Origin of the sequence: Tropicimonas isoalkanivorans (assembly GCF_900112335.1) — a bacterium.
Taxonomy (GTDB): Bacteria; Pseudomonadota; Alphaproteobacteria; order Rhodobacterales; family Rhodobacteraceae; genus Tropicimonas; species Tropicimonas isoalkanivorans.
In genome coordinates this window covers 109,985-166,046 of sequence record NZ_FOLG01000004.1, presented here as the reverse complement: position 1 = coordinate 166,046, position 56,062 = coordinate 109,985, and the positions used below count along the sequence as shown (strand labels likewise).

The 56,062-nt window shown below is 65.6% G+C and carries 51 protein-coding genes (2 of these 51 cut by a window edge); 20 read left to right on the top strand and 31 right to left on the bottom strand.

The genetic code is table 11. From position 1 onward, the window contains the following. The 5 genes from BM075_RS09775 to BM075_RS09755 form a co-directional block, all read left to right on the top strand. Positions 1–794, top strand: partial view of a type II secretion system F family protein gene (locus BM075_RS09775; protein WP_093360492.1) — the 3' portion only. 175 nt of this gene lie to the left of the window's left edge; 794 of the gene's 969 nt are visible here — the last part of the coding sequence; its start codon lies off the left edge, out of view; the stop codon is at positions 792–794. Between the two features lie 9 nt (positions 795–803). Then, a complete protein-coding gene (locus tag BM075_RS09770) occupies positions 804–1,799 on the top strand; it encodes a type II secretion system F family protein (protein WP_093360491.1) in 996 nt (331 codons plus the stop codon). A 132-nt stretch (positions 1,800–1,931) separates the two neighbouring features. Beyond that, entirely contained in the window at positions 1,932–2,531 is a 600-nt protein-coding gene (locus tag BM075_RS09765) for a tetratricopeptide repeat protein (RefSeq protein WP_093360490.1), read from the top strand. 28 nt (positions 2,532–2,559) lie between these two features. After that, positions 2,560–3,411, top strand: coding sequence for a tetratricopeptide repeat protein (locus BM075_RS09760; protein WP_093360489.1), 852 nt, complete (start codon positions 2,560–2,562; stop codon positions 3,409–3,411). A gap of 7 nt (positions 3,412–3,418) precedes the next feature. Continuing rightward, the gene (locus tag BM075_RS09755; protein ID WP_093360488.1) at positions 3,419–3,922 is read left to right on the top strand and encodes an A24 family peptidase; all 504 of its coding nucleotides are present in this window, start codon (positions 3,419–3,421) and stop codon (positions 3,920–3,922) included. Here BM075_RS09755 and BM075_RS09750 read toward each other — a convergent pair. After that, a complete protein-coding gene (locus tag BM075_RS09750) occupies positions 3,889–5,514 on the bottom strand; it encodes a glycosyltransferase family protein (RefSeq protein WP_093360487.1) in 1,626 nt (541 codons plus the stop codon). The two genes, BM075_RS09755 and BM075_RS09750, sit on opposite strands and share 34 nt — an antisense overlap. A 131-nt stretch (positions 5,515–5,645) precedes the next feature. Here BM075_RS09750 and BM075_RS09745 point away from each other — a divergent pair, with 131 nt between their 5' ends. Together BM075_RS09745 and BM075_RS09740 are read left to right on the top strand one after the other, a co-directional pair. Continuing rightward, entirely contained in the window at positions 5,646–6,956 is a 1,311-nt protein-coding gene (locus BM075_RS09745) for an ATPase (RefSeq protein ID WP_093360486.1), read from the top strand. Between the two features lie 127 nt (positions 6,957–7,083). Continuing rightward, positions 7,084–8,046 carry an OmpA family protein gene (locus tag BM075_RS09740; RefSeq protein WP_093360485.1) on the top strand — a complete coding sequence of 321 codons (963 nt, stop codon included), beginning with the start codon at positions 7,084–7,086 and terminating at the stop codon, positions 8,044–8,046. A gap of 344 nt (positions 8,047–8,390) precedes the next feature. Here BM075_RS09740 and BM075_RS24140 read toward each other — a convergent pair whose 3' ends face one another. Next, positions 8,391–9,131, bottom strand: coding sequence for an RAD23 family protein (locus BM075_RS24140; protein WP_143089852.1), 741 nt, complete (start codon positions 9,129–9,131; stop codon positions 8,391–8,393). A 517-nt stretch (positions 9,132–9,648) separates the two neighbouring features. Between BM075_RS24140 and BM075_RS09730 the strand changes: the two genes are divergently transcribed. Then, complete coding sequence (locus BM075_RS09730) at positions 9,649–12,057, top strand: ligase-associated DNA damage response DEXH box helicase (protein WP_093360483.1); 2,409 nt, start codon at positions 9,649–9,651, stop codon at positions 12,055–12,057. 147 nt (positions 12,058–12,204) lie between these two features. Here the strand turns inward: BM075_RS09730 and BM075_RS09725 are convergent, their stop codons facing one another. Further along, positions 12,205–13,191, bottom strand: a complete 987-nt coding sequence (locus tag BM075_RS09725; RefSeq protein WP_093360482.1) for a 2-hydroxyacid dehydrogenase — start codon at positions 13,189–13,191, stop codon at positions 12,205–12,207. A gap of 103 nt (positions 13,192–13,294) precedes the next feature. Between BM075_RS09725 and BM075_RS09720 the strand changes: the two genes are divergently transcribed. Both BM075_RS09720 and BM075_RS09715 read left to right on the top strand, forming a co-directional pair. Further along, positions 13,295–13,837 carry an SH3 domain-containing protein gene (locus BM075_RS09720; RefSeq protein WP_093360481.1) on the top strand — a complete coding sequence of 181 codons (543 nt, stop codon included), beginning with the start codon at positions 13,295–13,297 and terminating at the stop codon, positions 13,835–13,837. Positions 13,838–13,928: 91 nt separating this feature from the next. Beyond that, positions 13,929–14,846: a cation diffusion facilitator family transporter gene (locus tag BM075_RS09715; RefSeq protein WP_093360480.1), complete on the top strand. Its 918-nt coding sequence runs from the start codon at positions 13,929–13,931 to the stop codon at positions 14,844–14,846. On the opposite strand, the gene BM075_RS09710 is transcribed toward BM075_RS09715, so the two are convergent. The 8 genes from BM075_RS09710 to iscR form a co-directional block, all read right to left on the bottom strand. Then, complete coding sequence (locus BM075_RS09710; RefSeq protein WP_093360479.1) at positions 14,815–16,842, bottom strand: M3 family metallopeptidase; 2,028 nt, start codon at positions 16,840–16,842, stop codon at positions 14,815–14,817. The two genes, BM075_RS09715 and BM075_RS09710, sit on opposite strands and share 32 nt — an antisense overlap. 455 nt (positions 16,843–17,297) lie before the next feature. After that, complete coding sequence (locus BM075_RS09705; protein WP_093360478.1) at positions 17,298–18,593, bottom strand: SLC13 family permease; 1,296 nt, start codon at positions 18,591–18,593, stop codon at positions 17,298–17,300. 28 nt (positions 18,594–18,621) lie between these two features. Further along, complete coding sequence (locus BM075_RS09700) at positions 18,622–19,443, bottom strand: amidohydrolase family protein (RefSeq protein WP_093360477.1); 822 nt, start codon at positions 19,441–19,443, stop codon at positions 18,622–18,624. A gap of 151 nt (positions 19,444–19,594) precedes the next feature. Further along, positions 19,595–20,326 (bottom strand): GntR family transcriptional regulator, encoded by a 732-nt coding sequence (locus tag BM075_RS09695; protein ID WP_093360476.1) that lies wholly within the window; start codon positions 20,324–20,326, stop codon positions 19,595–19,597. A 422-nt stretch (positions 20,327–20,748) separates the two neighbouring features. Next, positions 20,749–21,789, bottom strand: coding sequence for a HesA/MoeB/ThiF family protein (locus tag BM075_RS09690; protein WP_093360475.1), 1,041 nt, complete (start codon positions 21,787–21,789; stop codon positions 20,749–20,751). Beyond that, positions 21,789–22,256: a dUTP diphosphatase gene (gene dut, locus BM075_RS09685; RefSeq protein ID WP_177208307.1), complete on the bottom strand. Its 468-nt coding sequence runs from the start codon at positions 22,254–22,256 to the stop codon at positions 21,789–21,791. Before dut ends, BM075_RS09690 begins: the two co-directional genes overlap by 1 nt. Beyond that, on the bottom strand, positions 22,253–23,449 hold the full coding sequence (gene coaBC, locus BM075_RS09680; RefSeq protein WP_093360473.1) for a bifunctional phosphopantothenoylcysteine decarboxylase/phosphopantothenate--cysteine ligase CoaBC: 1,197 nt from the start codon (positions 23,447–23,449) through the stop codon (positions 22,253–22,255). The genes dut and coaBC overlap by 4 nt, the downstream gene beginning before the upstream one ends. Before the next feature lie 178 nt (positions 23,450–23,627). Then, positions 23,628–24,095: a Fe-S cluster assembly transcriptional regulator IscR gene (gene iscR / locus BM075_RS09675; RefSeq protein WP_093360472.1), complete on the bottom strand. Its 468-nt coding sequence runs from the start codon at positions 24,093–24,095 to the stop codon at positions 23,628–23,630. A 166-nt stretch (positions 24,096–24,261) separates the two neighbouring features. On the opposite strand from iscR, the gene BM075_RS09670 reads away from it, so the two are divergent. Genes BM075_RS09670 through BM075_RS09660 form a run of 3 tightly spaced genes read left to right on the top strand, consistent with a single transcriptional unit; the run spans position 24,262 to position 25,735 of the window. Continuing rightward, positions 24,262–24,915: an alpha/beta hydrolase gene (locus tag BM075_RS09670; protein WP_093360471.1), complete on the top strand. Its 654-nt coding sequence runs from the start codon at positions 24,262–24,264 to the stop codon at positions 24,913–24,915. Between the two features lie 9 nt (positions 24,916–24,924). Then, positions 24,925–25,155, top strand: coding sequence for a hypothetical protein (locus tag BM075_RS09665; RefSeq protein WP_093360470.1), 231 nt, complete (start codon positions 24,925–24,927; stop codon positions 25,153–25,155). Continuing rightward, positions 25,145–25,735 carry an HD domain-containing protein gene (locus BM075_RS09660; RefSeq protein ID WP_093360469.1) on the top strand — a complete coding sequence of 197 codons (591 nt, stop codon included), beginning with the start codon at positions 25,145–25,147 and terminating at the stop codon, positions 25,733–25,735. Before BM075_RS09665 ends, BM075_RS09660 begins: the two co-directional genes overlap by 11 nt. Here BM075_RS09660 and BM075_RS09655 read toward each other — a convergent pair. After that, the gene (locus tag BM075_RS09655; protein ID WP_177208306.1) at positions 25,668–26,723 is read right to left on the bottom strand and encodes a DUF2955 domain-containing protein; all 1,056 of its coding nucleotides are present in this window, start codon (positions 26,721–26,723) and stop codon (positions 25,668–25,670) included. The two genes, BM075_RS09660 and BM075_RS09655, sit on opposite strands and share 68 nt — an antisense overlap. A gap of 10 nt (positions 26,724–26,733) precedes the next feature. Continuing rightward, a complete protein-coding gene (locus BM075_RS09650; RefSeq protein ID WP_093360467.1) occupies positions 26,734–27,798 on the bottom strand; it encodes an HlyD family secretion protein in 1,065 nt (354 codons plus the stop codon). Positions 27,799–28,000: 202 nt separating this feature from the next. Between BM075_RS09650 and BM075_RS09645 the strand changes: the two genes are divergently transcribed. The 3 genes from BM075_RS09645 to BM075_RS09635 all read left to right on the top strand — a co-directional run bounded on the left by BM075_RS09645 (position 28,001) and on the right by BM075_RS09635 (position 30,485). After that, on the top strand, positions 28,001–29,215 hold the full coding sequence (locus tag BM075_RS09645) for an NADP-dependent isocitrate dehydrogenase (RefSeq protein WP_093360466.1): 1,215 nt from the start codon (positions 28,001–28,003) through the stop codon (positions 29,213–29,215). Between the two features lie 297 nt (positions 29,216–29,512). Beyond that, a complete protein-coding gene (locus BM075_RS09640; protein ID WP_093360465.1) occupies positions 29,513–30,142 on the top strand; it encodes a YitT family protein in 630 nt (209 codons plus the stop codon). Between the two features lie 7 nt (positions 30,143–30,149). Next, positions 30,150–30,485 (top strand): DMT family transporter, encoded by a 336-nt coding sequence (locus BM075_RS09635; protein WP_093360464.1) that lies wholly within the window; start codon positions 30,150–30,152, stop codon positions 30,483–30,485. A 10-nt stretch (positions 30,486–30,495) separates the two neighbouring features. On the opposite strand, the gene BM075_RS09630 is transcribed toward BM075_RS09635, so the two are convergent. From BM075_RS09630 to BM075_RS09620, 3 genes are all read right to left on the bottom strand, one after another. Beyond that, positions 30,496–31,080: an HNH endonuclease gene (locus tag BM075_RS09630; protein ID WP_093360463.1), complete on the bottom strand. Its 585-nt coding sequence runs from the start codon at positions 31,078–31,080 to the stop codon at positions 30,496–30,498. 265 nt (positions 31,081–31,345) lie between these two features. Further along, complete coding sequence (locus tag BM075_RS09625; protein ID WP_093360462.1) at positions 31,346–32,017, bottom strand: alpha/beta hydrolase; 672 nt, start codon at positions 32,015–32,017, stop codon at positions 31,346–31,348. Positions 32,018–32,093: 76 nt separating this feature from the next. After that, positions 32,094–32,729, bottom strand: a complete 636-nt coding sequence (locus tag BM075_RS09620) for a DNA-3-methyladenine glycosylase family protein (RefSeq protein WP_093360461.1) — start codon at positions 32,727–32,729, stop codon at positions 32,094–32,096. 154 nt (positions 32,730–32,883) lie between these two features. On the opposite strand from BM075_RS09620, the gene BM075_RS09615 reads away from it, so the two are divergent. Beyond that, positions 32,884–34,101: an MFS transporter gene (locus tag BM075_RS09615; RefSeq protein ID WP_093360573.1), complete on the top strand. Its 1,218-nt coding sequence runs from the start codon at positions 32,884–32,886 to the stop codon at positions 34,099–34,101. A 98-nt stretch (positions 34,102–34,199) separates the two neighbouring features. On the opposite strand, the gene BM075_RS09610 is transcribed toward BM075_RS09615, so the two are convergent. The 4 genes from BM075_RS09610 to cysS all read right to left on the bottom strand — a co-directional run bounded on the left by BM075_RS09610 (position 34,200) and on the right by cysS (position 38,973). Next, on the bottom strand, positions 34,200–34,970 hold the full coding sequence (locus BM075_RS09610) for a squalene/phytoene synthase family protein (RefSeq protein WP_093360460.1): 771 nt from the start codon (positions 34,968–34,970) through the stop codon (positions 34,200–34,202). Then, a complete protein-coding gene (locus BM075_RS09605; protein ID WP_093360459.1) occupies positions 34,967–35,686 on the bottom strand; it encodes a class I SAM-dependent methyltransferase in 720 nt (239 codons plus the stop codon). Before BM075_RS09605 ends, BM075_RS09610 begins: the two co-directional genes overlap by 4 nt. A 10-nt stretch (positions 35,687–35,696) precedes the next feature. Then, positions 35,697–37,322: a citramalate synthase gene (gene cimA / locus BM075_RS09600; protein WP_093360458.1), complete on the bottom strand. Its 1,626-nt coding sequence runs from the start codon at positions 37,320–37,322 to the stop codon at positions 35,697–35,699. A gap of 127 nt (positions 37,323–37,449) precedes the next feature. Continuing rightward, positions 37,450–38,973 (bottom strand): cysteine--tRNA ligase, encoded by a 1,524-nt coding sequence (gene cysS / locus BM075_RS09595; RefSeq protein ID WP_093360457.1) that lies wholly within the window; start codon positions 38,971–38,973, stop codon positions 37,450–37,452. A gap of 217 nt (positions 38,974–39,190) precedes the next feature. On the opposite strand from cysS, the gene BM075_RS09590 reads away from it, so the two are divergent. Beyond that, positions 39,191–39,535 carry an MmcQ/YjbR family DNA-binding protein gene (locus BM075_RS09590; RefSeq protein ID WP_093360456.1) on the top strand — a complete coding sequence of 115 codons (345 nt, stop codon included), beginning with the start codon at positions 39,191–39,193 and terminating at the stop codon, positions 39,533–39,535. A gap of 3 nt (positions 39,536–39,538) precedes the next feature. Here the strand turns inward: BM075_RS09590 and argF are convergent, their stop codons facing one another. The 3 genes from argF to BM075_RS09575 form a co-directional block, all read right to left on the bottom strand. Continuing rightward, the gene (gene argF, locus BM075_RS09585; RefSeq protein ID WP_093360455.1) at positions 39,539–40,465 is read right to left on the bottom strand and encodes an ornithine carbamoyltransferase; all 927 of its coding nucleotides are present in this window, start codon (positions 40,463–40,465) and stop codon (positions 39,539–39,541) included. Between the two features lie 112 nt (positions 40,466–40,577). Further along, entirely contained in the window at positions 40,578–41,762 is a 1,185-nt protein-coding gene (locus BM075_RS09580) for an aspartate aminotransferase family protein (protein WP_093360454.1), read from the bottom strand. 236 nt (positions 41,763–41,998) lie between these two features. Beyond that, the gene (locus BM075_RS09575) at positions 41,999–42,784 is read right to left on the bottom strand and encodes an ABC transporter permease (RefSeq protein ID WP_093360453.1); all 786 of its coding nucleotides are present in this window, start codon (positions 42,782–42,784) and stop codon (positions 41,999–42,001) included. A gap of 164 nt (positions 42,785–42,948) precedes the next feature. Between BM075_RS09575 and BM075_RS09570 the strand changes: the two genes are divergently transcribed. Then, positions 42,949–43,569 (top strand): GcrA family cell cycle regulator, encoded by a 621-nt coding sequence (locus BM075_RS09570; protein ID WP_093360452.1) that lies wholly within the window; start codon positions 42,949–42,951, stop codon positions 43,567–43,569. A 99-nt stretch (positions 43,570–43,668) separates the two neighbouring features. Here BM075_RS09570 and BM075_RS09565 read toward each other — a convergent pair whose 3' ends face one another. The 6 genes from BM075_RS09565 to BM075_RS09540 form a co-directional block, all read right to left on the bottom strand. Then, a complete protein-coding gene (locus tag BM075_RS09565; protein WP_093360451.1) occupies positions 43,669–44,430 on the bottom strand; it encodes an ABC transporter permease in 762 nt (253 codons plus the stop codon). Next, a complete protein-coding gene (locus BM075_RS09560) occupies positions 44,427–45,365 on the bottom strand; it encodes an ABC transporter ATP-binding protein (protein WP_093360572.1) in 939 nt (312 codons plus the stop codon). The genes BM075_RS09565 and BM075_RS09560 overlap by 4 nt, the downstream gene beginning before the upstream one ends. Positions 45,366–45,484: 119 nt before the next feature. Further along, positions 45,485–47,569, bottom strand: a complete 2,085-nt coding sequence (locus BM075_RS09555) for a hypothetical protein (RefSeq protein WP_093360450.1) — start codon at positions 47,567–47,569, stop codon at positions 45,485–45,487. Further along, entirely contained in the window at positions 47,566–50,352 is a 2,787-nt protein-coding gene (locus BM075_RS09550) for a DUF4159 domain-containing protein (protein ID WP_093360449.1), read from the bottom strand. Before BM075_RS09550 ends, BM075_RS09555 begins: the two co-directional genes overlap by 4 nt. Next, complete coding sequence (locus BM075_RS09545; RefSeq protein ID WP_093360448.1) at positions 50,352–51,245, bottom strand: DUF58 domain-containing protein; 894 nt, start codon at positions 51,243–51,245, stop codon at positions 50,352–50,354. The genes BM075_RS09550 and BM075_RS09545 overlap by 1 nt, the downstream gene beginning before the upstream one ends. Further along, entirely contained in the window at positions 51,242–52,249 is a 1,008-nt protein-coding gene (locus BM075_RS09540) for an AAA family ATPase (protein WP_093360447.1), read from the bottom strand. The genes BM075_RS09545 and BM075_RS09540 overlap by 4 nt, the downstream gene beginning before the upstream one ends. 60 nt (positions 52,250–52,309) lie before the next feature. Between BM075_RS09540 and BM075_RS09535 the strand changes: the two genes are divergently transcribed. Continuing rightward, the gene (locus BM075_RS09535; protein ID WP_093360446.1) at positions 52,310–52,915 is read left to right on the top strand and encodes a DUF1285 domain-containing protein; all 606 of its coding nucleotides are present in this window, start codon (positions 52,310–52,312) and stop codon (positions 52,913–52,915) included. A 52-nt stretch (positions 52,916–52,967) separates the two neighbouring features. Here BM075_RS09535 and BM075_RS09530 read toward each other — a convergent pair whose 3' ends face one another. Further along, on the bottom strand, positions 52,968–53,894 hold the full coding sequence (locus BM075_RS09530; protein WP_093360445.1) for a cation diffusion facilitator family transporter: 927 nt from the start codon (positions 53,892–53,894) through the stop codon (positions 52,968–52,970). A gap of 200 nt (positions 53,895–54,094) precedes the next feature. After that, a protein-coding gene (gene polA / locus BM075_RS09525; RefSeq protein ID WP_093360444.1) for a DNA polymerase I crosses the window boundary here: on the bottom strand, positions 54,095–56,062 show its 3' portion. The gene runs 828 nt beyond the window's last position; the window shows 1,968 of its 2,796 coding nt (coding positions 829–2,796); the start codon falls outside the window, past its right edge; it ends in the stop codon at positions 54,095–54,097.

Here is a 56,062-nt window from a genome sequence, read left to right as displayed (position 1 = left end):
TCCGCAAGGAGATGAGCCAGCACGTCAATTCCCGGGGCATTCCGCTCTACTCGATCCTGGCGGACAAGGCACAGAAGGCCAACATCGCCTTCTCACCCAACCAGCTCATGATGGTCATGGGCGTGCTGTCGGGCGTGGCCTTCGTCGGTCTGACCGTGGCGACGGAGGCGGGCCTCGCGGTGCGCGTCGTGGTGGCGCTGGCCATGGGTGTCGGCGGCGTCTACGTCTGGGTCAACAACAAGGCCAAGAAGCGCCTCGGCCTGATCGAGGAGCAGCTTCCGGATGCGGTGGAGCTGATGGTGCGCAGCCTGCGCGTCGGCCATCCCTTCTCCTCCGCCGTCAACATCGTGGCCCGCGAAGTACCGGACCCGCTGGGCAGCGAATTCGGCGTTATCGCCGACGAGAGCGCCTATGGACGGGACATATCCGAAAGCCTGAAGTCGCTTGCCGAGCGGATGGACATGCAGGACCTTCGCTTCCTCGCGGTGGCGGTGACGATCCAACAGCAGTCAGGCGGTAACCTGGCGGAAATCCTCGACGGGTTGGCCAAGGTGATCCGGGCCCGCTTCAAGCTGTTCCGCCGCGTCAAGGCGATCACGGCGGAGGCGAAGTGGTCTGGGATGTTCCTGTCGGTCTTCCCCATTCTCGCCCTCGTGGGCATCAACGTGATCCAGCCGGACTACTACGCGGACGTGAAGGACACCGCCGTGTTCATCCCGGCCTGCCTCGTCGTGGGGACGTTCCTCGTCATCAATGTGATCTTCATGAAGATCATGGTCAACATCAAGGTCTGAGAGGCATCCATGGAACTCCTCATCGCCGCCAACGACTGGCTGATCGATCGCTTCGGCGAACTCGGCCCACTCTACGCCGTCGGCGCGCTCGGCCTGCTGCTGATCTTGCTGACGCTTCCGGTCCTGCTCAAGCGCCAGGCGGACCCCCTGGACAAGCTGAAATCGCAGACCTCGCACCACCGGTCCGCGAGCAACGACAAGACCGGCAAGGCAGCCCTGCGCTACGACACCGGCAAGACGGCCAAGCTGGACAAGTACGCCAACTTCCTCGAACCGCAGGACGAGGAAGAGATGAGCTCGGCCCGAATGAAGATGCTGCGGGCCGGCTATCGCTCCAAATCCGCGGTGCGGACGTTCTACTTCGCCCAGTTCGCGCTCGGGATCACCTTCCTCCTGTTCGGGGTCCTCTACGCTATCGTGAGTTCCGCCACCGGCGAGATCACGACTCACGCCCTCGTTCTGTCGGTCCTCATTCCGGGCTGCATCGGTTACTACATTCCGAAATACTGGGTGAATCGGCGGCTACAGAACCGGCAGCAGGAGATCACCAACGGCTTCCCGGACTCGCTGGACATGATGCTCGTCTGCGTCGAGGCGGGTCAGTCGCTTGAGCAATCGATCGTCCGTGTCTCCAAGGAACTCCGCGCAGGCTTCCCCGCTTTGGCCGATGAATTCGAGACGGTCGCCAACGAGATGAAGGCCGGCAAGGAGAAGGTGCAGGTTCTCAAGGACATGGCCGAACGCGCGGGCGTCCCGGACGTGTCCTCCTTCGTCACGGTCCTGATCCAGTCCGCCAGCTTCGGCACGTCCATCGCCGAGGCGCTGCGGGTCTATGCATCGGAGATGCGAGACAAGCGGGTGATGCGCGCCGAGGAAAAGGCCAACGTGTTGCCGACGAAGCTGACGCTCGGGACGATGCTGTTCACCGTGCCGCCTCTGCTCATCATCCTCATCGGCCCGTCGATCTACCAGATCGTCCAGACGCTCTCCGCCTCGAACTTCTGAGGTCACACGCACCGCGCCCCCGCGCCCATGCACCCGGGCGCGGCGTCGCATTTGCCACACCTCGCCCTCATCGCGCAATCGTTCCCGAAGCCCCCTTGGAGACGCCACGCGTTCGGGCAAAAGTGTCCCACGATGCCAGCTAATCGCCATCAGGGCCGCCCCACGCAGCGCCTGTCTGCCCTCGTCTGTGCGCTCTGCCTCGCCGTGTCTGCGTGCGACAAGGACGACGAGCGCCTGCAGCCGCTGAACCAGGGTCCGGCCCTGCCAAAGGGGGTTCAGGGAACGGAAACCGCCGTCGACGGGCTCGTCGTCGGCCACCGGCTGATGGAAGCCGGCGAGTACGAACTCGCGCTGAAGGAATACCTGCGGGCCGCCGCCGATTATGGATTGAACGTCGACGTGCTCTCCGCGCTCGGCTCCGCGAACCTAAAGCTCGGGCGCCTCGGGCAGGCCGAGAAGCTCCTACGCCGCGCCATCGAAGAGGACGAGACATTTGCGCCCGCCTGGAACAACCTCGGCGTCGTTCTCGTGGAACGCGGCGAAGTCGGCGAGGCCGCGCGGGTCTTCCAGACCGCCTTCGCGCTCGACAGTGGCCAAAGTGCCGAAATCCGCGAAAACCTGAGCGCCGCGCTCGAAAATTTGCAGAATCCTGCTTACACTGCAGAAAACACGAATACCTTCGAGTTGGTGCGCCGGGGGAGCGGCACATACCGCATCCTGAGCACACCCTGAGGCAGATCGAGCAGTAAAGGACGCAAAAATGCGCCGACCTACCCTACTCATGCTGTGCCTGGGCAGCGCCGTGGCCCTTTCCGCTTGTGAAAAAAACAAGGAAAGCGAAGTCGACCGGGCAATCCAGTCCGTCAACGCCATCGAGGACAACGACCTCAGCGACATCATGCTGTCGGTCGCGGACGCCAACGAGGCGGTGAACTATTTCAAACGGACCTCGGCGGAGCATCCCGACCGGATCGACCTGCAGCGTAACCTCGCCAAGAGCCTCGTGCGCGCCAAGCACAACACCGAGGCCGCCGCCGCCTGGTCCAAGGTCGTCAAGCACCCCGAGGCGACGAACGCCGACCAGGTCGACTACGCCGACGCGCTGATCCGCGCGGGCAACTGGGACCGGGCCGAGCAGGTGCTCGACGCCGTGCCGCCGACCTACGAGACGTTCGACCGTTACAAGCTCGAGGCCATGATCGCCGACAAGAACGAGGAGTGGAAGAAGTCCGACAGCTTCTATGAAACCGCCGTCGGCCTGACCACCAAGCCCTCCTCCGTGCTAAACAACTGGGGCTATTCCAAGCTCAGCCGCGGCGACTACCGGGAGGCCGAGCGGCTCTTCGGCGAGGCGATCCAGTACGATCCGCGCCTCTTCACCGCCAAGAACAACCTGATCCTGGCCCGCGGCGCGCAGCGCAACTACCAGATGCCGATCTTCGAGATGACGCAGGTGGAACGCTCGCAACTGCTCCACACGATGGCGCTGGCCGCGATCAAGCAGGGCGACGTCAGCATCGGCCGCTCGCTTCTGCAGGACGCGATCGACACCAACCCGCAGCATTTCGAGGCGGCCGTGAACAGCCTCGAGGCGCTCGGGCCCGCCGAGTAAGGCAACGATGAGCCTGGAGATATCGGCCAGCGCCGCGACGTGGTTCCTGCCCTTCGCGGTTCCCATCGGTCTGTGGGTGGCCTGGAACGACATGGCCTTTATGAAGATCCCCAACAAGGCAGTGGCCGCCCTCGTGGCGGTTTACGCCGTCGTGGGCCTCTTCGTCCTGCCGCTCGACGTCTACGCCTGGCGCTGGCTGCACCTGGCGGTCATCCTTGTGATCGGGTTCCTGATGAACATGGCGGGCCTCCTCGGCGCGGGGGACGCGAAATTCGCGGCCGCAATGGCGCCCTTCATCGCGCTCGGCGACTTTGCCATCGTCTGCTATCTCTTCGCGGTCCTCGTGATCGTCGCCTTCGCCTGTCACCGTGCTGCCCGGGCGATGCCAGCGGTCCGCGCGGCCGTGCCTCACTGGGAGAGCTGGCAGCGCAGCAAGGATTTCCCGATGGGCCTCGCCCTGGGGAGCCTGCTGATCATCTACCTCTCGCTCGGAGCCGCCGCCGGCGCCTGAAGCTCTAGCAGCACGTAATTGGGCGTCCGGCGAACCTCTGTGAGCCCATAGCCCTCCTCCGCCAGATGTTTGAGAACGCCGGCACGGCTTTTCGAGTACACCGGGCAGAGCGGCACCACCACATAGTCTGCCGCGTCAATTCCCGGAAGTCCGTCGTACAGCCAAGGCGCCGCCCCTTTGAGCCGCTTGAAATCCCCGAATAGCCAGAGGCCAGACAGCAGGTCCGCCTTGTAGATCGCCGCGCCTCTGTACCCGGCTGCCTCCAGGTCCTTGGCGATGCCTGCGTATGCCACCCTGAGGCCACTGAGAACTTCGCAATTCGGAAGGATCTCGCCGTTCAATATCGCAATTTCGGCGTCCTCTCCGCCGTCCGGCGCCTCCTCCCGCGCAAAAGGTAGCTCGACCATCCCCCAAGCCTGAACAGTCGTTTCAGCTTTCACAAAAACGTCTGCCAAGGTTTCGGACAGCGCGTCGTGATTGGACACGTCGACCGCGAGGTGGCGGAACGGGCTGAAGGTTAGGTTCAACGCGGACGGCAGACCGAGCATCAGGACAGAGGCACCGGCCAACGACACTGCCTGCCGCATATCCCATCCCATCGCGTTCACGGTGCCGGCCGGAGGACGCAACGCGAACAGCAGCACCGCCAGCAGATAGAGCCACTGGGGGTCGTTGCCGTAGTTCTGATAGGTCACGTAGAAAAACCCGGGGAGCAGCAGCAGCAGCAAAAGCCCCTCCCTTGCCCGTCCCGCCTGCCGAAGCAGGATGACGCTGATCACCGCCGCAAACGACCCGCCCAGATAGGCGGGCGCGGCCACCACGCCGGTCAGCTTGTGTCCGGGCCGGCGGCGGCTTTCGGATGTCGCGACCGTCAGCAGATCTTCCAGGTAGGCCGGCCAGAATGCCGGGCCCGCCGCCAGCGTCAGAACGGCCACACCGGCCAGAGCCGCAAGGCACGCCACCCCAATCGTCATCCACGCGCGCCGCAACAGCAGCGCCACCAGGATCGTTGGCGCGAAGGCAACCACATAGGTGACCTTGATGAGCGCGAGAGCCATCACCGCAAGGCCTATCACCAACCCGTCCGCCACCTGCGAGCGTCGGTTCACCGGCTCCAGGATCGCCGTCGCGATCGCCGGGAACGCCAGCGCCCAGGCCCACCGGTTGTAATGCATTGAGACCGACAGCAACGGCTCCGGCTCTCCATGCACCATCGCCAGCGCCAGAACCGTGCAGATCGCACCGAGGACCATTGCCCAGGCGGTCTGCAACCGGGATACCCCCACCCACCAGACCGGGAGCAGCAGAATCGCACCGACCAGCACCTGCCCCAGCAGAAATGCCATCCCCGCCGGAAATCCGAGCGCCACGAACAGGGCGATGGGGGCGGTGGCCAAGTACCCCAGCGGGGTCATGAAATCGAGATGCGGCCACTCCCCCGCGGCTTCCCGTAACACGATGTCGAACAGGTGGACCGTGTCGCCGTCGTGCTTGGCGATGTAGATCCCGCCCTTCGCCAAAAGCACCGCGCTCAGCCCCGCCCACACCAGGACAAGGAAGGCCCCCAGCAGGGCCGCGTCCCGTCTTTTCATCACTGCTCTCTTTCCATTTTTTGGCCACAATAGCGCGGCAGTTTTGCGACTGTCTGTGCAATGACAGGCGTTAATGTCGAATTCCGGGCGAAATCGGCAAAAATGCATGAGGCGAATGGACCAGTGACGTCATGAACGTGGAAATCGGCAATGTGGTGGCGCCGCCGGCGCCGCGGCGGCTTGAAGAAATGAAGCTCCCGCTCGTCATGATGCGGGACATCGTGTTGAAAACGATGTTCCGCAAGAATGCCGAACAGGTCAGCGAAATCGCGCGTGCCATCTGCCTTCCGGTCCCGGTTGCGCAAGAACTGGTCGACATCGGGCGCGAGCAGAAGCTGATCGAGGCGACGGGCACCCTGCTGGCCAACTCCGGCACCGAGATGGGCTACCAGCTTACCGACGCGGGCAAGGCGCGGGCGCTGGATGCGCTGTCGCAGTCGGAGTACTACGGCGCCATGCCGGTCCCGCTGGAGGTCTACGCCGAACAGGTGAAGCGCCAGTCGATCCGCAACATCCAGATCACCCGGGACCAGCTCACCGCCGCCATGGGGCATCTGATCCTGCCGGCGGACCTGCTGAACCAGCTCGGCCCGGCGGTATCCGCTGGCCGCTCGATCCTCATGTACGGCCCCCCGGGCAACGGTAAGTCCTCCATCTCCAACGGCATACGCGACGCCATGGGGGACAAGATCTACATCCCGCGCGCGATCGAATACGCCGGCCAGGTCATCACCGTCTACGACCCCATCGTGCACACCGCCGCCGAGGAGCAGGTGGACGACCCCACCGTCCTGCGCCGCTCCAACAACCGGTTCGACACGCGCTACGTGCGCTGCGAGCGGCCAACGGTGGTGACCGGCGGTGAGCTGTCGCTCTCGATGCTGGACCTCGTCTACAACCCCACCGCGCGCACCTACCAGGCGCCGTTGCAGCTCAAGTCGACCGGCGGCATCTTCATCGTGGACGACCTCGGCCGCCAGGCGGAACCGCCGCAGGCGCTGGTCAACCGCTGGATCGTTCCGCTGGAGGAGAGCCGCGACATCCTTGCCCTGCAATCGGGCGAGAAGTTCGAGGTGCCGTTCGACACGCTGGTGATCTTCTCCACCAACTTCCACCCCAACGAGATCTTCGACAAGGCGGCCCTGCGCCGGATCTTCTTCAAGATCAAGATCGACGGGCCGGATCAGGAGGACTTCCTGAAGATCTTCGCCATGGTCGCGAAGAAGCGGAAGATGCCGTTGGACCAGGACGCGCTGATCCACCTGCTCAAGCACAAGTATCCCACCATCGACAACGTCTATGCCAACTACCAGCCGATCTTCCTGATCGACCAGATGATCGCCACCTGCGATTTCGAAGGCATCCCGCGGCAGATGACGCCGCAACTGATCGACCGGGCATGGGAGAACATGTTCGTCAAGGAAGAGCATATCGAACACTGAGGCGCGCCGTCACAGCCCGCGGTCCTTGGCAGGGCCCGGGCCCGCCGCCGCTGGACGTGCCGCCCCGCCGGCTTAGCTTTCGGGGATCACCGCACCATTCCCCTCCCCGCAAACGGAGCGACGACTGATGCCCGGAAGACCCTGCCTCGCCCTTGCTACCGCACTCTTTCTGGCCGCCGCGCCCGTTGCCGCGCAGGAGGCGACCGTCGTCCAGCCCTTCGCAGGGTCCGACTACATCGCGCAACACGCCGTCGAATTCGACCGGCTCACCTATCTGACCAAGCTCGACGGTGCCGCCTCCGAAACGGACGCCATCGAGGGCCAGCTCCGCGTCGGCGTCGCCCGCTGGCCGGAAGGCAAGGCCCCGCTGGAGATCCAGCGCAGCTTCGAACGCGCGCTCGAGGAGGCGGGCTTCACCCTGCTCGTCAATGCCGACATGCCGCAGTTCTCGCCCGATGAGAAGGCCCTCACCGCGGTCTTCGAGGCCAACCGACTGCAAAACCGCGGCTATCCCCGCATCGACGCCCCTCAGCGCAACGCCGCGCTCGACGTGCAGAAAGTGGCCATCTTTCCCGCGCATTACATCTCCGCCAAGCGCACGCAGCAGGGGCAGGAAACCGTCTTTACCCTGATCATGAGCCGCCAGGCCCGGATTTACATGATGGAGGAGGCGACCGCCGCGGCCATGGCCGACGATACCGTGACGATCAGCGCCGAGAGCCTCACCTCCGAGATCGAGGACGCGGGCAAGGCAATCCTCTACGGCGTCCAGTTCGACACCGGCAGCGCCGTCATCCGGCCCAGCTCGGCCGGCTCCCTGGAGACCATCGCCAGCGTGCTGCAGGATCGCGACGGCACCTTCTACATCGTCGGGCACACTGACGACACCGGCGGGTTCGAGATGAACCTCAAGCTCTCGGCCGACCGCGCGGCCGCCGTCGTCCAGGCGCTGACCGACAGCTACGGCATCGACCCCGCGCGCCTGCAATCCGGCGGCGTCGGCCCGCTCGCGCCGCTGGCCTCCAACGAAAACGACGCCGGCCGGCAAATGAACCGCCGCGTCGAGCTGGTGGAACGCCTGCCAGAGTAACGCCGCCCCACCCCACACAGCCAAACCCGGGCGACCAGCCCGGGCCGCGCGGCAGTCAATCGAATGCCACCCGCACGAATTGGCTCCGGTAAAGTTGGGTCTTGGGACGTGCCGTCACCCCGGAAGCCGCCAGTCGACAACCGTGTGACGAGACGCTGAGGAAAGCCCAGTCCAGAATGTCTCCCCATCGGGCACGCGCGCCTGAAACAAAGACATCGGTTTGACCGAAAGCCGCGCTGCAACAAGGAAGGCGGCGCTACGATCCGACTGTAGCGTGCCTTGGAGACTGCCCCCCCGGGGGGCGAGCGAAGATGCCGTTTTGACCTCGTTAACGGGACCGCACGCTATTTCTTAGCGTTCCCATTCCCCTTGGAATTGTCATTGCCCTTGGACTTGTTCTCGTCTTTCGAACTGTCCTTGCTCTTGGAGCCGCCCTTGCCGTTGGAATTGCCTTTGTCTTCGGAGTTGCCCTTGCCCTTCGAGCTGCCCGTGTCTTCGGACGTGCCCTGACCGTCGGACGAGGTGTCTTCCGTATCACTTTTCCGATCGCTGCCAGTCGGCTGATCCACGGATTTTGCCGGCGGCGTCGTGGGGCGTGAATTCCCCCCAGGATCGGTAGCTACTGGTGCTGTGTCGGAAACTGGTGTCGCGCTTGGCGGCGTGGACGATCCACGGGACGGTGCCGTCGGCGGGGTCGTGCCTGCAGTGCCCGCAGGAGCGGTATCAATTGGTGTGTTTCTGGAAACCGGCTTCCGGCCTGCCGGAACGGAGGATTCACTGGCCCCCGGCTCAATCGTCGAGAGCGCCTCTCTCAATTGGGACGTGGCGCCGCCGTCTGAACCGGTTGCGCCTCCCGCAGCGCAGGAGTGTCGCGACTGAGAAAGAAATTGGTTCAGAACCTCGGCAAGCTCATCGTTTCTTTGCAGCGCCCAGGGTTGAGACCTGATGTACGAACGCAAATCGCATTCGCTGTCCGTCTCAATTCGGGAGTCGAGTTGCTCCAGGAACTCGATTTCGGACGCTTGTCGTGACGTCTGTGCGCACCCCACAACAGCGACCAGCGAAGTGATGACGAGCAGTCGCATTTCCCCCCCTAACACACCCTTGGCAGGCCGGACCGATTGTAGCTGGATTTCAGCCGGCGCACCGTGAACCGAATTTAGCTGTCGACACTACAGTTATTTGTCGCATCCAACAATCCCCGCGCGCGGTCCGAGCGCCATGCACAACCACAGGTAGCTTTGCAGGCGCTCCGGCTGCTTCGTCCGCTGGGATGAGATTCGTCCCGGCCGCCGTGCCCAATGTCAGGTTGCCAGCGGTCAAGATCCCTCCCTTGCAACGACTGTCTGTGAGGTCGGAAAAGCGCTTAAGCGTGTCAGCGGGAAGGGTCTTGCGCTCGGCCCGCAGACCGACGTGGCGCGGACGGGACGGCGCGTTTCTCCGCCGACACGCCCCCCGGACCGCCTGCCACGTCTGAACAATTCGTTAATCCGCCCCCGCAACCCATTGAAATCCCTCATCCCACCGCCCGTCCCACGCATGGGACGGAGCCTGTCCCACCCAGATATGGATGCCCCCGCCCCCCGAGGCTACAGTGCCCCCATGCCCGCCCCCCTTCCTCCCCTTTTCGCGGACTGGTTCGCCGCCCGCGGCTGGCAGGTCCACCCGCACCAGCAGGCCATGCTGGACCGGGCCGACGCCCCCGCCCTGCTGCTCGTCGCCCCCACCGGCGGCGGCAAGACCCTGGCCGGCTTCCTCCCCAGCCTGATCGAACTCGCCGACGGAACGCACGCCGGGCTCCACACCCTCTACGTCTCCCCCCTCAAGGCGCTGGCCGCCGACATCCGCCGTAACCTCTCGATCCCGGTCGCCGAGATGGGTCTGCCGATCCGGATCGAGGACCGCACCGGCGACACCCCGGCCAGCCGAAAGAAGCGCCAGCGCGCCGACCCACCCCACATCCTGCTGACCACCCCCGAGTCGCTGGCGCTCCTCACCTCCTACGAGGACGCCCCAAAGATGTTCGCCGGCCTCTCCCGCGTCGTCCTCGACGAGATCCACGCGCTCTCCGAATCCAAGCGGGGTGACCAGTTGATGCTCGCCCTCGCCCAGCTCGAGAAGTTCGCCCCCGGCCTGCGCCGCGTCGGCCTCTCGGCCACCGTCGACGACCCGGAGTCCATCGGCCGCTTCATGGCGCGCCACCCCGACCCGGTGGAGATCCTCCAGGCCGATCCGGGCCCAGCTCCGGACATCGCCATGCTGGAAACCGACACCCCCCCACCTTGGGCCGGCGGCGGCGGCGTCCATGCCATCCCGGCCGTGCTGGAGCAGGTGCGTCGCCACCGAACGACGCTGATCTTCCACAACACCCGCGCCCAGGCGGAGATCTTCTTTCACCACCTGTGGCTCGCCAACGAAGAGGGCCTGCCGATCGGCATCCACCACGGCTCCCTTGCCCGCGAACAACGCGAACGGGTGGAGGCCGCGATGGTGGCCGGAGACCTCCGGGCCATCGTCTGCACCGGCTCCCTCGACCTCGGCATTGACTGGGGCGACGTGGACCTCGTAATCCAGGTCGGCGCGCCCAAGAACGTCAAGCGGCTGGTGCAGCGGATCGGCCGCGCCAACCACCGTTACAGCGCGCCCTCCAAGGCGCTCCTCGTACCAGCCAACCGCTTCGAGATCGTCGAATGCCAGGCCGCGCTCGAGGCGGTGATGGAGCACGACCTCGACGGCGAGCCTCGCGGACCCGGCCCCCGCGACGTGCTCTGCCAGCACATCCTGATCGCCGCCTGCGCCGGACCATTCTCCGCCGACGACCTGTTCGCCGAGATGACGACAGCAGGCCCCTACGCAAATCTCACCCGGCCAGAGTTCGACGCCTGCCTGAGCTTTTGCGCGACCGGCGGATATGCCCTGCGGGCCTATGACCGGTGGCAAAGACTAAAACAGCGCCCCGATGGACACTGGCACCTGCGAGACCCCCGCGCCGCGCAGCGCATCCGGATGAATATCGGCACCATTCAGGACACCGACACGCTCAAGGTCCGCCTGAAGGGCCGCGGTGGGCGTCCCCTCGGCGAAGTGGAGGAAGGGTTCGCAGCCTCCCTCACGCCGGGCGACACATTCCTGATTGGCGGCCAGATCGTGCGCTACGAAGGCCTGCGGGAACTGACGGTCGAAGTCACGCGACACGCCTCCCGCAAACCCAAGGTCGCAGTCTTCATGGGAACCAAGTTCGCCAGTTCCACCCGCCTTCAGGACCGGATCCTGAGGATGTTTCAGCAGCAGGACTGGCCGGAGTTGCCAGAGCACACCCGGGACTGGCTCAAACTACAACGCGACGTGTCCCGCCTGCCCCGCCGTGACCGGCTGCTGGTCGAGAGCTTTCCCCACGACGGGCGCGAACACACCTGCGTCTACGGCTTCGCCGGCCGGAACGCGCAACAGACGCTGGGCCTGCTGCTGACACGGCGGATGGAAGACAATGGGCTGAACCCGCTCGGCTTCGTCGCGACAGATTATGCCACCCTGATCTGGGGGCTAGAGCCGCTTCGCGACGCAGCCGCCCTCTTCGCTCGGGAGACGCTGCTCGACGGCCTCGAAACCTGGCTGGCAGGCAACGCAGTAATGAAGCGAACCTTCCGGGCCAGCGCCACGATCGCCGGATTGATCGAGCGCAATACACCCTCTGCTCGGAAGAATGGCCGGCAGGCCACCTTTTCGTCCGACATCCTCTACGACACGCTCGCCAGGTACGACCCCGACCACCTGTTGATGCAGATTACACGGGAAGAGGCCATGCGTGGCCTGGTGGACTTCGGACGGATCGAGCACATGATCGAGCGTATCGAAGGGCGCATCGACCTCATACGCCTGGACCGCGTTAGCCCCTTGGCCGCGCCGATGTTGCTGGAAGTCGGAAAGGTGCCGGTGGCGGGCGCCGGACAGGAACGCCTGGTGGCCGAAGAGGCCGCGCGGCTCATGCAGGTGGCAGGCCTTCAGGACTGACCCGTACGGCCAATGACGACCGGCTGATCTTGGCGGATATGTCCCGAAAGGGGTATTTTTACCAACAAGAAGCCCCGGGCGCGCGCCCATACTTCTTGTTGGTAAAAATACCCAATTCCGGCGCCCGAAGGTAGCGCTCGGCCTGGGTCAGAGCATGGACGGCACCACGAGATCGGGCGGGCGGTGGCCGTCATCATACGTCTTGATGTTGATGATGACCTTCTCTCCCATCTCGATCCGGCCTTCGACGGTGGCGGAGCCCATCTGGGGAAGCAGGACGACATTGTCGAGGTCCCGCAGCCGCGGATTGATCTCCGCGCCGTGTTCGTAGACGTCGAGCCCCGCGCCAGCGATTTCACCGGACCGCAGCATCCGCGTGAGGGCGTTCTCGTCCACGACCTCGCCGCGAGATGTGTTCACAAGGACGGCAGTGGGTTTCATCAACTTCAGTCGTCGGGCATTCATCAGGTGGAAGGTCGACGGCGTATGGGGGCAGTTCACGGAAATCACGTCCATCCGGCTGACCATCTGGTCGAGGCTCTCCCAATAGGTCGCGCCGAGTTCCTGCTCGACCTCGGGACGGAGGCGGCGGCGGTTGTGATAGTGCACTTGCATGCCGAAGATGTTGGCCCGCCGCGCGACGGCCTGCCCGATCCGGCCCATGCCGAGAATCCCCAGGCGCCGCCCTCCGAGCCGGCCGCCGAGGAAGGCGGTGGGCGCCCAGCCCTTCCAGCGCCCGGCCTGCATGACCGCCAGTCCTTCCGGAATGCGGCGCGTTACGGCGAGGATCAGCGCCATTGTCATGTCGGCGGTGTCTTCGGTGGCAACGGCGGGGGTGTTTGTCACGAGGACCCCCCGCTGGCGGGCGCTCATGACATCGATGTTGTCGACCCCGGCGCCGTAATTGGCGATCAGCTTCACGCGTTCACCGGCATGGGCGAGCATCGCGGCATCGATGCGGTCCGTGATCGTGGGGACCAGAACATCTGCGCGGCACATCGCGGCGATAAGCTCGTCGCGGCTCATGGGCCTGTCTTCGGTGCAAAGCTCGGCATCGAAGAGTTCTGCCAGCCGGGCCTCCACCACCTCCGGCAACCGTCGCGTCACGACAACACTGAGCCGCTGCTTGGTCATGGAAACCCTCCTCACATCTTCCCTGCGATCCTGCTGACTGGCACATTGGCCGCCAAAGCAGCGGGCGACAAGCACCCCCCAGATACGAGCGGTAAAAAACGGTATGGATTTTCAGGTACGGGCGCCCCGGCTCCGGGGCCTGTTTCGGATTCTTGCAACGATCAGCGTCGTTTATGCGGCTGTCTGCGGCCAGGCTTTGGCCGATCAGACTGAGCCGCTGCGCGGTTCTGTCACGAACCTGCCGCTGCCGCGCTATGTGTCGTTGAAGTCGGCAGAGGGGAACGCACGCCGCGGCCCCTCCCTCAGCCATCGCATAGACTGGGTCTACAAGCGGCGTGCCATGCCGCTGCAGGTGACAGCCGAATTCGGCCATTGGCGGCGGGTGCGCGACCGTGACGGCGCCGGCGGCTGGATGCACTATTCCCTCTTGTCGGGCGTGCGAACGGTGCTGGTAGAGCAGGACATGCTGGCGCTGCACGCGCAGGCCTCCGAGAATTCGCCGGTGGTGGCCCGTGCCGAACTCGGGGTGATCGCGCGGCTGGGGGAATGCTCGGTGGACTGGTGCCGAATCTCGGCCGACGGGGAAAAGGGCTGGGCGCGAAAGGCCAGCCTGTGGGGCGTGGATGCCGGCGAGGTCCGGGAGTAGCACGGCCAGAATGTAGGCACGCACGCGCCCGCCATTGCACCCAGAGGAGACTTCGGGATAGGGAGGGCGCGTCCTTTCCACGCGCGCTCCCATGACTGCTCAGAACACACGCCTCAATGTCTCCGCCGCCGCGGCATCCCTGAGTGTGGCCCTTACGCTCGTGGGCCTGAAGCTCTGGGCTCTCGGCGCGACCGGGGCCCTGACAATTGCCGCTTCTCTCGCCGACAGCGCGATCGATCTGATGATGTCGCTCGCCGGGTTGGCCGCCATCCTCTACGCGGCCCGCCCGCCAGACGAGGACCACGGATTCGGGCACAGTTCGGCCGAAGACCTCGCCGCGCTCGGGCAAGCGTTGTTCCTGATCGTCGCGGCCGGGGTCATCGGGGCCGCAGGGATCGGACGGCTGATGAGCCACACGCCTCCGCCTTTAGACGCTGAACGGGAGGGGATCACCGTCATGGTCATCTCTATCCTGCTTACCGTCGCACTCCTTGTCTGGCAGCGGTATGTCACGCGTCGAACCGGCAGCCGCGTCGTCAGCGCGGATTCGCTCCATTACCTGAGTGACCTGATCCCCAACGTCGGCGCCATCCTGTCGCTCTGGGCCTCGGCCCACTTCGGCCTGACGTCCATCGACAGCGCCGTGGCCGTCGCCACGGCAGGTTTGCTCGTGGTCGGGGCTTTTGGAATCGGACGCGGGGCCTGGGACGCGCTGATGGACCGGGAAGCAGATCCCGAAATCGTCTCCAACATCGCGGCCCTTGCCGAAACCTGGCCGGGCCTGAACGGGTTTCACGACCTTCGGACGCGTTCGTCCGGCCATCGGCTCTTCGTCAACATCCATGTGGAGATTGACGGGCGCCTGCCGCTGACGGAAGCACATGACATTGGCGCCGGGCTGCGGCACGCGATCCTGCGCGCCTACCCCCAGGCCGATGTCATCATCCACCACGATCCCGTCCGGGACCCCGGCGCGCTCAGGCCGCAGGCGCAAGCCCCCGCCCCTTGAGCAGCGCCTCCACGCCGGGCAGTCGCCCGCGAAACGCCCGGTAGAGCACGTCCGGTTCCTGCGATCCGCCCGACGAGAGGACGTTGGCCTCCAGCGATTCTGCCGTCTCCGGGTCGAACGGGCTTCCGGCCTCCTCGAAGGCGGCGAAAGCGTCTGCGTCCATGACCTCCGACCACATGTAGCTGTAGTAGGCCGAGGCATAGTAGCCGCCCGAGAAGACATGCGCGAAATGCGGCGTGGCGTGGCGCATGCGGATGGCCTCCGGCATGCCGATCCGCTCCAACACTTCGGCTTGCTTCTGCATCGGGTCCGCCGGCGGCGGACCGTCGTGGAACTCCAGATCGACAATGGCGGAGGCCACGTATTCGACCGTCTGGAACCCCATGTCGAAGATCGCCGCGGCGCGGACGCGCTCGAGCATTTCCTCGGGCATGCGTTCGCCCGTATCCGCATGGGTGGCGAACTCGGCAAGCACTTCGGGCACTTCCAGCCAGTGCTCGAAGAGCTGGCTCGGCAGCTCCACGAAATCGCGGGACACCGAGGTGCCGGAGATGCTTTCGTAGGTCACGTTACTGAGCATCTGGTGCAGCGCATGCCCGAACTCGTGGAACAGCGTGCGCGCATCGTCGTAGGAGAGCAGCGCCGGCGCACCCTTGGCGGGTTTGGCGAAGTTGCAGACGTTGAGCACATGCGGGCGGATGTCGCCAGCGAGCTTCTGCTGGCTGCGCAGCGCCGTACACCATGCGCCCGACCGCTTGCCGGACCGGGCGAAGTAGTCGCCTATGAAAACCGCCAGGTGCTGTCCGTCGCGCCGGACCTCCCAAGCGCGCGCGTCCGGATGGTGCAAGGGCACGTCGAGCGGCAAGAACTCCAGCCCGAACAGGCGTGTCGCGCAGGCAAAGGCGGCTTCGATCATACGGTCGAGTTGCAGGAAGGGTTTCAGCTCGGTCTCGTCCAGGTCGTGCTCCGCCTTGCGCCGTTTCTCGGCGTAGTAGCGCCAGTCCCACGGCCGCAGCGGCATGTCCTCCCCGTCGGCCACCAGCATCCGCTCCAGCCAGGCGGCATCGCCATCCGCGCGGGCCTTCGCGGGTTCCCAGACCGCCATCAGGAGTTCGCGCACGCGCTCGGGCGTGCGGGCCATTTCGGTTTCCAATTTGTAAGCCGCATAGGAGTCGTACCCCAACAATGCCGCCTGCTCCGCCCGCAAGCGCAGCATCTCGGCCGCCAGGGCACGGTTGTCCGTCTCACCGCCATTTGCGCCACGGGAGGTCCATGCCTCGTAGGCCTTCTCGCGCATGTCGCGACGGGGCGAGAACTGCAGGAACGGAACGATCAGCGAGCGCGAGAGCGTCACGATCGGCCCCTCCGCGCCCCTCTCCTCGCCGGCAGCGCGGGCGGCATCGGCCACGAACGCAGGCAAGCCTTTCAGCGCCGCAGCGTCGAGGTCCATGAACCAGTCCCGCTCATCCGCCAGCAGGTTCTGGCCGAAGGACGTCCCCAGTTCCGCCAGCCGCGTATTGATCTCGCGCAGTCGCGCCCGCCCCTCCTCGTCCAGAGCCGCCCCCGCACGGAGGAAGCTGCGGTGCGAAAGGTAAAGCACGCGGTTTTGTTCTTCCGTCAGCCCCAGGTCTTCCCGCTGCTGCCAGAGCGCCTCCACCCGGGCATAGAGCGCTTCGTTCAGGGCGACGTCGGTCGAATACTCGGCAAGTCGCGGCGAGAAATCGCGCTGCAACGCCTCGCGCTCGGGCGTCGAATCGACACTGGACAGCAGGTAGAACACCGAAAGCACATCGCTCAGCTCCTTCCCTGCCAGTTCCAACGCCTCGATCGTGTTGGCGAATGTCGCGGGTTCGGGGCAATGGGCGATGGCATCGATCTCGGCGCGCGCCGCCGCAAGGGCCGTCTCGAAGGCCGGGGCAAAATCCCCGTCCGTCACGGCATCGAAATTCGGCAGCTCGAAAGGCTGAGTGCGTTCGGCCAGCAATGGGTTCGTCATGGCGATCTCCTTTTACCGCATAGCTAGGGACCGCAGAGGCAGAAAACAAACTCTGAGAGACATGCGATGCGCGACGGGCCGCTCCCGGTCTTCTTGTTGGCGCAAATACCCCCGGGGCGCCGGTCCCGTCGCAGAGAGCAAGGTCTTCCGTCTCGGCCTGACGTCAGGGAGGAACCCAGTCACCTTTCCGGGATATGGATTTAACAGAGAGGACAGCCGAAGGCAGTGCTGTTTGGAAAAGCTTCGCCACCGGGAGATGCGCTGGCTCGACGTCCTGAGGAACAGGGCGCTTCGCGCATGCGGGGAGTCATGGAAGCGATTAAAGTTTTGGGGCGCCGTTTGCCGAAGCGCGGGGGCTCTCTTGGCCTGTATCGGCACCTTGGCCGGGGATCTGGATAGCGAAGAGATATAGTCCCGGGCGCGCGTCTTGCAGCGACGCCCAGGACTGCTCGCCGTCAGAGCAAGAAGGTCAGCGCCACGTTGAGCAGCATGGCTGAGATAAAGCCAATTGGCGCTGCGCGCAGTAGCAGCCGGGAGAAGAGGCTGTTGCGCATCTCGGCATCCGGCGCCGAACCGAGGATCAGGCTGCCCCCCGAGGAAAAGGGCGAAATCGATGTCGCTTGTGCGCCCACCACGATGGCTGTGAACATCAGCATCGGGTTGATCCCGAGCTGCGCTGCCAATGGCGGTACCATCGGGAAAAGTGCAGGCGTGACCACTCCCAATGTCGAGGCGAAAAGCGACATGATTGCCGCCACGATTCCGAAGCTGAGCGGCACGAGGACAGGCGGGATGGTTCCGCTGATCCAGGCCGCAAGTTCGTCAATGGTGCCGGCTTTGATCGCCACCGAGATCAGCATGCCCATGCCGCAGATCATGATCAACGTCGGCCAGGGCAACGACGCAATGGCTTTGCGTTCGTCTCCGAGCTTCAGCATGAGCGCAATAATCGAAAAAACGCTGGCGATGAGCCCGATGTCAATCTTCGAGTTGATGAAGTGGACCGTCTCGTTTTGCGGCAGGGCAAGGTTCGCCAACGGCGCAGCGAGCACGATCGCCATCATGGTGAGCGTCAGCCACAGGGTTTGGCGCTGCTTGAGATCCAGCGGATCGGGCCGGTCGATTTCCATCTGTCCAATCGGCCCGTTTCGTTTCCCGGTCACGAAGAGCAGAAGCGTGATCACAACCAACGGCAGCAGGAAGGTTGCGAGGAAGATCGACACGGTGTTGACGAAGGCGGTATTTGGGTCGACCCCCGCATTGGTCATGAGACCACGGAAGATGATGCCCGACTGGCTCGACATGAAGTTGGCGCCGCCGAGTGCGCCGTAGTTCACGGCCATGCCGCCAAGGATCAGGTCGAGGCCGGTGCGTCGGCAAAGCAGCAAGGTGATGGGAGCCATGAAGGCAAGGACGGTGTAGTAGCCCGCGCCCATTGCCGCGATCACCGTGGCGGTCATGAAGACTGCGTAGGGGAGCATCCAGGGCGCGTTGCGGCAGACGTAAAGCAGGTGCCCGGCCAATTTCTCGAGCGTGCCATTGGTCATGGCAAAGCTGTAGAAGAGGCAGACCGAGAAGATCACGAAGAAGATCTTCAACGGCCACATGGCGATGATCTCGGAGGGTTTCAGCCCCATCAGGAAGGCCCCGATGATATAGGCGAAGGCAATGGCGAAGAGGCCAATGTTGATGCGTGTCCTGTAACCCAGGACGATGGCGGCGGCGATGGCCAGCACAGTGATGAGACTCATGGTTTCCTCCCTGGTCTCGTGGGCGGTATCAAGTGAAGCGGAACAGCGCCGCCGGGTTGTCGACGAGAATCCGGTGCCGGTCGGCAGGATGGGAGACCAGGGTTGTCAGCCGCTCGACCTGTTCGGCATAGTTGGTGGCGGTTTCATGCTGGGTGTGCGGCCAGTCGCTGCCCCAGACGAAGCGGTCCATCCCGCCGAGAGCATTGCGCAGATGCACCAGAGATGCGGCAGCCTGGACGGCAGTCTGGCTGCTGCGATAAGGGGCGGAGAGCTTCACCCAGGCGTCGGGCGCGGCACGTAGAGCGTCGAGGACCGCCACGTGGGCCGGGTTCGCGAGATCGATCCCCCCCTTCGGCAGGCCGAAATGGTCGATCATCACTGGGCAACCAGAAGGTGCGATAGCGGGCAGAATGGACGCGAAATCCTCGAACGCGCGCTGGATCTCGACCTGCCAGCCGATTTCGGCCAAACGGCGAAAGAAGCGCTGCCACGCAGCGTTTGAATAGTCTTCGAGCTCTTTCCCAACGAGGTTCAGCCGTGCGCCGACAAAGCCTTGCGCGTCGAGCTTTTCCAGCGCGGCATCCGTCAGGGTCGGATCGACCACGGCAATCCCACGTAGGCGTTGGGGGTATTCGGCAAGTGCCTCCGCGATCAGACCGTTGTCGATTCCGTAGAAGCTTGGCTGAATCAGGACCCCGTGACTGATTTTTGCCGTCTCCATATGGGTCAGCCACGCCGTGACCGATGCAACGTACGTTGGCGAATAGCGGCGGCCGGGAACCATTGGCGCATCTGGATCGAAAATGTGTGCGTGAGCGTCAATGCCGGTGATAAGTGCGCTGGTTGTCATGCGGGATCCTTCTGGTCGTGCGCAATAGTGTGCCGGCCCCGTGGAAGGTGAGGTCCACGGAGGAGGCGAGGGAGCGGGGCGCGAGCGACGAGGGACGCGCGCGAGCCCTATGAGGTGGTCGGTTGCAGGATGCCGCGGACCAGGAAAGTCGTCAGCCGATGCGACTTCGGTAGCGGAAGCTGCGCGCAGGCCCCATCGACCTGCGCCATTCGATTGGTCTGCCGTCGAGGCCAAAGGCCGTGCGCTCGATCACCGCGACGAACTCTCCGGCCGCAAGACCCAGGCGCTTGGCAACGGCCTTCGGCGGGCTGGCAAAACTCACCTCGTCCTCGGCATGGGCGACGAAGGCGCCAAATCGCTCGAGGTAGAAGGGATAGAGCAACGGACCGATCTCAACCTCTGGAACGGTCTCGATGCCTTCAAAGCGTTCGCGCGGGAGCCAGATCTCTTCGGAAAGGATCGGCTGGTCTTGCAGCAGCCGCACACGGTCGATACGAATGCAGTCCGTCGTACCGAGAACCTCGGCAGCTTCTTCGGGAGCGTTCTGCACGCTGCGGGCAACGAGGCGGCTTACCGGGATCGTCTTGGTGCGATCTGCGCCCTGCAGCGCGAAAAATCGGAAAAGGGTCGGCTCGAAGGCAGGTTTGCGCAGAAAGGTTCCCGCCCCCTGGCGGCGTTCCAGAAGCCCTTCGGCAACCAGCTGCTGCAGCGCCTTTCGCACTGTGCCGACCGAAAGACCCTCTTCACGGGAGAGGATGTTCTCCGATGGCAACGCGTCCTCCGCAGTCCACTCGCCGGCTGCAATGCGCTCAGCGATACGGTCGCGGAGCCGCAGATACGCCGGCAGGCGGCTGTCTTCCTCAAGTCTGTCACGTGATGTCACGGCCACTCCTCCCCAAGGAAGGAGCTAAATCGATTCAGCAACAAAGTCAACACTTCGTTATAGAAGTGAAGAAGAACACAACTGAAGAACTGTAGAGGCCTTCTGTCCAGACTTCGCTGCGTAGGTCCCTTTGAAGTGATCGTGGACCTCGGCGCATCTTGATAAATCCAGCGTCAGTGGAATGCTTCGCAAGCTGTCCGACTCCGGGGATGTCGTTCGACAAACCGCCAATGATGGTCGCGTAGAGTTTCTGTTTCTGACGAAAAACGACGAAGAGCGCGTGACGGCAATAGACGCCTTCGCCCGGACGCAAGTTTCGAACGCGCTCGAACCGCTGCAGCCGCCACAAAAGAGCGCGGTTCTGGAGGGCTCAAGCCTGTATGCAGGCGCACCAAACCCTTGCAATTCGGCTTGGGCTCGCCTCAGCCTCCGCAGACCGGGCAATCCGCGCGGCGTGTGAGGGCGATCTGCCGGCTCTCGCCATAGAGGGCGTCGTAGATCAACATGCGCCCCCGCATGGACGTGCCAGCATCGGTCAGAACCTTCATCGCCTCCACGGCCATCATCGCGCCCACGACACCCGGCAATGGGCTGAACACACCCGCTTCGGCGCAGGAGGGCGCGAGACCGGGCGCGGGGGCTTGCGGAAAGACGCATTGGTAGCAGGGGCCGCCACGAGCCGGATCGAAGACACTGAGTTGGCCTTCCCACTGGCTCAGGGCACCGGAGACGAGTGGTATGCCGGCCGCCACCGCGGCCCGGTTGGAGAGATACCGGGTTCGGAAATTGTCGGTTCCGTCTAGGACGAGGTCGTAGTCCGCGAACAACTCCGCGGCAATCTCATCGGTCAATTCCCGGTGGTACGGTTTCACGGTGACGAAGGGGTTCCGTGCCGACATTGCGCGGGCGGCGGAAAAGACCTTGGGAACGCCCAGGTCTTCTTCGCGATGCGCGATCTGCCGCTGCAGGTTCGAGGCGTCGACCGTGTCGCCGTCGATGACCCCGATGGTGCCCACCCCTGCCGCGGCCAGGTACAGCAACGCCGGAGAGCCGAGCCCACCCGCGCCGACGACCAGCACGCGCGCCTTGCGCAGACGCGTCTGCCCGGGGCCGCCGATCTCGCGGAGCATGATGTGGCGGGCATAGCGCTCCAGTTCCCCCTCCGCATAGGTCCCGACGGTGGGCGCGTGTGCCGGGGCTGGCGACGGCGCAGCGCGTGCCTTCAGCCAGCGAATGCCGGCGGCATAGATCACCGCCAGCGCGGCAAATCCGCCGAACAGCAACCACGGCGACGCAGAGCCGCCCGTGGCTTCCCGCAGGGGATTTCCCACGGGCAGGACCAAATGCTCAATAAGAACAGCGAGATAGAGAACGCCTATCATCGTCCACCGCAGCCGCCGCGGGGCCCCCATCAGCGCACCGACGCCCCAGAGAACGGCAGCGAGGAGGAGGACCAGCACCATCAGCCGCGCCCGGTCGAGCCGAACCCGCCCTCGCCCCGAGCACTGGTCTCCAGCCCCTCCGCGATGTCGAAACGCGCCTGAACCACCGGCGCAACGATCGCCTGGGCGACCCGGTCCCCGTGGTGGATCGTGTAGGGCTCGGTCCCAAGGTTGACGAGCAGAATGCCGAGCGGGCCCCGGTAATCGCTGTCGATTGTGCCCGGGGTATTGGGCAGCGTAATGCCGTGGCGCAATGCGAGACCGGACCGCGGGCGGATCTGCATCTCGTACCCGTCCGGAACCTCCACCCGAAGGCCACTGGGAATGATCCGCCGTTCAAGGGGCTGCAACGTGACACCGGCCGACCGCTCCCCGGCAGGGAAGTTCGCCCGGAGATCGGCCCCCGCCGCGCCCGGCGTCTCGTAGGCCGGCAAGGCAACATCGGGGTCCGCCCAATCCTCCCGCAGAACTTTCACCAGCACGCTCACGACAGGCCCTCCGCGATCCGCTCCGCCAGCCGCCGAGCGACGTCCCCTTTCCCCATGCGCGGCCATGTCTCCGCCCCGCCGGCAGTTATCAGCGTGACCTCGTTCTCGTTTCCGCCCATGATTCCCGTGGCTTCCGAGACGTCGTTCGCGAGAATCCAGTCGCACCCTTTTCGGTCTCGCTTCGCCGTTGCGTGGGCGACCACGTCGTTTGTCTCGGCAGCAAACCCCACCACCAGCCTTGGTCGGTCGGTCTCCAGCCGCGAAACTTCGGCCAGGAGGTCCGGGTTCTCCACGAACTCCAGCGCGGGGGGATTGCCGGTCCCGTCCTTCTTCATCTTCCGCCCGGCGGCATTCGCCACCCGCCAGTCCGCCACGGCGGCGGCGAAGACACCTGCGTCGGCCGGAAGTGCGGCCATCACCGCGTCGCGCATCTGCTGCGCCGTCTCCACCTGCACCACATCGACGCCGTTCGGCGGCGGCACCGTCGCCGGGCCGGAGACGAAGGTGACGCGTGCCCCAAGCCCCGCAAGCGCCGCCGCAATGGCCGTGCCTTGTGCTCCGGACGACCGGTTCGCGATGTATCGGACCGGATCTATGGGCTCATGGGTGGGGCCGGACGTGACGATCACGTGCCTGCCGGTGAGCGGCCCCGAGGACAGCGCGCCCTCCACCGCGGCCACGATTTGCGGAACCTCCGCCATCCGGCCGAACCCGAATTCGCCACAGGCCATGGGGCCCTCGTCTGGGCCGACCGTCCGCACGCCGTCGCCGTGCAACGTCGCGAGGTTGCGACGGGTCGCGGGGTGCTCCCACATCCGCACATTCATCGCGGGCGCGATCAGAACCGGTGTGTCCGTCGCCAGAAGAAGGGTGGAGGCGAGATCGTTGGCCAGACCCTGCGCCATCTTGGCCATCAGGTCGGCGGTCGCGGGGGCCACGACGATGAGGTCTGCCGACCGGCTCAACTCGATATGGCCCATCTCCGCCTCGTCGGTGAGATCGAAGAGATCGCGATAGACCTTCCGGGAGGCCAGGGCGGCGGCGCTGAGGGGCGTGACGAACTGCTCGGCCGCGGGCGTCAGTACCGGGGTCACCTCGAACCCGCGCTCACGTAGGCGGCGGATGAGATCGAGCGACTTGAAGGCCGCGATACCGCCGCCGATGATCAACAGGATACGCTTGCCGGTTCCCATGCGCCCGCCTCTTTCCGCTTTCCCGTTCGGGTGTATTCAGAGCCGCGCGGGCTGACAACCCGTCACCCGGTGGCACCGCCTTCCGACCCACACTGTCGCTCAAGCCAAGAGTGAACGACTTTTCGACTGAAAAATCGCCTCCGTCCCGACCGTGCGTCAGCCTCCGCAGGGGCGCGCATCACGCCGGATAGTCGTCCTGGACCTGAAACAGCGACGGCACGGCCGGACAGGGGGCGAGGTCGTTGCCGACCACGTCGGACAGCCGCGCTTGGTGGAGGAACACGTAGACGTGCGCCGACAGCCCCTCCCACAGCCGGTTGTTGAGCGACTGCGCCCGGCTGCCGGAGACCCCGCCCTTGGCGCCGGCGCCGGTGTGCAAGGCGCTCACTGTCTCGTCCACCGCCGTCAGCACGTCCGACACCCGGATCTTTTCGGCCGGTCGGCCAAGCCGATAGCCGCCGCCCGGGCCACGCACGGAGTCCACCAGCCCAGCACGCCGGAGCTTCACGAAGAGCTGTTCCAGATAGGGCAGCGAGATGTCCTGCCGCTCGCTGATTTCGGAGAGCGTCACCAGGTCCCCTTCCGGCGCAAGCGCGAGGTCGGTCAATGCCACCATCGCGTAGCGCCCCTTTGTGCTCAGTTTCACGGCGCGACCTCCCCCAAAATCTTGACGTGGGCGATAGGGCAGCTTAACTGCCACTCGCCCCGCAGATATACGCGGTCCATAGGACAGAAGTTTTTACGTTGCCTGTCAGAAAGCGTCAACGCACAGCGATGTCGCAAACGCGGGCCAGAAAGGAAAGAGGCACGCGATGCCCGAGGTGATCTTCCCCGGACCCGAAGGACGGCTGGAAGGCCGCTATCACCCGCAGAAGGAAAAGGACGCGCCGATCGCGATCATTCTGCACCCCCATCCGCAGTTCGGGGGCACGATGAACAACAAGGTCGTCTACAACCTGCACTACTGCTTCCACCGGATGGGCTTCACGGTCCTGCGCTTCAACTTCCGCGGCGTGGGCCGGTCGCAGGGCGAATACGACCAGGGGGTCGGCGAGCTGTCCGACGCGGCGGCCGCGCTGGACTACCTGCAGTCCATGAACCAGAACGCCAAGCATTGCTGGGTTGCGGGCTTCTCCTTCGGCGCATGGATCGGGATGCAACTCCTGATGCGCCGGCCTGAGATCACTGGCTTCATTTCCGTCAGCCCGCCCGCCAACATGTACGACTTCTCGTTCCTCGCTCCCTGCCCGTCCTCCGGCCTGATCATCAATGGCTCGGCCGACCGCGTCGCCCCGCCGAAAGACACCCAGGCCCTGGTTTCCAAGCTGCACGAGCAGAAGGGCATCACCATCACCCACGAGGAGATGGAGGGCGCCGGTCACTTCTTCGAGGATCCTCACATGGAGCCCATGCTGGAGCACGTCGAGACCTACGTGCGCCGGCGGTTGACCGAATCGACGCGCTGAGGACGGCGCATGGGTGTTCTCGAAGACCTCGCCGACGGTTTGGCGAAAGACACGATCGAAGAGGCGGACAGGCTGGGGCGGGAAGACCTCATCACTGAGGTCGCCAAGCAGCTTGGAGCCACGTCGACCACGATGGAGGAGGCCTATTTGACCTCCATCCGGATGCGGTTGGCGGAGAAGCGTGCGCGACAATTCCTGGAAAACCGGGTGCGGCAGGTGGAAAACGACGATGACTCCTGATCTCGCAAACGAGGCCCTGGCCTCACAGATCGCGTTTCTGCAGGAAATCGACCGGCTGAAGGGCGTTCTCAGGGCCACGCCCATCTGCGACAACTCCCGCCCGGAGAATTCGGCCGAGCATTCCTGGCACTTGGCGATGTACGCCATGGTGCTTGTCGATCAGGCCGGGCCGGACGTACGGATCGACCGGGTGATCCGGATGCTCCTGCTGCACGACATCGTCGAGATCGACGCCGGGGACGTGCCAATCCACCTCGTCCACGATTCCGAGGCGCAGGCGGCCAAGGAACGGGTCGCGGCAGAGCGGATCTTCGGCTTGCTTCCCGCCGAACAGGGTGCCGAGTTTCGCGCGCTTTGGGAGGAGTTCGAGGCCGCCCAGACCCCCGATGCCGTATTTGCGAAGTCCATCGACCGCGTGCAGCCGCTGCTGCTGAACCTCGCCAACGGAGGAGGGAGCTGGATCGACTACCACGTAACGATGGAGCAGATCGACGCCCGTGTCGGCACCAAGGTCAACCGGGGGGCCCCGGCGCTCTGGCGGCACGTCCGCGCCCGCGTCGCAGGCTATTTCGCCAGTTAGGCAACGCGCGACTCCGCTCCGGCAAAAGCACGTCCACCACGACAAAGGCGCTAAGGACCCAAGCCAGCGCCATCCCCACCTGAAGCAGTCGGGTCCCCATTGCGACCGACGTGTCCTCTGCAAACGGCGCCATTGCGCCGCCGAAAAGAATGAGCATGGTCGACATCGCCGACCCCGCCAGAGCGGCGTCCTGCCGGCCGCTCGCGCTCCAGGTTCCGAGCACGAGGCATGCAAGAAGGGTCACGAGGGCCATGAACGGGAAAAAGGGCGCCATCACCACGAGTTCGTAGCAAACGAGAGCCGCCAGCCCACCGATCACGTTGGAGACCAGCATGGAGCCGGCGACTTTCGGACCTGCCAGGGTGCTCGCGGCGAGCTGTTGCGTCAGGAGAGCGACGATGAGCAACGTGAGCACGGCACCGCCGTCCGTCAGGAAGAACACGAGGACATAGGGCAGCGTCACCAGCGACATTCGCACCAGCCGCCGCTCGGGATCGAAGGCGGGCTGGCCCGAGGCCGTCCCGGCAGCTTTGGCTCGGGTCCGTTGCGATGCCGGCAGGACGACGAACATCGCCTGAGTAGCGAAGACGGCAATGGCGAGGTTGAGCGGCAGCCAAGCCGCCACGAGCAAGGCCAGTTGCGGCGAGGTCTTGACCAGGAGTGGGATCAGAAGCCCGGCAAATAGGGAGAGCACCACGAGCAACGGCGACCGGCCATTTACCGAGAGGTTGAAGGCGCCGACAACCCAGAGTGCGACCGCCACCATATAGAGCGCGGGGAACCACTGGAGCACCGTGAAGACGACCCAGGCAGCCAGCATCAACCCCGCCGCCGTTGCCACCAGCGCACCGCCGGCCCGCAGCGACGGTGGCGCCGGTGCCTGGAGCAGAAGGATGGACAGCACCGCAGCCACAAAAGCCAGCGGCCAGGCATATGCCATCCCCAGCACGAAGAGCGCCGCCGGCCCGAGTGCCAGCCGGAGGGCCATTCGTCGGTCCTCAATAGGCATAGGAGAGCCAGGAAAGCGCCCGAACATAGGCCCATCCGAGGGCATTCAGGATCGAATTTTCCGTCGCATAGACAAGCACATCCGCCTGCCCGTTAAATTGGAAAATCACGTCGTCGGCCGGGTCGCCCGTCTCGTATCCGGGCAGGACGATCCGAACCGGAAAGCGTTGAGGGGCGCGCATCCAGCCGGTCGACCGGGGCGGCGCGGCCAGGCCACCGGGTTGTGTCTCGTTGCCGATGGACACCGCGCCGGAGAAGCTTTCGACCCTTCCCCGCAACACGCGACCCGGCTGAACGTCCAACGTCACCTCCACCGGGTCGCCGACACTGAGGTGGCCCATGTTGTTTTCGGTCAGATAGGCTTCCACCCAGACGTCCTCGGTATCGACGAAGGTCATGATGGGGCTTCCCGCCTTGGCATAGGCACCCGCAGCGACGCCAAGGTCACTCACGGCGCCTGCGGTCGGGGCAACCAGTTCGGTCCATTCCAGATCGAGTTCGGCCTTGGAGACAGCCGCAAGCGCTTGCCGGATGGCCGGGTTGTCCTTCCCCTCGGGGCCAAGCTGTTGCCTCGCCCGCGCCAGATCGGCCTCCGCGCCGGCGAGGCGGCTTTCCCCGTCGGACAGAGCCGCCCGCGCCTCGTCGCCACGGGAGACCGAAATCAGACCCTTTCGCTCCAGCTCGAACACCCGTGCGGTTTGCAGGCGGATATTTTCCAGCTCGGCCGTGATGCTGCTCACCGCCGCCTGCGCCGCCGCCACGTCGGCTGAACTTGCGCCGATCGATTGGACGGCCGCGTCAAGCTGCGCCCGTGCCGCCTCCAACGCAATCCGATAGGGACGCGCATCGATCCGGGCAAGCACCTCGCCCGTCTCGACCAACTGCCCATTGGCGGCCGGCACCTCCACCAGTGCCCCGGAGACCTGCGGCACGACGGGCGTGATCACGGCCTTCACGCGCGCGTTCGACGTAAACGGCGTCATCCGATCCGCAGCGAGATACCAGACGAAAACGAGGATCGACAGCAGGAGAACGATGCGAATGACCGTTTTCATCGAGGGTTCCAGCCTCCGTGACCGACACGTCTTACCCAATCACATTCGCGGGATCCTGTCATCCAGGCGGGATCAGTGTCGTCTGGAGAGGCCGGCGTGCGGAATTCTTGTATACATTCGCATACCATATTTGCAGATGCAGCGCTTTGCGGTATCACGCAGGCAGACTTCGATTCATTCCGCAGCCTGAAAGAGAGGCCCCATGACCAAGATCAAGGTCGACAATCCCATCGTCGAAATGGACGGCGACGAGATGACCCGCATCATCTGGCAGTTCATCAAGGAAAAGCTGATCCTGCCCTATCTGGACATCGACCTTCTCTACTATGACCTGGGGATCGAGGAGCGCGACCGCACCGACGACCAGATCACGATCGACGCCGCCGAGAAGACCAAGGAAGTGGGCTGTGCGGTCAAATGCGCCACGATCACCCCGGACGAGGCCCGTGTGGAGGAGTTCGGCCTGAAGAAGATGTGGCGCTCGCCCAACGGGACGATCCGCAACATCCTTGGCGGCGTGGTGTTCCGCCAGCCCATCATATGCCGCAACGTGCCGCGCTTGGTGCCGGGCTGGACCAGACCCATCGTGATCGGCCGCCATGCCTTCGGCGACCAATACCGCGCGACCGATTTCAAGTTCCCCGGCTCCGGCAAGCTGTCGATGAAGTTCGTCGGCGACGACGGCACGGTGATCGAGGAAGAGGTCTACCAGGCGCCCTCCTCCGGCGTCTTCATGGGCATGTACAACCTCGATGACTCGATCCGGGATTTCGCCCGCGCGTCGTTCAACTACGGCCTGCACCTGGGCTGGCCGGTCTACCTCTCAACTAAGAATACCATCCTCAAACAGTACGACGGCCGGTTCCTTGAGCTGTTCCAGCAGGTTTTTGACGAAGACTTTGCCGAGAAGTTCAAGGAGAAGGGCATCTGGTACGAGCACCGACTGATCGACGACATGGTCGCCTGCTGCATGAAATGGAACGGCGGCTTCGTCTGGGCGACCAAAAACTACGATGGCGACGTGCAGTCCGACACCGTTGCTCAGGGCTTCGGCTCGCTGGGGCTCATGACCTCGCAACTCATGACGCCCGACGGCAAGATTGTGGAGGCCGAGGCCGCCCATGGCACGGTCACGCGGCACTACCGCCAGCACCAGGCGGGGCAGCAGACATCGACCAACTCCATCGCGTCGATCTTCGCCTGGACCGGTGGTCTGAAGCACCGGGCCAAACTGGACGAGAACATCGCCCTGATGTCCTTCGCCTCCACGCTGGAAAAGGTGATCGTGGAAACGGTCGAGGACGGCTTCATGACCAAGGACCTCGCGCTGCTGGTCGGCCCCGACCAGGGGTGGCTGACGACGATGGGCTTCCTGGAGAAGATCGACGAGAACCTGAACAAGGCGCTGGCCGGCTGAGGCGCCGGATCGCGCAGGGTTTGAGCGAGGGGCGTGCGTCTGCATGCCCTTCCGCGCAATTTGCGGGCAGGGGCGCGATCTCTGCATAGCGAAACGCGAGGTCATCTCCCTGTTCCCGGTCGCCCGTGGTAGGCGGTGGCGCACTTCAGCGGACGCCCCGCGCAGGTGGCAGGCCGGGGAATTGGGTATTTTCGCCAACAAGAAGCGCAGGGTGCGCTGTCTGTCCGGCGGCCCGCTGCCCGCCGGTTCGGGCCACCGAGGTTTGGGCGGGCGCGTCAATGAACCGGAGCCTGATCCATGCCCACCCCGATCCTGACGCCGCCCGATCCCGAGGCGGTCCGGCACACACCTGTGGACGACGCGCAGGGGCTGGCGATTGGCGTTTTCATTTGCGCCCTCGGCCTGGTGTTCCTGTCGCACCTGGGCTTCATCACCGGGCAGACGGCAGGGGTGGCGCTCATCATCTCCTATCTGAGCGGTTGGCCGTTCGGCTGGGTCTTTGCCGTCATCAACCTGCCGTTCTACTGGCTGGCGTGGCGACGGATGGGGATGGAGTTCACGCTGAAGTCCCTCGGCTGCGTGCTGTCACTGTCCGTTCTGGTGGAGCTCATTCCTCGTTGGCTGACGATCGAGTCCGTCACTCCGGTGCTCGGGACGATGATCTTCGGGGCGCTGACGGGTTTGGGGCTCCTCGCCATCTTTCGGCATCGCGGCAGCTTGGGCGGGCTTGGCGTGGTGGCGTTGCTGGCGCAGGACCGGCTGGGGATCAAGGCCGGCTACGTGCAACTCGTGATCGATGTGCTGCTGTTCGGGGTGGCGTTTCTTCTGTTACCGGGTCGGGTTGTCGCCTATTCCCTGTTTGGCGCGGTGATCCTGAATGGCGTCATCGCCTTCAACCACCGGCGAGACCGTTACATTGCCACGTGAGGTTCACATGCCAGCCCATGTCGTCGCGCTGATCGGCGCCATCGTGACCGAGGTCATCGGAACGGCCGCCCTTCAGGCCAGCCAACAGCTCTCGCGCCTGCTGCCGACGCTGGTGATGATCGGCGCCTATTCGATCTCGGTCTACCTCCTGTCGACGGCGATGAAGATCATCCCGGTCGGGGTCGCCTATGCGATCTGGTCGGGGCTCGGCATGGTGCTGATCACGGTTGTGGGCTTCGTTGCGTTCAAGCAAAGGCTCGACGCGCCCGCCGTGCTCGGCCTCGCGCTGATCGTCACGGGCGTGGCGGTCATCCAGCTTTTCTCCCAGACGACCACGCATTAGCCGACGGGCTTCACGCCTCCAGTTCAGCGTCCCAGTAGAGGAAGTCGCGCCAGCTCTGGTGCAGGTGGTTAGGGGGGAACTTGCGCCCGGTGTTGCGCAGCTCCTCCGCGCCCGGACGGCGTGGCGGCTTGATAAGGCTCATGCCTGCCTGCCTCAGCGACTTGGACCCCTTGCGGAGATTGCAGCAAGAGCAGGCCGCGACCACGTTTTCCCAACTGGTGATGCCGCCGCGGGCGCGGGGCACGACGTGATCGAATGTAAGGTCCCCGGTCGCGCCGCAGTACTGGCAGCGGAATTCGTCCCTCAGAAACAAATTGAAGCGCGTGAAAGCCACGCGCTTCTGGGGTTTGACGTAATCTTTGAGGACCACAACGGAGGGTATTCGAATGGTGGTGGAGGGGCTTCTGACGACCTCGTCGTATTCGGCCACGATATCTACCCTGTCGAGCCAGGCCGCCTTTATCGCTTCCTGCCAGGGCCAAAGTGACAGCGGATAGTAGGACAGCGGCCGGTAATCCGCGTTCAGCACCAGTGCCGGATGGTGCCTGAGGTTGTTCGGTTCCCGTACGAAATGTGTTCTGAAATCGCCGTCCATCGTGAAGTGACTCCGCCCCTGCCCTGCCTGCTCGGTTCTAGAGCCAGGGCGGGACACCCCGCCCCAGTTCGAGATCGACTATATGTGGCGTTTCACGCCTGACAACCCCCGCCATACGGTGGAGGTGCCGTTTGGGTACCTTGGGACAATGACAGACGCGTGACATCGCCTCCCACTTCGGGCGGATCCATCCGGCGTGCCACATTGCTGGGCAGCCTGTTCGTCAGGCGCCGATCGGGCGGTCGCTCGCGAAAATGAAAGCGACTCAGCCCTGTTCGAGGCCGAGCTTCAGCCGCATGAAACCGACAGCCTGCCCCAGCCCGTCTGGTGCGATCCCGTGGCCGGTGCCTTTCATGACGAAGGCATATGTCTCGAAACCCGCCGAAACCATCGCGTCCGCGGCTTCCTGGAGGGAAGCGAACGGCACCATGTCGTCCTGGTCGCCATGCACCAGAAGAACCGGCATTTTGACCTTCGTTTCGCCCGCCAACGACTCCGGCTCCAGCAGCCGCCCGGAAAACCCCACAAGGGCCGCAATCGGCTCGTCGCGGCGGGGAGCCACGTGAAGGCACATCATCGTGCCCTGGCTGAACCCGAACAGCACCAGCCGGTCGGCAGGCAGGCCCTCGTCCTGAAGCACCTTGTCGATAAAGGCATTGAGGTCCTCGGCGGACGCGGCCATGGACGCCTTGGCGTCCGCCTCCGGGGACCCGTCGAGCCACGGGATCGGGAACCACTGGAAGCCGAAGGGGTTGCCGACGCAGGGCTCAGGTGCGTTCGGCGCGTAGAAGGCGGTGTCGGGAAGATGCGGCAGCAACGGATCTGCAAGCCCCAGCAGGTCGTTGCCATCCGCGCCGTATCCGTGGACGAAGATGACGACCTGTTTTGCCTCGCCACGGGCCGCGCCCTTGCGCCCGAATGTCAGTTCCCGCGCCATAATTGCCTGCTCCGTGCTGTCTGCCTTCCCTTCTGGCTCCTACCGGCTGGAGCGTGGATTGGCCAGAGCCGGCGGGTCAGCGGATGCCCTCGCGGCTCTTGGCGACGCGAAAATAGGCCCAGAGAAGCCGTGCGGCGACCCCGCGCCATGGGCTCCAGGCGCAGGCCATCTCGCGAAGCGCCTTTTCACTCGGGCGCCCATCGAGCTCGAATAGCATCCGGACGGATTCCTGAAGGGCGAGGTCCCCCGGCGCGAAGACATCGGCGCGCCCGAGCGAGAACATGGCATAGATCTCCGCCGTCCAGCGGCCGATGCCGGGGACGGTCACGAGGGTTTCGATCACCTCCTCCTCGGGGGCGGTGCGCAGGGCGGCATAGTCCAGCCGTGCCTCGGCCAGCGCCTTCGCGTAGCGGATCTTCTGCCGGCTGAGCCCGCAGGCGCGCAGGTCGGCCTCGGTGGCCCACAGAACCTTGCGCGGCCCGGTCAGGCGTGCTGCCTTCAAGCGCGCCCAGATCGCATCGGCGGAGGCAACGGACACCTGCTGGCTTACGATGGCCGAAAGCAGCGCCTCGAACCCGTCCCGCCGCCGGCGCAGGGGCAGCGGGCCGGTACGGGACAGGGCATCGGCGAAGCGCGGTTCGGCCCGGGCGAGCCAGTCTGCTCCCTCTGCCACACATGCGGGCGTCTCGATGATGCGGCCAACTTGGTCCATGGCGTCATGTCTCTCCTGCGAGCGGCACATCGCGCGTGCCGCGCCCGTCCGCCTTCGACCCTACTGCCCAGCGGGATCGGGGCAATCGGATTCCCGGCCCGGACGGGAATGAGGCCTCTTGCCCTTCATCCGAAACGGGGGCATGGGCGAGATCATGGCAGACAATGCGATCCAACCCGAAGACGATTCCCGCGCCCGGCGCAACGTGTGGATTCTCGTGGCGGCCCAGGCCGTTCTCGGGTCGCAGATGGTGATGATCTCCACCGTGGCCGGTCTGGCCGGCGTGATGGTGGCGCCAAACCCGTGCCTCGGCACGCTGCCGCTTTCCATGATCGTGATCGGTTCGATGGTGACGGCGCCCTGGCTTGCCTCGCTCATGCAGGTGGCCGGTCGGCGTACGGGCTTCTTCGTTGGCGCGATCGGCGGGGCGCTTGGCGCGGCGATCTCGGCCCGGGCGCTCTGGCTCGACAGCTTCGGTCTGTTCCTGCTCGGGTCCTTCATCAGCGGCATCTACATCTCGGCCCAAGGCTTTTACAGGTTCGCCGCCGCCGATACGGCATCGGATGCGTTTCGGCCAAAGGCAATTTCCTACGTGATGGCATCGGGTCTCGTCTCGGCGGTCATCGGGCCGACGCTCGGTACCCAGCTCGCCGATGCCTACGTGGTGCCCTTCCTCGGCACGTACTATGCCGCCATCGCCATCTGCCTGATCGGCATGGTCCTGTTCGTCTTCCTCGACATCCCCACCCCTCCGCGCCCGGTTGCCGGCACACCGACCGGACGCAGCCGAATGGAATTGTTGCGCGACCCGGTGATCCTCGTCGCGATCATCTGTGGCATGGTCTCCTACGCTTTGATGAGCCTGGTGATGACCTCCACGCCGCTTGCGGTGGTGGGTTGCGGCTACGAGACGGATACGGCCGGGTTCGTCATCACCGCCCATGTCTTGGCGATGTTTGCCCCGTCCTTCTTCACAGGGCACCTGCTTGCCCGGTTCGGGACGCGCCCGATCATTTCCTTCGGGCTTGTCATTCTTGCCGGGTCGGGCGTTGTGGCCCTGTCGGGCGTTGACCTGGGAAATTTCTACCTCGCCCTGATCCTGCTTGGCATCGGCTGGAACTTCGGCTTCATCGGCGCCACGGCTATGCTGTCGGAGGCTCATTCCCCTGCGGAAGCAGGGCGAGTGCAGGGGATGAACGACATGCTGGTCTTCGGCATGGTGGCGCTTGCGTCGCTGGTCTCCGGCGGGTTGATGAATTGTACAGGCGGAGACGCCCAGCAAGGATGGGTCTCCGTCAACCTCGCCATGGTTCCCTTCCTGGCGCTCGCGGGCGGCGCGCTGATCTGGCTGACCCTCAAACCTGAGGAGTGACAGGGACGCACGCCTCTGGCGCGCGGCGAATTTTCGGCCGAAAATTCGTGCCTCCGGCGGGGATATTTTCAGACACCAGAAGAGTTTGCGGCGCGACCTTACCAGCGGCCGAGAGCTGTTCGCCACATCAGCCCCGCGCGGCGGGAGAATTCGCTTTCCGCCAGCGACCCCTGGGGGACGCGTATTGGCGCTTTATGGGCTCTGGAAAGAGTCTCTCCCGCGCGCCAGCCCGCGCGCAGGGCCGGATAGGCCGCACGTGGAATTTCCGCGCGCCGGGCGGCCTTCAGCCGGTTCAGACCCAGGCGGGCCAATTGCGCGACCGCTTCTGGTTGCGCGTTCGGAAGCGGTTTTCGGCCCCGTGCCGTGAGCTCGGGAACCGCGCGCAGATACGTCGCCAGCCCTGCCGCCCAGCCTGCATCCCGGATTGCCGGCTCCCCATCGGCCGGCGCACCGAGCGCCAAGGCCGCAGCCCATGTTAGGCCGGCAGCCGTTGCATCGATGTAGTCATGCAACGCGGCGTCGTTCTCGAACGGGTCGCGGTATATGTCCCACTGGCGGGCCACGACCAGCCGGTCCAGAACATCCATCGGCACGTGCCGGTCGTGCACCACACGCGCCAGAGGCGCCGCGACGTCATGCGCTGCCACCGTCTCGCCATCGCCAATCCGGGCCAGTGTGTCGCGCCACCATTGCAGCCGCATCTCGCAGATCATCGGCTCCGGGCTGATCCATGGTAAACGTGCGACCTCCACGTTGAAGGCGTAGAGCGGCAAAAGCACGGAGCGCGCCTCAATCGGGGCGGCCATCGCGGACAGAAAGCGATCCGGGTCGCCCCTCTGGACGATCTCTGCACAGGTGGCAAGGCTCATGCGGGTTCCACGACCGAGAGAAGGTAGGCGATCCGATCCGGCGCCGCACGCCACGCCGCGATTTCCGCCTCCTCCCGCTTCAGTGCCGCGTCGAGCGCAGAGGAAGGTCCGGCCGACCGCAAGTCCGCGATGCGACGTTCGAGCGGGGCGTAATAGGCTTCCCACGGTGCGCCAATCACGAGCCGCGTGCCCAGGGTGCGATACCCCGCAGCCGCAATCCTGTCTTCGACGCCTGCCCGGTCGGTGATCTGTGGGTAGTCGCTCCAGAACGCATGAACCTCCGGCGGCTCCTTGTCCGACAGCAGCACTGGCTCGGAGAAGGCGACCCGCCCGGCACGGGTGAGCATGCCCCGGAAAGCCCCGAGCCCCTCGGTCACGCCCAGGAAGTACATCGCCCCGGCACACCAGATCAGATCGTAAGGACCGGCAACCTTCGCCATATCGCCCTGCCAGGCTTTCACACGCGGGCCGAATCGGGAACACCGGGCCGCGGTGGCCGCGGCGAAGGGGGCATGTAAATCGACCGCGTCGATCCAGGCCTCCGGCAATTCGTGCGCCAGCGTCTCAGTATCGGCACCCGGCCCACAGCCGGCATCCAGCACCCGCGCCTCGCCATGCGTTCCGGCCATGCCGACAGCCCACCGCACGTCGTCCGCGCACCCCGGCCCCTCGCGGTCGAGACCGTCATGCAGGGTGGAGAACGCCTCCCAATCCATCGATTGCTCCTCAGGCCGCGGGCGCGCCGTCCCGCAGCAGTTTCCACTGGACCGCTTCCAGCAGCGCCTCGAACGAGGCATCCACTATGTTGGCAGACACACCCACCGTCGACCACCGCCGCCCGGCGCTGTCCTCGCTGTCTATGATGACACGGGTCACGGCCTCCGTGCCACCGTTGGTGATCCGCACCTTGAAGTCGACCAGCTTCATGTCCTCGATATAGGGCTGAAGCGGCCCGAGGTCCTTCGCCAGCGCGCGCGAAAGCGCGTTGACCGGGCCGCGGTCCGAACCGCTCGGGTCCAGCGATTCCGACACCGACAGCCGCTTCTCGTCGCCGATCCAGAGCACCACCACCGCCTCCGACAGCGAAATCGTTTCTCCCAGCCGGTTCTTCCGCCGCTCTACGACGACCCTGTAGCGGTCTATCCGGAAGAACGACGGCAGTTGCCCCAGTTCCCGCCGCGCCAAGATCTCGAAGCTCGCCTGCGCCGTGTCGTAGGAGTAACCCGCCGACTCCCGCGCCTTCACCAGGTCGAGGATGCGCCCGAGAGCAGGGTCACCTTTCGCGACCTCGATCCCGGCATCCGCGAGGCGCTTGCGCAGGTTCGACTGGCCCGCCTGGTTGGACATCGGAATGATACGGGCGTTGCCCACGAGCGCCGGGTCGATGTGCTCGTAGGTCGAAGGGTCCTTCAGCATCGCCGACGCATGCAGCCCCGCCTTGTGCGCGAAAGCAGACGCGCCGACATAGGGCGCGCTTCGGAAAGGCACGCGGTTCAGCACGTCATCCATCATGCGGCTGACCCGGGTGAGCCGCGCCAGTCCGTCCCGGCTGATGCCCGTCTCGAACCGGCTCGCATAAGGCTCCTTCAACAAAAGCGTCGGGATCAGGGTGATCAGGTTGGCATTTCCACAACGCTCCCCCAACCCGTTGAGCGTGCCCTGCACCTGCCGCGCCCCGGCGTCGATGGCCGCAAGCGAGCCCGCGACGGCATTGCCCGTGTCGTTGTGGGTATGGATGCCGAGCCTGTCCCCCGGCACGCCGCTATCGATCACCGCCTTCGTGATGGCATAGATCTCCGCCGGGAGCGTGCCGCCGTTGGTGTCGCACAGCACCACCCAGCGTGCCCCGGCCTCCAGCGCCGCATGCAGGCAAGCGAGCGCATACTCCGGGTTCGCCTTGTAGCCGTCGAAGAAATGCTCGGCGTCGTACATCGCTTCGCGGCCGAGGCCCACCAGATGGGACAGACTGTCGGCAATGGCAGCCACGTTCTCGTCCAGCGTCACTCCGAGCGCGGTGGTCACGTGGAAATCGTGGCTCTTGCCCACGAGACAGACCGCGGGCGTCCCCGCATTCACCACGCCCGCAAGCACCTCGTCATTGGCTGCAGACCGCCCGGCCCGCTTGGTCATCCCAAAGGCGAGGAACGTCGCGTTCCGCATCTCCGGCGCCTTGTCGAAGAACTCGCTGTCCGTGGGGTTTGCCCCGGGCCAGCCGCCCTCGATGTAGTCGATGCCCAGGTCGTCCAACGCCTGCGCGATCTCGTACTTGTCCTCAAGGCTGAACTGCACCCCTTGCGTCTGCTGCCCGTCCCGCAAGGTCGTGTCGAACAGGTAAAGCCGTTCCTTGCTCATTGGGTGGCCTCTTCTTGTTGGTCCACAAATACCCATTCCGACATTGCCACCCGTACCGACGCCGGGCTGTCACACTGACGAAAGGGCAGCGCCCGACCAAAGGCCTTGGCTGTCTCTTTCCACGTCTTCATTTCAAGGCCTCGAGTTTCTCCGGATCAAAGTCCGCACCCATTGCCCACTCCGGACCCGTCGGCGTGTCCGTTACGACCAAGCCAGCCTCTTTAAACCCATCGCGGAGCTGATCAGCGCGCGCAAAGTCTTTGTTCTGTCTGGCTTTTTGCCGTTCTTGCAGCAAGGCTTGGATCAGCGCTTCAACTCGGGTGGAAACGGCTCTCTTCAAATCATCTTGTCGAGACTGATGATGGAATTGCCGCAAACCAGATAAATTGAAGCCAAGAAACTGAAGCATAGCTTTGAGGCGCTGCTGGTTGCGTTCGTCTTCGTCTAGCTCTGCAGTCTTGTAAATGTTCTCGCCGGAGCCGATCGGTACAGCTTGCGTACGCTGGAAGGTTCGCTTGATTTGATCCTGTAGTTTAGTCACGGCCAAATGCGTATTGAGATCGTCTGCCAAAGCGGCAATGAAATCGGAACCTCGGAGGATGTCGTTTACCTGCTCATCCCACAGCTCTTTTTCATCATCCAAAGCTGCGTAGGCCCGACCGAGCCAGACAGCCGCTTGCTCGATTGAGTAGTCGGTAATGTCGATGGTATCGCGATAGCTCGTTTGCAGAAACCTGAGACGAATGGCCGGCCCCATATTCGGAATATGATATGGATGCGCGGAGTACCTATTCAGCAAATCGCGAACCGTGAAAAAGTTGCCGAGCGACTTCGACATCTTCTTGCCCTCGACCTGCAGCATCTCGTTGTGCATCCAGATCCGGGCGAAGTCGCTGCCGGGGTGGGCGCAGCGGCTTTGGGCGATCTCGTTCTCGTGGTGGGGGAACATCAGGTCGTTGCCGCCGCCGTGGATGTCGAAGCTCTCCCCCAGGAGCGCCTCACTCATGGCGGAGCACTCGATGTGCCAGCCCGGCCGCCCCCGCCCCCACGGGCTGTCCCAGCCCGGCAGATCCGGCTCCGACGGCTTCCAGAGGACGAAATCCATCGGGTTCTTCTTGTAGGGCGCGACTTCCACCCGGGCGCCGGCGATCATGTCGTCCACCGACCGGCCCGACAACGCGCCGTATTCGGCATAGCTCTCGACAGAGAACAACACGTGCCCCTCCGCGGCATAGGCGTGGCCGGAAGCGATCAGTCGTTCGATCATGGCAATCATCTGCGCGATGTATTGCGTCGCCCGCGGCTCCTCGTCCGGCGGCAGCACGCCGAGGGCCGCCATGTCTTCGTGATACCAGCGGATCGTCTCTTCGGTGATCTCGTCGATGGCCCGGCCGCTTTCCTCGGCGCGCCGGATGATCTTGTCGTCCACATCCGTCAGGTTGCGCACGTAACGCACGTTGTCCGGCCCGTAGACGTGCCGCAGCAGGCGGGCGAGGACGTCGAAGACGATGGCCGGCCGCGCGTTGCCCATATGCGCCCGATCGTAAACCGTCGGCCCGCAGACGTACATGGAGACCTTGCCCGGCGTGACCGTCGGTTCCAGCGGGTCCTTCCGCTTCGTCTTGGTGTTCCAGAGCCTGATCTCGGCCATGCCCAATCCTCTCGTTCCGGCAGCGCCGGCGGGTCTAGCAGCTTCGCTCTGGAGAGGGAATGAAGGAACCGGCCCGCCTGACGATGTCAGCGGGTAATGCAGATGCAGATGATGATGCGGCTGCGGTTCATGCGAGGTTCATACTGCCGCCCGCCGCCGCCGCCAAGCGCTTTCTTGCGGGCTTGTCGGGCGGACCGGGCACAGGCAGAGTGCGGCCATGGACCGTGAAACCGTCAACGCCCTCTGCGCCGCCCTGCCGGGGGCCGACCTCAGCGAGCCCTTCGGGCCGGGCACGGAGGTGTGGAAGGTCGGCGGCAAGATCTTCGCCACGCTCGGTTCGGACAATCGGGGCGTCATCGTCAAATGCGCGGACGTCGAGACGGCCGAGATGCTGAAAGAGGTGGGGCCCTTCGAGAAGGCCCCCTACTTCCACCGCTCCTGGGTGCTGGTGCCCTTCGACACGGTGGAGGCCGAGGAGGCCGCGCACCGGCTGCGGGTCTCCTATGACCTGATCCGCGCCGCCTTGCCGAAGAAGGTCAGGGCCGCGCTGCCAGACGCCTGACGCTCAGGTGCCGACGCACCAGCGCATGATCGCCTTCTGGGCGTGCAGACGGTTCTCCGCCTCGTCGAAGATCACCGACTGCGGCCCGTCCATCACCTCGCTCGTGGCCTCCTCGTCCCGATGTGCGGGCAGGCAGTGCATGAAGAGCGCCTGCGGGCCGGCGGCCGTCATCAGCCGTTCGTTCACCTGGTAGGGGCGGAGCTGATTGTGGCGCCGTTCCTGGGCGGACATGGAATCGTGCATGGAAAGCCAGGTGTCCGTGACAACCAGGTCGGCGCCTTGGACGGCCTTGAATGGGTCACGCTCGATCTCCACCGTCACGCCCTTGCCGCGGGCGAAGCCCACGAACTCCGGCTCCGGGTCCAGCGTGGGCGGTCCGGTGAACGTAAGGTCGAAGCCGAACTGCCCTGCGGCGTGGAGGAAGGAGGCACAGACGTTGTTGCCGTCGCCGGACCAAACCACCTTTTTGCCCGCGATCGGGCCGCGGTGTTCCTCGAAGGTAAGGATATCGGCCATGATCTGGCACGGGTGGGAACGGTTGGTCAGCCCATTGATGACCGGAACGGTCGCCGCCTCTGCAAGCTCCAGCAGCGTCACCTCCTCGAAGGTGCGGATCATGATCATGTCAACGTAGCGGGAGAGCACGCGCGCGGTGTCCTGGATCGTCTCGCCATGACCGAGCTGCATGTCGCTGCCGGAAAGAACCATCGTCTGCCCGCCGAGTTGCCGCACGCCAACGTCGAAGGAGACGCGGGTTCGGGTGGAGGGCTTCTCGAAGATCAGCGCGACCATGTGGCCTGAGAGCGGCTGGTCGTCGTCGGGCGCAGCCTTCGGGCGGCCGTTGCGCGCGTCCTTCATGGCGCGGGCAGTGTCGATCATCGTCCGGAGGTCGGCGGGGTCCGTGGTGTGGATATCGAGGAAATGAGACATCGGTCGGTCTTTCTGGAAAGGGGGCCGGGAGGCTGTCTGCCCCCCGCCGCCCCGGATGGTCATCCGGGGCGCCCCCCGAGGATATTTCTGGACACAAGACGCATCGGATCGCTCACGCGGCCTTGGCCGCGGCACGGGTGGCGGTTTTTTCGAGGCGCGCGAGCGCCTCCGCGATCTCGGCTTCGGGAATGTTGAGCGCGGGCAGCAGCCGCACGACATTGTCGGCCGCGGGGATGACCAGCAGGTCCTCCGCGTAACCTGCCTGCACCACATCCGTGGCCGGCAGGCGGCATCGCAGGCCGAGCATCAGGCCCTCCCCGCGCACGCTTTCGAAGACGTCCGGGTGGGAGGCGACGAGGCTTTCGAGCCCCTGGCGCAGCGCGGTCGCCTTCCGCGAGACCTCCGACAGGAACGCGGGATCGGCGACGATGTCGACGACGGCCAGCCCCACGGCGCAGCCGAGGGGGTTACCGCCATAGGTGGAGCCGTGCGTGCCTGCGGTCATGGGGGCGGCCGCCTCCTCGGTCGCGAGCACCGCGCCCAGTGGGAAGCCGCCGCCGATGCCCTTGGCCACCATCATGATGTCGGGCGTGATCCCGGCCCATTCGTGGGCAAACAGGCGGCCGGTCCGGCCCATGCCGCATTGCACCTCATCCAGGATCAGCAGAGCTCCGGCCGCGTCGCAGGCTGCGCGCACCTTGCGCAGGGCGTCGTCGCCGAGGCTGCGGATGCCCCCCTCCCCCTGGATGGGCTCGATCAGCACGGCCCCGACCTCCGCGTCCTCCAGCGCGGTTTCCAACGCCTCGATATCCCCGAAGGGCAACTGCACGAAACCGGGCAGCAGGGGACCGAAGCCCTCGGTCATTTTCGGCGTGCCGACAGCGGCAATGGCTGCGGTGGACCGCCCGTGGAAAGCGCCATCAAAGGTCAGGATCTTCGTCCGCTCCGGCCGGCCGTGCGCGTACCAGTACCGGCGCGCCATCTTGACCGCCAGTTCACAGGCCTCCGTGCCGGAGTTGGTGAAGAAACAGGTGTCGGCGAAGGTCAGGTCCACCAGCCGGTCGGCCAGGGCCGCCTGCTTGTCCACATGGTACAGGTTCGAGATATGCCACAGGGCGCCGGCCTGCTCCGTGAGCGCCTCCACCAGCGCGGGATGCGCATGGCCAAGCGCGTTCACCGCGATCCCGGCACCGAGGTCGAGGAAGCGTCGACCGTCGCGCTCGATCAGCCAGCTGCCTTCGCCTTTCACGAAGTGAAGCGGTGCACGATTGTAGGTGGGCAGGATCGACGGGATCATTGGGTCGGCCTCGTAACAGGAGTGCGAAGAAGTGCCCGAGGGGTCGGGGCGTGTCAATGCGTCGGGGCAGTGGATGGGAGCCTGGCGGCGCACGGACAGGAGCCGCGCCCGGGCTGGGGCGGCTGGTCAGCGACGACGTCGGACGTGCCGAAGGGTGCCGTATGTGGTTTGACTCGCCATGACAGGCGGCATAGCGCGAATTCACGCGCCACGCCAGAGCCTTTCTGGCCCGAGGATCAGGGCTTCAGGCGATAGCCCCGGCGCACCCAGACCCAGCTCCAGATGACGAAGACCGCCGTGACGCCGGCTACGAAGGCAAGCCCCACGACGGGTGAGCTGTCGGACACCCCGAGCACGCTGTAGCGCACGCCGTCGATCAGGTAGAAGATCGGGTTCCAGTGCAAAAGGTGCTGCATCACGGGGGGCACCGCATCCGAGGAGTAGAAGGTGCCGGACAGGAACGAGAGCGGCGTGATGAGGAAGTTGGTGATCGCCGCCACCTGGTCGAACTTGTTGGCGAAGATGCCCGCCAGCATCCCCAAGGAGGCCATGAGCGCCGCTCCGAGCGTCACGTAGACGAGCGCGAGGGCCGGGTTCGCAATCCGGATGCCGATGAGCGGCATCATGATAAGCCCGATCGGCACCGCGACGAACAGCCCGCGCGCCACGCCGCCGGCGATGTAGCCGGTGACCAGTTCGCCCGCCGAGAGCGGCGGCATCAGCGTGTCGACGATATTTCCTTGCACCTTCGAGACCAGGATCGACGAGGAGGTGTTCGCGAACGCGTTTTGGATTACCGTCATCGTCAGAATGCCCGGCGCGATGAAGTGCAGGTACTGAAAACCCATCACCTCGCCCCGGGTGGGGCCGATGGCGATGGAGAAGATGGCCAGGAACAGCCCCGCCGTCATCAGCGGCGCCGCCACAGTCTGCATCCAGACCGTCAGAAAGCGTTGCATCTCCCGCCGCGCCAGTGTTGCAAGGCCCAGCCAGTTCACACGCCCGAAACGACGCTCACCCATTCCCGAGATATCTGCCACGTTTCGCTCCCGTGCCGTGCCTGTGTCCGGGGGCCGCTTGTAACCCCACGCCCTGCGACATAGTATAGGCCTCAGGCAAACGTAAGGGCGGCGCCGGGGTTTCTCCGGCGTTCGTCTTTTTCCATGAGAAATATGAAGGCTGGCAGATGTCCTGGACCGATGAGCGCGTCGAGACCCTCAAGAGAATGTGGAGCGAAGGCCAGAGCGCGAGCCAGATCGCCAAGGAGCTTGGCGGGGTGACGCGCAATGCCGTGATCGGCAAGGTGCACCGTTTGGGGCTGTCCAACCGCAACGGCGGCAGCGGCGCACCGGAGAAGCCGCGCGCGGCGGAGCCGGAGGTGGCCGAGAAGCCCGCGGCCCCGGCGGCCGAACCAGCACGGACACGTCCCGCTCGGGAAGAGGCGGCGCCGGCCGCTGAGGAGCCCGCACCCAGCCAGGAACCGGAAACCGTCGCCTCCAAGCCGGAAGCTCCGGCCGCGCCGGCGCGCCGGCAGATCATCCCGGCCGGTCAACCCCTGCCGCCGCAACCTTCGGCCAACGAGATCAGCCCGGAAGCCCTGGCCTCGGTGCGGGAGATCGAGAAAAAGGCGCGCAAGCTGACGCTGATGGAACTGACCGAACGGACGTGCAAATGGCCGATTGGCGATCCGGCGACGGAAGACTTCTGGTTCTGCGGCCTGCCGGTGCAAGCAGGCAAGCCCTATTGCGAGGCGCATGTGGGGGTGGCGTTCCAACCGATGTCGTCCCGCCGGGATCGCCGTCGCTGACCCTCCCGCAGGTTTGACCACGGTCCGGTGATACCATCGGCCGTGGTGCCCGCGTGGTCGACCGATCATCCCATGTAGTCAGGGCTTTGGCAGACCCCGTCAGGGCTTGATCCGCCACCCGGTCTTGAAGATCGCCCAGATCGCCGTCAGGCAGGCCGCGAGAAAGACGCAGATCGCCGTGAGCGAGATGCCGATCGGCACGTCTGCCACCCCGAAGAACGACCAGCGGAACCCCGAAATCAGGTAGAGCACCGGGTTGAAATAGGTCACCTCCCGCCAGCCCGGCGGCAGCATGGACACCGAGTAGAAAGCGCCGCCGAGGAACACCAGCGGCGTGATGACCAGCAGCGGGATGAGCTGAAGCTGCTCGAAGTTCTTTGCCCAGATACCGATGATGAACCCCAGCAGGGCAAAGCTGACCGCCGTCAGGAGCAAGAACGCGACCATCCAGACGGGGTGCGCGATCTGGAGGTCCACAAAGAACGCTGACGTGATGAGGATGATCACGGCGATCATCAATGCCTTGCTCGCAGCCGCCCCGACGTAGCCGATCACCACCTCGATGAAGGACATCGGGGCCGACAGGAGTTCGTAGATCGTGCCGATGAACTTCGGAAAGTAAATCCCGAAGGACGCGTTGGTCACTGACTGTTGCAGCAGAGTCAACATGACCAGCCCAGGCACGATGAAGGCGCCGTAGTCCACGCCCTCCACCGTGTCGATCCGTGCCCCAATGGCGGCGCCGAAGACGACGAAGTAAAGCACAGTGGAGATCACCGGCGACACGATGGACTGCGCGATCGTGCGAAAGGTCCTGTTCATCTCGAAGCGATAGATCGCCACCACGCCACGCCAGTTCATGCCACCTCCTCCCGGCCATCGCGGACCAGCTTGAGGAACACGTCCTCCAGCGAGCTTTGGCGTGTGGAGAGGTCGCGCAGGTCGAGCCCGGCCCTGGCGATGTCCGCCAGAAGGCGGGTCATCCCTGTGTGATCCGCGTGGGCGTCGAAGGCATAGGTCAGGTGGTACCCCTCCCCCGACAGCGTCAGGCCGTAGGCAGCGAGGCTCTCCGGCACCCGCTCCAGCGGTTCGCAAAGTTCCAGACGGAGCTCCTTGCGCCCGAGTTGGTGCAGGAGCTGCGCCTTTTCCTCCACCAGCAGCAGCCGGCCGTGGTCGATCACCCCGATCCGGTCGGCCATCTCCTCGGCCTCCTCGATGTAATGGGTTGTCAGGATGATCGTGGTTCCCTGGTCGCGCAGATCCCGCACCAGCCGCCACATATCCTTGCGCAAGGTGACGTCGACACCTGCGGTGGGTTCGTCCAGGAACAGCACACGCGGCTCGTGACTCAGCGCCTTGGCGATCAGGACCCGCCGCTTCATGCCGCCCGACAGCTCCTTGTTGCGGCTGTGCCGCTTGTCCCAGAGCGACAGCGCCCGCAGCACGCGTTCGATATGCGCATCGTCGCGCCGCTTGCCGAAAAGGCCGCGGGAAAAGGTGACCGTATTGATTACCTTCTCGAAGGGCTCGATGGTGATTTCCTGCGGCACCAGCCCGATCAGTTCGCGGGCCGCCCGGAACTCGCCCTGAATGTCATGCCCGCCCACGGTTACGGTGCCACCGCTGGGCGTCACCAGCCCGCAGACCGCCGAGATGAGCGTCGTCTTTCCAGCGCCGTTCGGGCCAAGCAGGGCAAGGATTTCGCCCTCCTCGATATCGAGCGAGACGCCCTTCAGCGCCTCGAACCCGCCGTCGTAGGTCTTGGCGAGGTTTCGGATGGATATGATGGGCGCCAGCGGTCGGACCTCCTGTTCGAGCCTCTCACATCTAACGCGAATTATCGGTCGGGCCAACGGAGAGGCGCCCCGCCTCAAAACGGACGCGCGACCTTGCCCGGTGCGTCGCGCTTGGCGCGCTACCTTCGGCCCTCGTGCAGCCAGGCACCCACGGTGAGGGCGATGGCCATGAGCAGGAACAGGAGAGGTGCCACGAGCGGAATGACGGTGACGTCAGCAGTGCGGTAGGCGCCGCGCGGCGTGATGCCGATCCAGCCCCGCCCCGCCGCCGTGCGCCCTTCGCGAACCTGCCGCAGGGTCGGCAAGCCGTCTTCAATCTCCATGGCGCCGCCGCCGTGAGCGGCAATACTGTCGGCCAGGATGTCATCAGTCGCGATGGTTTCTTCGAACTCGCGCGGCGCCGCGGGGCCAAGAGCCACGACCGCGGTCAGGTCGCCCTCCGCCAGCCGGTAGAGCCCGGTTTCGCCGCCGGTGAAGGTGCCGACGAACCTGCCGGGGCTCTCCTCTTCGAGCGGCACGGTGACGACGCTGCCGTCCGGGGCGGTCACGTCCACCGGCTCCGGCGCATCGCCAAGGGTGCGGCGAACGATCGTGACCTCCAGCCCCTCCGCGGTGGCGGTCAGGGCCTCCTCCTCCAACTCGGGCTCCTTCATCATCCAATGCGCCAGCCGGCGCAGAAGCTCCAGTTGCGGCCCGCCGCCCTCGAAGCCGCGCGACCAGAGCCAGGCGTGGTCGGACGCGAGCAGCGCCACCCGGCCTTCGCCCACCCGGTCGAGCACCAGCAACGGACGCTCCTCCGGCCCGCTCATCACCACTTGCCCGCGCTCCGGTACAACGTCCGTCAACCTGAACCATCGCCCCCAACCCGGCCCGTCCTCCCCGTCAGCAGGAGGCGGGGCGAGCGCTTCCAGCCCCTCGGTTACGGGATGTTTATGGCCCACATCGGTGACCCGGGGCGTATATCCCTGCTCTATCACCCGCGCGCTCGGCGCCGCCGGCAGGATCTCAGATAGGGGCGAGCGATAAAGGCTGTCAGCCGCCGCGAACTCCGGACCCGCAGCCATCAGCACCGCCCCGCCCCGCTCGACATAGGAGACGACGTTGTCGAGGTAGATCATCGGCAGGATGCCGCGCCGCCGGTAGCGGTCGAAGACGATCAGGTCGAACTCGTCGACCTTCTCCAGGAACAGCTCTCGCGTGGGAAAGGCGATGAGCGACAGTTCCGTGACCGGCACGCCGTCCTGCTTTTCCGGGGGGCGCAGAATGGTGAAATGCACGAGGTCCACAGCGCTGTCGGATTTCAGCAGGTTGCGCCAGGTGCGCTCCCCCGCGTGCGGCTCGCCGGAGACCAACAGCACGCGCAGCCTGTCCCGCACGCCGTTGATCTGCACCACGGCGGCATTGTTGCGGTCGGTCAGTTCGCCCTCGGCCCCGGCGACCTCGATCTGGACCACGTTCATGCCGCCATGCGGTAAGGTGAGCGGCAGTTCCAGGTCCCTTCCGACGGGCACGTCGAAGGGCATCGGCTCGCCCCCGTCGATGGCGATTTCGATCCGCGCGCGGCCCGACGCCACCTCCTCCGGCACGGCGCCGTCGTCCTCGATCCGCAACGTCAGCACGACCTCCTCCCCGACGATGGCAAAGGTCGGGGCGCTTTTTACCAGCAGGCGGCGGTCCCAGTCGGTCTCCCGGCCGGTCATCAGCAAGTGCAGCGGCGCCGGCAGGTCGGGGGCGTGCTCGATATCGTGGACGATGCCATCGCTCACAAGGATCGCTCCGGCGATCCGGCCGCGCGGCTCTTCCGCCATCATTTCGGCCAGCGCGGCCATCGCCAGCGTCCCGGCGTTGTCCGCCGCGTCGCGGAGCGTGACGGTGCGCAATTCCGTATCTGGCAGGGCCTCGACGGCGGCGGTGATGCGGTCCACGGCGGCGTCTGTCTGGTCGGCCCGGTCGGACATCCCCTGGCTCGCCGTTCGGTCGACCACCAGCAGCACGATATCGGAAAGCGGATCGCGGTCCTCCTCCTGCCAGGAGGGGTTCGCGATTGCCACCAGCAGTGCGAGGACGGCGAGCGCCCGCAGCCACCAGCCGCGCAGCCCGCGCCAGACAGCCAGTGCCACCAGCGCCACGGCCAGCGCGGCAGCGACCCAGACCGCCACCCACGGCAGCAGCGGGTCGAACAGGATCTGCGAGCCGCCGCTCATTGGCCCAGCCTGTCGAGCAGCGCGGGCACGTGCACCTGGTCGGATTTATAGTTGCCGGTCAGCACATGCATGATGAGATTCACGCCGAACCGCAGCGCCAGTTCCCGCTGCCGTTCCCCGGCGAAGCCGCGGCCCACCGGATAGAGCGGGGCGCCAGAGCGATCGACCGCCCAGGCCGATGCCCAGTCGTTGCCGCCGATCACCACCGGGGTCACGTTGTCGTTGAGGTTCCGGAACGGCATGCCGTCCGCCAGTTCGGCGTCCTCCGGCGCGGACTCCACCCACACATCGCGGGAGGCATACCGGCCCGGAAAGTCCTGCAGCAGGTAGAAGGTGCGCGTCAGCACATGGTCCTGCGGGATCGGCTCCAGCGGCGGAATGTCGAGCGGCGCCGCCAGTTGTTGCAACTTGCGCCCGGTCGGGGTGGACCCTCCATAGCCGCCGATATCCGCGTCTCGCGTATCGAACAGGATCATGCCGCCAGAGCGCAGGTACCGGTTCAGACGGGCATAGGCCTCGGCGGTCGGGATTGGCTGATTTTCGGAGACGGGCCAGTAGAGGAACGGGAAGAAGGCGAGCTCGTCGGTCTCCAGATTGACGGCCATCGGCTCCGCCGGCTCAACCGAGGTGCGGTTGAACAGCCCCTCGCTCAGCCCCCTCAGACCAGCGTCCGCCAGTTTGTCCAACTGCGGGTCGCCCGTTATAACGTGGGCCAGAACGACCTCTCCCGTGGCGGCGATGGCGAGGGCGTCGTCGGCGCCCTCGGCATCGGCGTCCTGCGCCATGGCGGGTGGGGCGGAGGGCAGCAACAACGCCAGAGCCAGCATCCCCGCGAATACCCCCCGGCCACCACGCAGCCGGCCCGAGAGCCAGAGCGACGCCAGCAGGTCGAGCGCCAGGAGCATCAGCGCCACGGCAAGGATCGGCCCGGCAAGACGGGTCTCGCGGACAATGCTCATGCCTTCCACGGGAATGCGTGCAGGCCAGGACGCGGGCACCAGCGCATCGTCCTCCGCCAGCACGTTCAGCGCCAGGGAGCGTTCCCCGTCGGTATAAAGCCCAGGCGGCATCTCGCGCCCGAACCGGCGCTCCGCCAGCCGTTCGCCGGACACGCCCGGCAGGGTCTCCGCGTCGTGCAGGTCTCCGAAGCCGTCGAGCACGTGATCGGCGCTCCAGGTCGTTCCCGTCAGGTCGTCGATGGTAGGCATGGACGGGCGGGTGGACACGGCGAGCCGTTCCAGCATTTCCACGAACAGGCCGGACAGCGGCAGCGTGGACCATTCGGCATTGGCGGTGACGTGGAACAGCACCACCTGCCCCGCGCCGATTGGACGACGCGTGACGAGCGGCGTGCCGTCCGCCAGCGCGGCGATCACCCGCTCGCCCAGAGCGGGATCGGGTTGGGCCATCACCTGCGAACTCACTGTCACCTCGTCCGGGATCGTCAGCCCAAAGAACGGCGAGCCCTCCGTGAAAGGACGCAGGGTGCGCGGCTCACCCCAGCTCATGGCGCCGCCGATACTGCGGCCTCCCTCGCGCAGGCGGACAGGCATCAGCGGGTCCAGCTCGTCGCGGCTGACGTCAGAGGCAGCCAGCCGGGGCCCGGCGAAGCGCACCAGCAGGCCGCCCTCGTCGATCCACTCCAGCAGGGCATCCTGTTCCAGCGGCGCAAGCCGGGCCACGTCGGCCAGCACGATGGCGTCGGGATTGGCGGGCAGGATGTCCATCAGGCCGCCATCGAGCAGGTCGGCCGTGGGGGCCAGCGCCTGCCGCAGGTAATGGACGGGCGACAGCAGCTCCAACCCCTCCCGGTCGTCCCGACCCGCAATTAGGGCCACCTCGCGGCGCTTGAGGCTGTCGTCGGTCAGGCTCACGGCCGCAGCAGAGCGCAGGCCCGCAATCTGAAATCGGGTGATGCGGTTGCGAAGCTCAGGCGGCAGCGACAGTGCCGTTTCCGCCCCATCGGCGCCCGCCGGGATCGTCATTTCGGTCCGCGCGAGCACCCGCTCCGTTCCCGCCGGATCGCGGCCGATGGCGTCGAGCGTCAACTCCGCGTCGCCGGCCGTCACGGCTCGGCGCACGTTGAGCAACACCTCCCCATCCTCGTAGAGCACAGGCGCCAACGCCTGCACCGGGCGCCCCCCCTCGATCACGCGCACCCGGCCGCGCGCCTCCAAGGCCTCCAGCATCGGCGCGCGTGTCTCTCGCTCCAGCCCGTCCGACAGCCAGACCGTGTCGAACCGCGCATCCCCAAGCCCTTCGATCCAGGCGGCCTGTGCCTCCGGGTCCGGCTCCCACGGATTCGGCTCAATCCCGGCCACCTCGGTGGCAACACGGTCGGCGGAGAGGAACTCCAGCGGACCGGCGGGCAACTCCGTCCGCTGGATCAGCGCCACCGTGCGCCCCGCGCGGCCGGCCTCCTCCATCAGCACGGCGATGCGATCCTGCCGACGCGCCCAGTCGGGTGCGTCCGCCCAGGTGCCGTCCACAACGACCAGCAGTGGCCCGCTACCGGTATCCTCCACCTGCGGATTCAGCACCGGCCCGGCAAAGCCGATGATGATCGCCGCCGCCGCCAGCATGCGGATCAGCAGGAGCCACCAAGGGGTCCGGTCCGTCTGCGTTTCGTCGTCCGCCAAACCCAGCAGCAGCGCCACGCCGGGGAACCGGCGGCGGATCGGCGCGGGCGGCACGGCCCGCAGCAAGATCCACAGGATCGGCAGTGCCAGCAGCCCAAGCAGGAGCAGCGGCGCCGTAAATCCTATGGGGCCCAGCATCCACATCAGCGCGCGCGCTCCAGCGCCCCGTAAAGCCACAGCAGCGCCGCCTGGGCACTGTCGCCGGTGTGATGGCACCCATAGAGCCAGCCCGAAACGCGCGACAGCTGCTCCAGGCGGTCCTTTCGTTCGGCCAGCCGTTCAAGGTAGCGCTGCTTCAGGTCTCCGGCCTTCAGCGTCTCGTGTTCCAGCGTCCCACCCATGCTCTGGAAAATGGTCCGCCCGTCGAAGGGGAAGGCTTCCTCGACCGGGTCGAGAATCTGGAACAGCGCGCCGCGCACGTCCCGGTCGGCGGCCTTGGCCAGCGCCGCCTCGACGCCGGCCATGTCCCCCATGAAGTCGGAGATGAAGACCGCGCGGGCGTGGGAGGGCAATCCGGGCGTCTCCGGGGTGCCGTAGTCCTCATCGGACAGGCTTTCCGTCAGCGCCTCGGCGATCCGGACGAGCTGAAGCTGCCCGCTGCGCGGCGGCGCCCCGATGTTGGAAAGGCCGACCCGCTCGCCGCCCCTCACCAGCAGCACCGACAGCGCAAGCGCCAGCAGCCGGGCGCGATCTGCCTTGGCGGGGCGATTTCGGTCCCCGGAGAAGCGCATGGACTGCGAGCCGTCCACCCAGATCACCACGCTCTGCGCGGCCTGCCATTCCTTCTGCCGGATGAAATGCACGTCGGACTTGGCCGAGCGCCGCCAGTCAATCTCCCGCGCCTCGTCGCCCGGCGCGATGTGCCGGTACTGCCAGAACTCGTCGCCCATGCCCGCGCGCCGCCGTCCGTGCTCGCCAAGAAGCACGGTCGAGGCCAGATGCTCCGCCTGCGCCAGAAGCGGCGGCAGCGCGGCCGCAAGTCCTTCGGCCCGGGATCTGAGGTGCGGACTTCCCTGGTGTGGCTGGGCCTCACTCACGCGGCAGCCTCAATCCGGCTCACCTGGGCCGCGACGGACTCAATCAGATGCCCGAGGTTCTCACCCCGCGCTCGCGCGGCAAAGGTCAGCGCCATCCGGTGCAGCAGCACCGGCTCCGCCATCTGCACCACGTCGTCGGGCGACGGCGCAAGGCGCCCGTCGAGCAGCGCGCGCGCCCTGACCGTCAGCATGAGCGCCTGCGCGGCCCGCGGCCCCGGCCCCCAGCTCACGTTCTTCGACACAACCTCTGGCGCATCCGGGCTGCCGGGGCGGAACGCGCGGACCAGATCGAGGATCAGCTCCACCACCTTCTCGCCCACCGGCATCCGCCGGAGCACCACCTGCGCCGCCAGCAGCTCCTCGGGGGTAAAGACGGCGTGCGCCTCCTCCTCCTCGATCCCCGTCGTGGCGATCAGGATGTCGTGCTCGGTCTTGCGGTCCGGATACGGCACGTCGATCTGCACCAGGAACCGGTCGAGCTGCGCCTCCGGCAGAGGATAGGTCCCTTCCTGCTCGATCGGATTCTGCGTGGCCAGCACATGGAACGGTGCGCCGAGCGGACGGTGCTCGCCCGCGATGGTCACTTCCTTCTCCTGCATCGCCTGCAACAGCGCCGACTGGGTTCTAGGGCTCGCGCGGTTGATCTCGTCAGCCATCAGCAACTGGCAAAAGATCGGCCCCTCGATGAAGCGGAAATCGCGCCGCCCGCCCGCGCCCGTCTCCAGCACCTCGGAGCCCAGAATGTCCGCAGGCATCAGGTCCGGCGTGAACTGGATCCGGTTCGTGCCAAGGCCCATCACCGTTCCGAGCGTATCCACGAGCCGCGTCTTTCCCAGCCCCGGCAGGCCGATCAGCAGCCCGTGCCCGCCGCAGAGCAGCGCCGACAGCACGAGGTCCACCACCCTCTCCTGGCCGATGAACCGCCGGGTGATGGAGCCTTTCGCCTCCGCCAGTTTCTCTCCGAGGGCTTCGATTTCGGCGACGAGTTGGGTAGGTTCGGACATGGCGGCGATCCTTCGGCGTTGGTCTCGCAATCAGTAAGGCAGATATCTAGGGAGGAACAAATGACAAAAACGGGAAGCGGAGACTCCCCGCCCATTCCCTCGCCCGAAAGCCTTGCAGAGGCCGCCGGCAAAGCCACCAAATCGGGCGGTCTTCCCCCGGTTCACCTCTGGAACCCGCCCTTTTGCGGCGATCTGGACATGGAGATCCGCCGCGACGGCACATGGTTCTACACCGGCACACCCATCGGCCGCGCGCCGCTCGTGCGCCTGTTCTCCACCATCCTGCGGCGGGATGGCGCGGACTACTTCCTCGTGACCCCGGTGGAGAAAGTGGGGATTCGGGTGGAGGACGTGCCCTTCCTCGCCGTCGACAGCCACGCAACCGGCAGCGGCGCGGACCAGGCCGTCACCTTCACCACCAACGTCGGCGACGAGGTGCCAGCCGGCCCCGACCATCCGATCCGCGTCACCCGCGACCCCGAGACCGGCGAGCCCACGCCCTACGTCCTCGTGCGCGCCGCGCTCGAAGCACGGATCGACCGCAAGACCTTTTATCGGCTGGTAGAGATCTGTGAGCGGCACCCCCACCGCGGGGAGGACTGGTTCGGCCTCCACTCTCGCGGCGCGTTCTTCCCGTTCATCCCGGTCCGCGAGCTGCCCTCCTGACATCACGAAGCGCACGTTGGGCCCTCGCGCCCACACCGCGCAGCCCAGCGTGTCACGCCGGACTGCGACAGTCGTGCCCGATCCGCGGCGCCGCGTGGCACCGATCCCCGTCCGTTTCCAGCTCCAGCACCGTGTGCACCACGCCGAACCGATCCGACAGCATCGCCTTCAGCGCCTCCTTGACCTGCACGGCATCCGCGCCGTCGTCCAGCACCACATGCGCCTCCAGCGAGGTCTCATGCTCCCCCATCATCCACAAGTGCAGGTGGTGGACGTCCGCAACGCCCGCGACCGATTCCATGCCCTCCAGAACCTCCGTCGCCGATGTATCGGACGGGCTTCCCAACATCAGAACCCGGATCACCGGTCCAATCTCCCGCGCGGTGTGCCACAGGATGTAGCCCGCGATCATAAGGGTCACGATGGGGTCCACCAGCCGCCAGTCGAACAGCAGGATCAGCGTCCCCGCAACGATCACCGCCACCGAGCCGAGCGCGTCCATCAGATTGTGCAGGAAGGCCGCGCGGATGTTCACGCTCTCCTTCGACATGCGGAAGACCAGCAGCGCCGTCACCGTGTCGATGACCAGCGCCACCGCCGCCACGATCACCACCATCCAGCCTTCCACGTCCTGCGGGTCGAGCAGCCGCCCGACGCCCTCGGCGGCCAGGTACAGCGCAATGACGACGAGCGTGGTGTAGTTGATCAGCGCCGCCACCACCTCGGCACGGCCATAGCCGAAGGTCATCTTCGCATCGGCCGGCCGCCGGGCAATCCGCCGCGCCGCGAAGGCAATGACGAGCGACAGCGCATCGCTGAAGTTGTGCACGGCATCGGCTATCAGCGCCAGCGAGCCGGACAGGATGCCCGCCACGATCTGCACCAGCGTGAGCACGCCATTCACCGCAATCGCCATGAAGACCCGGCGGTCCCCGGCGCCCGCATCGATGGGGTGATGATGGTCGTGATCGTGCGGCATCGCTGGCTCCTTGCTTGATCTCGTTGGATCAAATCGCGCCACCGGACGCAAGGCAGGCCGGACCCTATCGGCCCGCCATCAGAGGCCCATGCAAACGGCCAGGCTTCTTGTGTCCGAAAATATCCCGGGGTGCGGGGCAGCGCCCCGCGTCCTACAGCACCGCCAGCACGCCGTCAGACCGCCGGGCGCCCCGCCCCCGCTCAGTGCGCCTCGGCCCAGTTCGCGCCCTGTCCGGCATCGACGACAAGCGGCACGTCGAGCCTCACCGCGGGCGCGGCCGCCGCTTCCATCACCTCGCGCACCCGGGCGATGGTCTCGTCCACCGCGCCGTCCGCGACCTCGAAGATCAGTTCGTCGTGCACTTGCAACAACATGGTCGCCGGCAGGCCTTCGATGGCCTCCTCCATCCGGATCATCGCGCGGCGGATCACGTCCGCTGCCGTCCCCTGGATCGGCGCGTTGATCGCAGCCCGGCGGGCGAAGCCGGCACCCGGACCCTTGGCATTGATCTCCGGCGTGTGGATCTTCCGCCCGAAGAGCGTCTCGACGTAGCCCTTGTCCTTGGCAAAGGCCACCGTCTCGTCCATGTATCCCCGGATGCCCGGAAACCGCTCGAAGTACCGGTCGATGAAGCCCTGCGCTTCCCCCCGCGGGATGCGCAGGTTGCGCGCCAGCCCGAAGCCGGAGATGCCATAGATCACGCCGAAATTGATCGCCTTCGCCCGGCGGCGGATCTCCGGCGTCATCTCCTCCATCGGAACGTCGAACATCTCCGAGGCGGTCATCGCGTGGATGTCCTGCCCCTGGCGGAACGCCTCCTTGAGCGCGTCGATCCCCGCCACATGCGCCAGGATCCGGAGCTCGATCTGCGAATAGTCGAGGCTCACCAGCACCCGCCCCGGTTCGGCCACGAAGGCCTCGCGAATGCGCCGCCCCTCCTCCGTCCGCACCGGAATGTTCTGCAGGTTCGGATCGGTCGAGGCCAACCGGCCGGTGTTGGCGCCCGTCTGGGCGTAGCTGGTGTGCACCCGCCCGGTCTCGGGGTTGATGTGGGTCTGCAGCGCGTCGGTGTAGGTGGACTTCAGCTTCGACAGTTGCCGCCAGTCCAGCACCCGGGCCGGCAGGTCGTGCTCCGTTGCCAGGTCCTCAAGCACATCGGCCGGGGTGGAGTATTTCCCCGTCTTGCCCTTCTTGCCGCCCGGCAGGCTCATCCGGTCGAACAGGATCTCGCCCACCTGCGAGGGGGAGCCGACGTTGAACGTCTCGCCCGCCAGTTCCTGAATCTCCGCCTCCAGCCCGGCCATCTTCTGCGCGAAAGCGTTGGACATGCGCGAGAGCGTATCGCGGTCCACCTTCACGCCCGCCCGCTCCATCCGCGCCAGCACCGGCACCAGCGGGCGTTCCAGCGTCTCGTAGACGGTCGTGACCCGCGCCTGGTGAAGCTGCGGCTTGAACGCCTCCCACAGCCGGAGGGTGACGTCGGCATCCTCGGCAGCATATTTCGCCGCCGTTTCGATTTCCACCCGGTCGAAGGTGATCTGGCTCTTCCCGGAGCCGATCAGCTCCTTGATCGGGATGGGCACATGCCCGAGATACCGCTCGCTCAGCGTGTCCATGCCATGCCCATGAAGCCCCGCGTGCATCGCATAGGACATCAGCATCGTATCGTCGAACGGCGCGACCTCGATGCCGTGGCGGGCGAGGATCTTGGCATCGTATTTCATGTTCTGCCCGATCTTCAGCACCGCCGGGTCCTCCAGCACGGGCTTCAGCATCGCCAGAGCTTCTTCCAACGGCATCTGGCCCTCCGCCAGCGCGGTGTCGGCAAAAAGCCCATCGCCCCCGTCTGCCAGATGCGCCAGCGGGACGTAGGCCGCCTGCCCCGCCTCCACGCTCAGGCAAATCCCGACGAGTCCGGCGGTCATCTCGTTCAGGCCGGTCGTCTCGGTATCGACGGCGACATGACCCACCGCGTTGATCCGATCGATCCACACCTGCAACGCGGCCACATCGCGGACGATCTCGTAGGCATCGGGATCGAACGGTTTCGCCTCCGGCGCATCCGCCGGTCCGGCCTCCGGCACGGACTCGGCAATCGCCGGGGCGTCCACGCCCAACTGGTCGGCAATCCGTTTGGAGAGGGTCCGAAACTCCATCTTCGCGAGGAA

What these genes read in the sequence shown, in the direction of transcription:
- BM075_RS09610 (WP_093360460.1), bottom strand. Translation starts at nt 34,970, where the DNA reads ATGAGCCTTGCCACCTGTGCAGAGATCGTCCAGAGGGGCGACCCGGAT.
- BM075_RS09565 (WP_093360451.1), bottom strand. Translation starts at nt 44,430, where the DNA reads ATGAACTGGCGTGGCGTGGTGGCGATCTATCGCTTCGAGATGAACAGG.
- BM075_RS09705 (WP_093360478.1), bottom strand. Translation starts at nt 18,593, where the DNA reads ATGAGTCTCATCACTGTGCTGGCCATCGCCGCCGCCATCGTCCTGGGT.
- BM075_RS09575 (WP_093360453.1), bottom strand. Translation starts at nt 42,784, where the DNA reads ATGGGTGAGCGTCGTTTCGGGCGTGTGAACTGGCTGGGCCTTGCAACA.
- BM075_RS09555 (WP_093360450.1), bottom strand. Translation starts at nt 47,569, where the DNA reads ATGAGCGGCGGCTCGCAGATCCTGTTCGACCCGCTGCTGCCGTGGGTG.
- BM075_RS09615 (WP_093360573.1), top strand. Translation starts at nt 32,884, where the DNA reads ATGGCAGACAATGCGATCCAACCCGAAGACGATTCCCGCGCCCGGCGC.
- BM075_RS09665 (WP_093360470.1), top strand. Translation starts at nt 24,925, where the DNA reads ATGGGTGTTCTCGAAGACCTCGCCGACGGTTTGGCGAAAGACACGATC.
- BM075_RS09670 (WP_093360471.1), top strand. Translation starts at nt 24,262, where the DNA reads ATGCCCGAGGTGATCTTCCCCGGACCCGAAGGACGGCTGGAAGGCCGC.
- BM075_RS09635 (WP_093360464.1), top strand. Translation starts at nt 30,150, where the DNA reads ATGCCAGCCCATGTCGTCGCGCTGATCGGCGCCATCGTGACCGAGGTC.
- BM075_RS09530 (WP_093360445.1), bottom strand. Translation starts at nt 53,894, where the DNA reads ATGCCGCACGATCACGACCATCATCACCCCATCGATGCGGGCGCCGGG.
- BM075_RS09770 (WP_093360491.1), top strand. Translation starts at nt 804, where the DNA reads ATGGAACTCCTCATCGCCGCCAACGACTGGCTGATCGATCGCTTCGGC.
- BM075_RS09755 (WP_093360488.1), top strand. Translation starts at nt 3,419, where the DNA reads ATGAGCCTGGAGATATCGGCCAGCGCCGCGACGTGGTTCCTGCCCTTC.
- BM075_RS09725 (WP_093360482.1), bottom strand. Translation starts at nt 13,191, where the DNA reads ATGACCAAGCAGCGGCTCAGTGTTGTCGTGACGCGACGGTTGCCGGAG.
- BM075_RS09760 (WP_093360489.1), top strand. Translation starts at nt 2,560, where the DNA reads ATGCGCCGACCTACCCTACTCATGCTGTGCCTGGGCAGCGCCGTGGCC.
- BM075_RS09590 (WP_093360456.1), top strand. Translation starts at nt 39,191, where the DNA reads ATGGACCGTGAAACCGTCAACGCCCTCTGCGCCGCCCTGCCGGGGGCC.
- cysS (WP_093360457.1), bottom strand. Translation starts at nt 38,973, where the DNA reads ATGGCCGAGATCAGGCTCTGGAACACCAAGACGAAGCGGAAGGACCCG.
- BM075_RS09640 (WP_093360465.1), top strand. Translation starts at nt 29,513, where the DNA reads ATGCCCACCCCGATCCTGACGCCGCCCGATCCCGAGGCGGTCCGGCAC.
- BM075_RS09535 (WP_093360446.1), top strand. Translation starts at nt 52,310, where the DNA reads ATGACAAAAACGGGAAGCGGAGACTCCCCGCCCATTCCCTCGCCCGAA.
- BM075_RS09550 (WP_093360449.1), bottom strand. Translation starts at nt 50,352, where the DNA reads ATGTGGATGCTGGGCCCCATAGGATTTACGGCGCCGCTGCTCCTGCTT.
- BM075_RS09645 (WP_093360466.1), top strand. Translation starts at nt 28,001, where the DNA reads ATGACCAAGATCAAGGTCGACAATCCCATCGTCGAAATGGACGGCGAC.
- BM075_RS09605 (WP_093360459.1), bottom strand. Translation starts at nt 35,686, where the DNA reads ATGGATTGGGAGGCGTTCTCCACCCTGCATGACGGTCTCGACCGCGAG.
- BM075_RS09740 (WP_093360485.1), top strand. Translation starts at nt 7,084, where the DNA reads ATGCCCGGAAGACCCTGCCTCGCCCTTGCTACCGCACTCTTTCTGGCC.
- BM075_RS09540 (WP_093360447.1), bottom strand. Translation starts at nt 52,249, where the DNA reads ATGTCCGAACCTACCCAACTCGTCGCCGAAATCGAAGCCCTCGGAGAG.
- BM075_RS09730 (WP_093360483.1), top strand. Translation starts at nt 9,649, where the DNA reads ATGCCCGCCCCCCTTCCTCCCCTTTTCGCGGACTGGTTCGCCGCCCGC.
- BM075_RS09630 (WP_093360463.1), bottom strand. Translation starts at nt 31,080, where the DNA reads ATGGACGGCGATTTCAGAACACATTTCGTACGGGAACCGAACAACCTC.
- BM075_RS09650 (WP_093360467.1), bottom strand. Translation starts at nt 27,798, where the DNA reads ATGAAAACGGTCATTCGCATCGTTCTCCTGCTGTCGATCCTCGTTTTC.
- BM075_RS09570 (WP_093360452.1), top strand. Translation starts at nt 42,949, where the DNA reads ATGTCCTGGACCGATGAGCGCGTCGAGACCCTCAAGAGAATGTGGAGC.
- BM075_RS09690 (WP_093360475.1), bottom strand. Translation starts at nt 21,789, where the DNA reads ATGGTGCTGGTCCTCCTCCTCGCTGCCGTTCTCTGGGGCGTCGGTGCG.
- BM075_RS09620 (WP_093360461.1), bottom strand. Translation starts at nt 32,729, where the DNA reads ATGGACCAAGTTGGCCGCATCATCGAGACGCCCGCATGTGTGGCAGAG.
- cimA (WP_093360458.1), bottom strand. Translation starts at nt 37,322, where the DNA reads ATGAGCAAGGAACGGCTTTACCTGTTCGACACGACCTTGCGGGACGGG.
- BM075_RS24140 (WP_143089852.1), bottom strand. Translation starts at nt 9,131, where the DNA reads ATGCGACTGCTCGTCATCACTTCGCTGGTCGCTGTTGTGGGGTGCGCA.
- BM075_RS09715 (WP_093360480.1), top strand. Translation starts at nt 13,929, where the DNA reads ATGACTGCTCAGAACACACGCCTCAATGTCTCCGCCGCCGCGGCATCC.
- argF (WP_093360455.1), bottom strand. Translation starts at nt 40,465, where the DNA reads ATGTCTCATTTCCTCGATATCCACACCACGGACCCCGCCGACCTCCGG.
- BM075_RS09580 (WP_093360454.1), bottom strand. Translation starts at nt 41,762, where the DNA reads ATGATCCCGTCGATCCTGCCCACCTACAATCGTGCACCGCTTCACTTC.
- BM075_RS09745 (WP_093360486.1), top strand. Translation starts at nt 5,646, where the DNA reads ATGAACGTGGAAATCGGCAATGTGGTGGCGCCGCCGGCGCCGCGGCGG.
- BM075_RS09765 (WP_093360490.1), top strand. Translation starts at nt 1,932, where the DNA reads ATGCCAGCTAATCGCCATCAGGGCCGCCCCACGCAGCGCCTGTCTGCC.
- coaBC (WP_093360473.1), bottom strand. Translation starts at nt 23,449, where the DNA reads ATGGGAACCGGCAAGCGTATCCTGTTGATCATCGGCGGCGGTATCGCG.
- BM075_RS09660 (WP_093360469.1), top strand. Translation starts at nt 25,145, where the DNA reads ATGACTCCTGATCTCGCAAACGAGGCCCTGGCCTCACAGATCGCGTTT.
- BM075_RS09750 (WP_093360487.1), bottom strand. Translation starts at nt 5,514, where the DNA reads ATGAAAAGACGGGACGCGGCCCTGCTGGGGGCCTTCCTTGTCCTGGTG.
- BM075_RS09720 (WP_093360481.1), top strand. Translation starts at nt 13,295, where the DNA reads ATGGATTTTCAGGTACGGGCGCCCCGGCTCCGGGGCCTGTTTCGGATT.
- BM075_RS09655 (WP_177208306.1), bottom strand. Translation starts at nt 26,723, where the DNA reads ATGGCCCTCCGGCTGGCACTCGGGCCGGCGGCGCTCTTCGTGCTGGGG.
- BM075_RS09700 (WP_093360477.1), bottom strand. Translation starts at nt 19,443, where the DNA reads ATGACAACCAGCGCACTTATCACCGGCATTGACGCTCACGCACACATT.
- BM075_RS09625 (WP_093360462.1), bottom strand. Translation starts at nt 32,017, where the DNA reads ATGGCGCGGGAACTGACATTCGGGCGCAAGGGCGCGGCCCGTGGCGAG.
- BM075_RS09710 (WP_093360479.1), bottom strand. Translation starts at nt 16,842, where the DNA reads ATGACGAACCCATTGCTGGCCGAACGCACTCAGCCTTTCGAGCTGCCG.